Origin of the sequence: uncultured Psychromonas sp. (assembly GCF_947489755.1) — a bacterium.
In the GTDB taxonomy this organism is placed as follows: domain Bacteria; phylum Pseudomonadota; class Gammaproteobacteria; order Enterobacterales; family Psychromonadaceae; genus Psychromonas.
On record NZ_CANLFB010000007.1, the window covers coordinates 57,672 to 115,342 of the forward strand.

Annotated in this window: 45 protein-coding genes, 1 tRNA gene and 2 pseudogenes (1 of these 48 only partly in view); 29 read left to right on the forward strand and 19 right to left on the reverse strand. The window is 36.6% G+C overall.

Annotation, left to right across the window (positions count from 1 at the left end; all coding sequences use genetic code 11):
* Window positions 1-176 precede the first annotated feature (176 nt).
* From htpG to Q0794_RS05680, 4 genes are all read left to right on the forward strand, one after another.
* The gene (htpG, locus tag Q0794_RS05665) at window positions 177-2,081 is read left to right on the forward strand and encodes a molecular chaperone HtpG (protein WP_298940788.1); all 1,905 of its coding nucleotides are present in this window, start codon (window positions 177-179) and stop codon (window positions 2,079-2,081) included.
* A gap of 132 nt (window positions 2,082-2,213) precedes the next feature.
* Window positions 2,214-2,858 (forward strand): adenylate kinase, encoded by a 645-nt coding sequence (gene adk / locus Q0794_RS05670; protein ID WP_298940790.1) that lies wholly within the window; start codon window positions 2,214-2,216, stop codon window positions 2,856-2,858.
* Window positions 2,859-3,176: 318 nt separating this feature from the next.
* Window positions 3,177-3,758 (forward strand): NlpC/P60 family protein, encoded by a 582-nt coding sequence (locus Q0794_RS05675; RefSeq protein ID WP_298940791.1) that lies wholly within the window; start codon window positions 3,177-3,179, stop codon window positions 3,756-3,758.
* A gap of 116 nt (window positions 3,759-3,874) precedes the next feature.
* Entirely contained in the window at window positions 3,875-4,762 is an 888-nt protein-coding gene (locus Q0794_RS05680; protein WP_298940792.1) for a LysR family transcriptional regulator, read from the forward strand.
* A 31-nt stretch (window positions 4,763-4,793) separates the two neighbouring features.
* Here Q0794_RS05680 and Q0794_RS05685 read toward each other — a convergent pair whose 3' ends face one another.
* From Q0794_RS05685 to Q0794_RS05695, 3 genes are all read right to left on the reverse strand, one after another.
* Window positions 4,794-5,684, reverse strand: coding sequence for a DMT family transporter (locus Q0794_RS05685; RefSeq protein WP_298940793.1), 891 nt, complete (start codon window positions 5,682-5,684; stop codon window positions 4,794-4,796).
* Between the two features lie 397 nt (window positions 5,685-6,081).
* Window positions 6,082-6,711 (reverse strand): flavin reductase family protein, encoded by a 630-nt coding sequence (locus tag Q0794_RS05690; RefSeq protein WP_298940794.1) that lies wholly within the window; start codon window positions 6,709-6,711, stop codon window positions 6,082-6,084.
* A 418-nt stretch (window positions 6,712-7,129) separates the two neighbouring features.
* Window positions 7,130-8,257, reverse strand: a complete 1,128-nt coding sequence (locus Q0794_RS05695) for a cupin domain-containing protein (RefSeq protein WP_298940795.1) — start codon at window positions 8,255-8,257, stop codon at window positions 7,130-7,132.
* 249 nt (window positions 8,258-8,506) lie between these two features.
* Here Q0794_RS05695 and Q0794_RS05700 point away from each other — a divergent pair, with 249 nt between their 5' ends.
* Window positions 8,507-9,427: a DMT family transporter gene (locus Q0794_RS05700; protein WP_298940796.1), complete on the forward strand. Its 921-nt coding sequence runs from the start codon at window positions 8,507-8,509 to the stop codon at window positions 9,425-9,427.
* A 162-nt stretch (window positions 9,428-9,589) separates the two neighbouring features.
* Here the strand turns inward: Q0794_RS05700 and purB are convergent, their stop codons facing one another.
* From purB to mnmA, 3 genes are all read right to left on the reverse strand, one after another.
* Window positions 9,590-10,960, reverse strand: coding sequence for an adenylosuccinate lyase (purB, locus tag Q0794_RS05705; protein ID WP_298940797.1), 1,371 nt, complete (start codon window positions 10,958-10,960; stop codon window positions 9,590-9,592).
* Window positions 10,961-11,067: 107 nt separating this feature from the next.
* The gene (gene hflD, locus Q0794_RS05710; RefSeq protein ID WP_298940798.1) at window positions 11,068-11,697 is read right to left on the reverse strand and encodes a high frequency lysogenization protein HflD; all 630 of its coding nucleotides are present in this window, start codon (window positions 11,695-11,697) and stop codon (window positions 11,068-11,070) included.
* A 156-nt stretch (window positions 11,698-11,853) separates the two neighbouring features.
* A complete protein-coding gene (gene mnmA, locus Q0794_RS05715; protein ID WP_298940799.1) occupies window positions 11,854-12,957 on the reverse strand; it encodes a tRNA 2-thiouridine(34) synthase MnmA in 1,104 nt (367 codons plus the stop codon).
* Window positions 12,958-13,288: 331 nt separating this feature from the next.
* Between mnmA and Q0794_RS05720 the strand changes: the two genes are divergently transcribed.
* Window positions 13,289-15,202 carry a methyl-accepting chemotaxis protein gene (locus tag Q0794_RS05720; RefSeq protein ID WP_298940800.1) on the forward strand — a complete coding sequence of 638 codons (1,914 nt, stop codon included), beginning with the start codon at window positions 13,289-13,291 and terminating at the stop codon, window positions 15,200-15,202.
* 143 nt (window positions 15,203-15,345) lie between these two features.
* On the opposite strand, the gene Q0794_RS05725 is transcribed toward Q0794_RS05720, so the two are convergent.
* Both Q0794_RS05725 and Q0794_RS05730 read right to left on the reverse strand, forming a co-directional pair.
* Window positions 15,346-15,642, reverse strand: coding sequence for a hypothetical protein (locus tag Q0794_RS05725; RefSeq protein ID WP_298940801.1), 297 nt, complete (start codon window positions 15,640-15,642; stop codon window positions 15,346-15,348).
* Window positions 15,643-16,064: 422 nt separating this feature from the next.
* Window positions 16,065-16,976, reverse strand: coding sequence for a LysR family transcriptional regulator (locus Q0794_RS05730; protein ID WP_298940859.1), 912 nt, complete (start codon window positions 16,974-16,976; stop codon window positions 16,065-16,067).
* A 245-nt stretch (window positions 16,977-17,221) separates the two neighbouring features.
* Between Q0794_RS05730 and Q0794_RS05735 the strand changes: the two genes are divergently transcribed.
* Window positions 17,222-17,878 (forward strand): nitroreductase family protein, encoded by a 657-nt coding sequence (locus tag Q0794_RS05735; protein ID WP_298940860.1) that lies wholly within the window; start codon window positions 17,222-17,224, stop codon window positions 17,876-17,878.
* 277 nt (window positions 17,879-18,155) lie between these two features.
* On the opposite strand, the gene Q0794_RS05740 is transcribed toward Q0794_RS05735, so the two are convergent.
* The gene (locus Q0794_RS05740) at window positions 18,156-18,464 is read right to left on the reverse strand and encodes an antibiotic biosynthesis monooxygenase (RefSeq protein WP_298940802.1); all 309 of its coding nucleotides are present in this window, start codon (window positions 18,462-18,464) and stop codon (window positions 18,156-18,158) included.
* Window positions 18,465-18,953: 489 nt separating this feature from the next.
* Here Q0794_RS05740 and Q0794_RS05745 point away from each other — a divergent pair, with 489 nt between their 5' ends.
* The 3 genes from Q0794_RS05745 (at window position 18,954) to Q0794_RS05755 (ending at window position 24,059) form a co-directional block, all read left to right on the forward strand.
* The gene (locus tag Q0794_RS05745) at window positions 18,954-20,027 is read left to right on the forward strand and encodes an efflux RND transporter periplasmic adaptor subunit (RefSeq protein ID WP_298940803.1); all 1,074 of its coding nucleotides are present in this window, start codon (window positions 18,954-18,956) and stop codon (window positions 20,025-20,027) included.
* Window positions 20,027-23,143: a multidrug efflux RND transporter permease subunit gene (locus tag Q0794_RS05750; RefSeq protein ID WP_298940804.1), complete on the forward strand. Its 3,117-nt coding sequence runs from the start codon at window positions 20,027-20,029 to the stop codon at window positions 23,141-23,143. Before Q0794_RS05745 ends, Q0794_RS05750 begins: the two co-directional genes overlap by 1 nt.
* Before the next feature lie 442 nt (window positions 23,144-23,585).
* Window positions 23,586-24,059, forward strand: coding sequence for an FKBP-type peptidyl-prolyl cis-trans isomerase (locus tag Q0794_RS05755; RefSeq protein ID WP_298940805.1), 474 nt, complete (start codon window positions 23,586-23,588; stop codon window positions 24,057-24,059).
* A gap of 148 nt (window positions 24,060-24,207) precedes the next feature.
* Here Q0794_RS05755 and Q0794_RS05760 read toward each other — a convergent pair whose 3' ends face one another.
* A complete protein-coding gene (locus Q0794_RS05760; RefSeq protein WP_298940806.1) occupies window positions 24,208-24,864 on the reverse strand; it encodes a DUF1007 family protein in 657 nt (218 codons plus the stop codon).
* A 111-nt stretch (window positions 24,865-24,975) separates the two neighbouring features.
* Window positions 24,976-25,359, reverse strand: a complete 384-nt coding sequence (locus tag Q0794_RS05765) for a DUF2750 domain-containing protein (RefSeq protein WP_298940807.1) — start codon at window positions 25,357-25,359, stop codon at window positions 24,976-24,978.
* Between the two features lie 619 nt (window positions 25,360-25,978).
* On the opposite strand from Q0794_RS05765, the gene Q0794_RS05770 reads away from it, so the two are divergent.
* The 3 genes from Q0794_RS05770 to Q0794_RS05780 all read left to right on the forward strand — a co-directional run bounded on the left by Q0794_RS05770 (window position 25,979) and on the right by Q0794_RS05780 (window position 30,065).
* Window positions 25,979-27,625 carry a diguanylate cyclase gene (locus tag Q0794_RS05770; protein ID WP_298940808.1) on the forward strand — a complete coding sequence of 549 codons (1,647 nt, stop codon included), beginning with the start codon at window positions 25,979-25,981 and terminating at the stop codon, window positions 27,623-27,625.
* 249 nt (window positions 27,626-27,874) lie between these two features.
* Complete coding sequence (locus Q0794_RS05775; RefSeq protein ID WP_298940809.1) at window positions 27,875-28,363, forward strand: hypothetical protein; 489 nt, start codon at window positions 27,875-27,877, stop codon at window positions 28,361-28,363.
* Between the two features lie 361 nt (window positions 28,364-28,724).
* The gene (locus tag Q0794_RS05780; RefSeq protein WP_298940810.1) at window positions 28,725-30,065 is read left to right on the forward strand and encodes a DUF2254 domain-containing protein; all 1,341 of its coding nucleotides are present in this window, start codon (window positions 28,725-28,727) and stop codon (window positions 30,063-30,065) included.
* A 303-nt stretch (window positions 30,066-30,368) separates the two neighbouring features.
* Here the strand turns inward: Q0794_RS05780 and Q0794_RS05785 are convergent, their stop codons facing one another.
* Entirely contained in the window at window positions 30,369-31,325 is a 957-nt protein-coding gene (locus tag Q0794_RS05785; protein WP_298940811.1) for a mechanosensitive ion channel, read from the reverse strand.
* Between the two features lie 306 nt (window positions 31,326-31,631).
* Between Q0794_RS05785 and Q0794_RS05790 the strand changes: the two genes are divergently transcribed.
* From Q0794_RS05790 to cyoE, 8 genes are all read left to right on the forward strand, one after another.
* Window positions 31,632-32,669 (forward strand): mechanosensitive ion channel family protein, encoded by a 1,038-nt coding sequence (locus Q0794_RS05790; RefSeq protein ID WP_298940812.1) that lies wholly within the window; start codon window positions 31,632-31,634, stop codon window positions 32,667-32,669.
* A 251-nt stretch (window positions 32,670-32,920) separates the two neighbouring features.
* Window positions 32,921-34,171 (forward strand): sensor domain-containing diguanylate cyclase, encoded by a 1,251-nt coding sequence (locus Q0794_RS05795; RefSeq protein ID WP_298940813.1) that lies wholly within the window; start codon window positions 32,921-32,923, stop codon window positions 34,169-34,171.
* A 588-nt stretch (window positions 34,172-34,759) separates the two neighbouring features.
* On the forward strand, window positions 34,760-35,164 hold the full coding sequence (locus tag Q0794_RS05800) for a hypothetical protein (RefSeq protein WP_298940814.1): 405 nt from the start codon (window positions 34,760-34,762) through the stop codon (window positions 35,162-35,164).
* A gap of 407 nt (window positions 35,165-35,571) precedes the next feature.
* Window positions 35,572-36,570, forward strand: a complete 999-nt coding sequence (gene cyoA / locus Q0794_RS05805) for a ubiquinol oxidase subunit II (protein ID WP_298940815.1) — start codon at window positions 35,572-35,574, stop codon at window positions 36,568-36,570.
* Window positions 36,571-36,572: 2 nt separating this feature from the next.
* On the forward strand, window positions 36,573-38,576 hold the full coding sequence (gene cyoB / locus Q0794_RS05810; RefSeq protein ID WP_298940816.1) for a cytochrome o ubiquinol oxidase subunit I: 2,004 nt from the start codon (window positions 36,573-36,575) through the stop codon (window positions 38,574-38,576).
* Window positions 38,573-39,208: a cytochrome o ubiquinol oxidase subunit III gene (gene cyoC / locus Q0794_RS05815; RefSeq protein ID WP_298940817.1), complete on the forward strand. Its 636-nt coding sequence runs from the start codon at window positions 38,573-38,575 to the stop codon at window positions 39,206-39,208. The genes cyoB and cyoC overlap by 4 nt, the downstream gene beginning before the upstream one ends.
* Complete coding sequence (gene cyoD, locus Q0794_RS05820; protein WP_298940818.1) at window positions 39,208-39,537, forward strand: cytochrome o ubiquinol oxidase subunit IV; 330 nt, start codon at window positions 39,208-39,210, stop codon at window positions 39,535-39,537. Before cyoC ends, cyoD begins: the two co-directional genes overlap by 1 nt.
* A 113-nt stretch (window positions 39,538-39,650) precedes the next feature.
* Window positions 39,651-40,535, forward strand: a complete 885-nt coding sequence (cyoE, locus tag Q0794_RS05825; protein WP_298940819.1) for a heme o synthase — start codon at window positions 39,651-39,653, stop codon at window positions 40,533-40,535.
* Window positions 40,536-41,061: 526 nt separating this feature from the next.
* On the opposite strand, the gene Q0794_RS05830 is transcribed toward cyoE, so the two are convergent.
* From Q0794_RS05830 to rpsU, 6 genes are all read right to left on the reverse strand, one after another.
* Complete coding sequence (locus tag Q0794_RS05830) at window positions 41,062-42,432, reverse strand: MFS transporter (protein WP_298940820.1); 1,371 nt, start codon at window positions 42,430-42,432, stop codon at window positions 41,062-41,064.
* A 483-nt stretch (window positions 42,433-42,915) separates the two neighbouring features.
* Window positions 42,916-42,992 (reverse strand) — tRNA-Ile (locus Q0794_RS05835).
* A gap of 190 nt (window positions 42,993-43,182) precedes the next feature.
* The gene (gene rpoD, locus Q0794_RS05840) at window positions 43,183-45,027 is read right to left on the reverse strand and encodes an RNA polymerase sigma factor RpoD (protein ID WP_298940821.1); all 1,845 of its coding nucleotides are present in this window, start codon (window positions 45,025-45,027) and stop codon (window positions 43,183-43,185) included.
* Between the two features lie 96 nt (window positions 45,028-45,123).
* Window positions 45,124-46,872 (reverse strand): DNA primase, encoded by a 1,749-nt coding sequence (gene dnaG, locus Q0794_RS05845; protein ID WP_298940822.1) that lies wholly within the window; start codon window positions 46,870-46,872, stop codon window positions 45,124-45,126.
* Between the two features lie 270 nt (window positions 46,873-47,142).
* Window positions 47,143-47,586, reverse strand: a complete 444-nt coding sequence (locus tag Q0794_RS05850; RefSeq protein ID WP_298940823.1) for a GatB/YqeY domain-containing protein — start codon at window positions 47,584-47,586, stop codon at window positions 47,143-47,145.
* Between the two features lie 18 nt (window positions 47,587-47,604).
* The gene (rpsU, locus tag Q0794_RS05855; RefSeq protein ID WP_025563760.1) at window positions 47,605-47,820 is read right to left on the reverse strand and encodes a 30S ribosomal protein S21; all 216 of its coding nucleotides are present in this window, start codon (window positions 47,818-47,820) and stop codon (window positions 47,605-47,607) included.
* A 292-nt stretch (window positions 47,821-48,112) separates the two neighbouring features.
* On the opposite strand from rpsU, the gene tsaD reads away from it, so the two are divergent.
* A complete protein-coding gene (gene tsaD, locus Q0794_RS05860) occupies window positions 48,113-49,138 on the forward strand; it encodes a tRNA (adenosine(37)-N6)-threonylcarbamoyltransferase complex transferase subunit TsaD (RefSeq protein WP_298940824.1) in 1,026 nt (341 codons plus the stop codon).
* 215 nt (window positions 49,139-49,353) lie between these two features.
* On the opposite strand, the gene queG is transcribed toward tsaD, so the two are convergent.
* Window positions 49,354-50,544: a tRNA epoxyqueuosine(34) reductase QueG gene (gene queG, locus Q0794_RS05865; RefSeq protein ID WP_298940825.1), complete on the reverse strand. Its 1,191-nt coding sequence runs from the start codon at window positions 50,542-50,544 to the stop codon at window positions 49,354-49,356.
* A 337-nt stretch (window positions 50,545-50,881) separates the two neighbouring features.
* Here queG and tsaE point away from each other — a divergent pair, with 337 nt between their 5' ends.
* The 7 genes and pseudogenes from tsaE to hflX form a co-directional block, all read left to right on the forward strand.
* Window positions 50,882-51,340, forward strand: a complete 459-nt coding sequence (gene tsaE / locus Q0794_RS05870; protein WP_298940826.1) for a tRNA (adenosine(37)-N6)-threonylcarbamoyltransferase complex ATPase subunit type 1 TsaE — start codon at window positions 50,882-50,884, stop codon at window positions 51,338-51,340.
* A gap of 74 nt (window positions 51,341-51,414) precedes the next feature.
* Window positions 51,415-53,967, forward strand: a pseudogene (locus Q0794_RS05875) (LysM peptidoglycan-binding domain-containing protein); the annotation flags it as partial.
* 33 nt (window positions 53,968-54,000) lie between these two features.
* Window positions 54,001-54,141, forward strand: a pseudogene (locus Q0794_RS05880) (LysM peptidoglycan-binding domain-containing protein); the annotation flags it as partial.
* Window positions 54,142-54,159: 18 nt separating this feature from the next.
* On the forward strand, window positions 54,160-56,163 hold the full coding sequence (mutL, locus tag Q0794_RS05885) for a DNA mismatch repair endonuclease MutL (RefSeq protein WP_298940827.1): 2,004 nt from the start codon (window positions 54,160-54,162) through the stop codon (window positions 56,161-56,163).
* 1 nt (window position 56,164) lies between these two features.
* On the forward strand, window positions 56,165-57,100 hold the full coding sequence (miaA, locus tag Q0794_RS05890; protein WP_298940828.1) for a tRNA (adenosine(37)-N6)-dimethylallyltransferase MiaA: 936 nt from the start codon (window positions 56,165-56,167) through the stop codon (window positions 57,098-57,100).
* A 153-nt stretch (window positions 57,101-57,253) separates the two neighbouring features.
* Window positions 57,254-57,481, forward strand: coding sequence for an RNA chaperone Hfq (hfq, locus tag Q0794_RS05895; RefSeq protein ID WP_025565420.1), 228 nt, complete (start codon window positions 57,254-57,256; stop codon window positions 57,479-57,481).
* Between the two features lie 133 nt (window positions 57,482-57,614).
* Window positions 57,615-57,671 carry the 5' portion of a ribosome rescue GTPase HflX gene (hflX, locus tag Q0794_RS05900; protein WP_298940829.1) on the forward strand. The gene runs 1,275 nt beyond the window's last position, so only the first 57 of its 1,332 coding nucleotides appear in the window; it begins with the start codon at window positions 57,615-57,617; its stop codon lies beyond the right edge, outside the window.

Sequence of the window (57,671 nt, forward strand, 5' to 3'; positions counted from 1 at the left end):
GTGCTGATTAGTTCAGTTTCAATACTATTCATCAATCCCAAAACTGAACAAAAATCACAGTCGTCACATCAACACTAAAAAAAATCAAATTTCCTCTTGAAATCGCTCCAACTGTCTCCATCTATTAAGTATCTAAGTAAGACCAATAACCACTTGTTTAAGAGAGAAATAGAAATATGGAAAAGCAACAAAATCATACTTTCAGTGCTGATACAGGCAAACTGCTTAAATTAATGATCCACTCTTTATATTCAAATAAAGAAATTTTCCTACGTGAACTCGTTTCTAACGCGGCAGATGCTGCTGATAAACTACGTTTCAAAGCATTATCTGACGGTAGTTTATTTGAAAACGATGCCGACTTACGTGTACGTATTAGCTTTGATGAAGAAGCAAAAACAATCACTATTAGCGATAATGGTATTGGTATGACGCGTGACGAAGTGATCGAACATTTAGGGACGATTGCTAAGTCTGGTACAAGTGACTTCTTCGAACAGTTATCTGGCGACCAAGTTAAAGATTCACAATTAATCGGTCAATTCGGTGTTGGTTTCTACTCTGCATTCATTGTTGCTGATAAAGTAACGGTTAATACGCGTAAAGCAGGTGAAGATGCTTCTACTGGTACTTCTTGGGAATCTGCCGGTGAAGCTGATTACAGCGTTGCTGACATTGAAAAAGCGGACCGTGGTACAGAAATCATCTTGCACTTACGTGATGATGAAGCTGAGTTCTTAAATGACTACAAACTACGTAATGTTGTGTCTAAATACTCTGATCACATTAGTATCCCTGTACAAATGTTTAAAGATGCCGTACCTGAGTCTGATGGCCCTGATGGCGAAAAAGTACCTGCTGTTGAAGCAGCATGGGAAACCGTTAATAAAGCGACTGCTTTATGGAACTGCGCTAAAAGCGAAGTGAATGACGACCAATACAAAGAGTTCTACAAGCACATCGCGAATGACTTTGAAGATCCACTAACATGGTCTCATAATAAAGTTGAAGGTGAGCAAGAATACACAAGCTTACTTTACATCCCTAAACGTGCGCCATACGATTTATGGAACCGTGAAAAAGCACATGGTTTAAAACTATACGTTCAACGTGTCTTCATTATGGATGATGCTGAACAGTTTATGCCAACGTACTTACGTTTTGTTAAAGGTGTGTTGGATTCAAATGATTTACCACTTAACGTTTCGCGTGAAATTCTACAAGATACACGTGTAACGACTAAGTTACGTAGTGCTTGTACTAAACGTGCACTGTCTATGCTTACTAAGTTTGCTAAGAAAAATGAAACTGAATACAACGCGTTCTGGAAAGAGTTTGGCCAAGTATTAAAAGAAGGCCCAGCTGAAGATGCAAGCAACAAAGAACAAATTGCTAAGCTATTCCGTTTTGCTTCAACTGAAGCTGACGTGGCAGATCAAACTGTTTCTTTAGATGCTTACATTTCACGCATGAACGAAGAACAAGATAAAATTTACTACATTACTGCTGATAGCTTTAATGCGGCTAAAAACAGCCCGCACTTAGAAATCCTACGTAAGAAAGGTATCGAAGTGTTATTACTATCAGACCGTGTTGATGAATGGTTATTAAGCCATTTACCAGAGTACGATGGTAAAGCATTTATCAGCGTAACACAGGGTGATTTAGACCTAGGTAAACTAGATTCTGAAGAAGATAAAAAAGAGCAAGAGAAACAAGAAACTGAATTTGCTAGCTTCATTGAACGTGTTAAAACAGTACTAGGTGATAAAGTTAAAGATGTTCGTTTAACACAACGTCTAACGTCTACACCAACTTGTATTGTTGCTGATAACGATGATATGAGCACGCAAATGGCTAAGTTGATGGCTCAAATGGGACAACCTGTTCCAGATAGCAAGCCAATTTTTGAACTGAACCCTGAACATTCGATGATTACTAAATTAGCTGATATGGCTGACGAAGAGTTATTCGCAGAGTGGACTGAGCTGTTATTACAACAAGCTGTTCTTTCTGAAAAAGGTAGTTTAGATGACCCATCAGAATTTGTTGCTCGCATTAATAAGCTACTATTAGTTTAATTAATCGCTTAATATTTTAATAAATGTGTTGAAGGCCTGCTTATGCAGGCCTTTTTTGTTGATATTCTTGAGAATTTTCTCTCAACGGTGTAAATTTCGGTCTGGAATTTATTAATTATATAGGAAGCTATAATGCGCATTATTTTATTAGGTGCTCCAGGTGCTGGTAAAGGAACACAAGCCCAGTTCATGATGGACAAATATGGTATCCCACAAATCTCTACGGGTGACATGTTACGTGCCGCTGCAAAAGCAGGTACTGAACTTGGTTTGAAAGCAAAAGAATTAATGGATGCAGGCCAATTGGTATCTGATGAGTTAATTATTGGATTAGTGAAAGAACGTATTGCTCAAGAAGATTGTGCAAAAGGTTTTTTACTTGATGGTTTCCCACGTACAATCCCACAAGCTGATGCAATGAAAGAAGCGGGTGTTATTGTTGATTTCGTACTTGAATTTGATGTGCCAGACGAAGAAATCGTTAAACGTATGGCTGGTCGTCGTGTTCATTCAGGTTCAGGCCGTACTTACCACATCGTTTACAACCCACCAAAAGTGGAAGGTAAAGATGATGTAACAGGTGATGAACTTTCTATTCGTCCTGATGATGAAGAGTCTACAGTACGTAAACGTTTAGATATTTACCATTCACAAACTGCGCCGCTTATTGCTTATTATAAGAATGAAGCTGCACAAGGTAACGGTGCTCACCATAAGTTTGATGGTACTAAAGCAGTTGAAGTGATCAGTAAAGAACTTGCTGAGATCTTAGGTTAATTTTTTAACCTATTAAAAAATAATGGTAAGGGGCGAAAGCCCCTTTTTTAATTGTTATTAGTCTTATTTATTAAGATGACCGAATACCGTAAAAAAGTGTCTATAAATGGCATTTATTGATTACCTTTGTATACTGAATCTCATACTCAAACATTAGCAATGTGATTAATTAGTAGTGCAACTCATTATGACGCTGAAGAATGTAGCTAAAGAGAGTAAAAACTGTTTATAAACAGTGAGGGTAATCCTCATTGCTTTTTTGAAAAAATAACAATGATGCACAAATCGCATTATTTACAAACTTGGTAGAATAATTAGATGGCCAGTGTAATCAAAATTTACTTTAGACATATTAGCTTATTGACTGTGGTTTTATTATTAGCTGCGTGTAGTTCTGCGCCAAAACAAGCTGATATCAATATGGTGACTAATACAGGCAATAAAACACTGAGCGCAAGTGAGTCTAAGGATGCTAAAGGTCATCACTCAGATAGCGCAAAAAGCTCAGAACCAGAGATGGAACCTGAGGATTTGTTGTATGTGTTATTACGCAGTGAGTATGCTTATTGGGTGGGAAGTCCTTATAAATATGGGGGCAATACATTAAATGGGATTGATTGCTCTAGCTTAGTCCAACAAGTGTTTGAAAATAGTTTTAATATTGATTTGCCTCGTACCACTGAATATCAAGTTAAAAAAGGGATTTCGATTAAAAAGAGTGAGTTGGAAGTGGGTGATTTAGTGTTCTTTAAAACAGGGCGTAGAACTCGCCATGTTGGCATTTATATGGGAGATGATGAGTTTTTCCATGTATCAACAAGCCAAGGTACCAAGATATCTTCACTGTCTAATGTGTACTGGAAAAAACATTACTGGCAGTCTCGTCGAATCATCGATTAACTAAATAGCTAAATAGCTAAATAGCTAAATAATCACATAACCTCATAACCACATAACCAACTAGCTAGGCTAAGTTTAAACCTGAAAGGTAAGAGTAATGATGACGTTGGTTTATAATGAAATCTAATTATTCCCTTGATGACTTACGTAGTTTTTGCACTATTGTAAAGCTAGGTAGTTTTAAAAAAGCCTCCGATAACCTAGATATCCCCTTATCAACCTTGAGCCGTCGCATACGTCAATTAGAAGACGATTTACAATTACGCTTATTGAATCGAGATGCGCATCGAGTCACCTTAACGCATACCGGCAGTCAATATTACGATCGTTATCATACTTTGTTTGATGAGCTAAATGGCATCGAGCTAGACCTCAATGAAGAGAAAACGGAACCGAAAGGGAAAATCAGGATCACCGCGCCGATTTATTTAGGTAAGCATTTCCTAAGCGCTATTTTTTGTGACTTTTTATTAGCATACCCCGACATACAATTAGATTTACACTTTTCAAACCGCTTAATGGATATTGAAAAGGAAGGGGTAGATGTTGCCTTTAGAATGAGGAACCCAACGATTGATGACTGGGTTGTGCGACAGCTTAAATTCACACGTAATATATTGTGCAGTCACCCTAGCCAATCCTTTGAACAGATCACTCATCCAGAGCAATTAGAGGCTTTCCCTAAAATAACGAGCTTTCGTTTAGTTCCATGGCAGTTAGAAAATCAGCGTACTGGTGAGAAATGTAATTATCATCCAACGAATTTAGTTCGACTTGAAGTGGATGAAATTCAGATGATGACCTACGCCGTAAAAACAGGGTTAGGCATTAGCTATATCCCTGATTATATTGCTTTGCCAATGATTGAACGGGGTGAAGTGAAGCAAATTCTTTCTGATTGGCAAAGTGAAGGGCAGGCGTTTTCGATGCTGTACCGCGATAGAAAAAATATCCCATTACGCGTTAGGCTGTTTATTGAATATGTTTTAAAGCACCTTGCTTAAAGTGCTTTATTTAATCACTTTCATTTAATGGCTATTGGCTCAAGCGTAAAATAAGAATACCTACTAATGCCGCTGTTAACCCTAAGATTTCTTGACGACTGAAGGACTCTTTTAGAAAAATGCGTGAGTAGAGTAAAATAATTAAGATATTCATTGCTGATATGGCAGACACTAATCCCGTGGTGCCAATGGCAAAGGCAGATAATATCGCCATCATCCCTGCTACGTTAGTTAAACCCACAACCAATCCACAGCAAAACGTTTTTTTATCTGACCAGGTTTTTACTTCAGAATGATGTGAACTTAGAGCATTTATTTTATCTGTCATTTTTTTACGTGTTTTTAACCAACTTCCTGCAAATAACAAACTACCAAAGCCAAACATTAACGTTAAGGTACCAAACATATCCGCTTCTAAGCGAGTTGATTGCTTTCCTAATATATCATTGAAGGCAAAGCAGAGTGCCGCTAGTAAACCCCATTGTGCGCCTTGTAAGTTACTAAAAGAGATATCGTTTGAATAACGAATAGTATAAAGCCCTGCAAAAATAACAATAAAACCTATTAATTGCTGAGTGGTCAGTGTTTCTTGCCAAAACAGAAAAGCTAATAACACCACAAACAATGGTGGTAGGCCTGATAAAATACTGATTAAAGACGCTTTACCGACAGAAAAACCTTTGTGTAAGGCTGCATTTGCAACAAACGATCCTAACCCTAATGTTAGGCCTACTAAAATATCCTGCCAGCCATACCATTGTTGGTCGAGTAACATCATGGCGAATCCACTGATGATAAACCCCACAAAAAATACACCGAACAACATTAAGTTACGGTTAATATTTTTTTGAGAGGTCCATTGATACATTATGCCCCTCGCACCAAAAAAGACGGCGGCTAATAATGCATAGACGATCCACATGACTGACTCCTTGAATATGATTTTACTTGTTGGTTAACTTATTGGTTAACTGATTGTACTCAGAGGTGTTTTCTTTTTGCTCTTAAGTTTGCATCAAAATATAGCCAGTAGTATATGGATTTTTAAAATATTATAAATGAGTATAAGTAGTATCTTATATTTCATTAATGGAATTTAAGTTTTATTTTATGGAGGGTATTTGAAGCTGAATATCTTTATTGTTTAATCGCTAAAGGAGTAAATTCTATGTTAATAGTATTTGAATTGCTTTTTTGAATAAAAATATTTGATAGCTAAAAATATGGAGAGGTAAAGGTGGTAAAGGCTTTGATAAGTTAAAAAGTTCGATAAAAACGGCTTTAATAAAATGACGTAAGTAAAGCCGTTTCAGTATTCATTAGTCAGGTCTTTTAAAGCTAAAAGGAGCGGTAATTGACGCGTATTCACCACCGCCTAATCGCGCTAATGGCTTTAACTTATCCGCTGCAATATTGATACGATCTGGGTTTTCAGTGTTTAAGATATTATCGTTAATATATAACTGTTTCACTTCCACAAAAATTAAGCTCTGTGGTAAGTCGCCAATCTCTTTCACTTCATATAATTCACAACCATAGGCAACATCACATTGGCTTAAGCGTGGTAATGAAAAGCCATCAAACACTGTGGTTGTTAATCCTGCTTCAGTTAACTCTGATTCACCGTAGGCTAATGTCGCGGCGGTTTTAGTGACTAATTCAGCTTGATTATCTGATGCAATATGAATTACCATTTTTTTGGTTTTTAAGATATTAATCAATGTGTCTTTATCACCGCCATCTGGTTTTTTAGTCAGTGATATCATTAAAATAGCGGGATCGCTTGAGATGGCCGTGAAGTATGAGAAAGGGGCTAAGTTGTAATTACTTTCTTGGTCACTGTTGTTACCTGATTCGGTTAATATCCAAGCAATGGGACGTGGAACAATAGTTTGAGTCATCAAGTGATAACGTTCTGATGAGCTGTAATCTGAAAAGTTAAGTCGCATATTTTATTCCATCGTTTTAATAAGTCTTTATAGCAGCGGTTACGCGGATTATGTCGGTCATCATAGCAATACTGACTTCAATTAAATTAAATTAAGATCGGATAGTAATATCAATCACATTAATTAAGTGAGTCTTTATCGTGACATAATTTCTTGGTTTTCTAAACCATTGAAATTAAAAAGGCTGCTGTCAGGCAAAGAGGCCACGGAAAATATGCTTATAATAAAGAAAGAATACTAAATCGAGATAGACGTATTGATAAGAAGAGAGGGAATGAAAAAGGCCAGTGTCGAAAAAATTGAAGAAGTGAATCTGTTAATGAATAGATATCACCGAATTTGATTCGCTTCGGTGATATCTTAATGAATAACTATTTACAGTGGTACGTTGCAACGCTATTCAACGTTATGCAAGGTGTTATTCAGCATACCAGTAACCTAGGTTGACTAGTTGAGTAAATAAGTTAAGTGCCTCTGGTTCATCTTTGAATAATTCAAGTAATTCACTGGCTGCTTCATCTTGATCACACAGGTATTGTGCAAGTTCAGTAAAACCTGAAAAGTCATAAACTTCACCGTTAATAAAGACTTGTTTAGGAGACTGTTCAAAATACACCGCACGTAATCCCCCTAAGCGTGTGAATTGTGCACCATCTTCTAAGAACTCAATGACATCTTCATTTTCAAGCGGATGCTCTGGCATAGCAATATCTAAGTCATGTTTTGCTTCACTGATCATTCGACCAAACCATGGCATTAAATGTTCTGGTGTTTTGCAGTTTTCTAACATTACTTGATGTAATTTCGCGAGCTCTGCTGCTTCAATACAACCTGGTTTTTCACGTACTTGCATTGGAATATCAGTGTAACGTAATGCATTTTCATTGTTATCAATATTGTAATCAGTGAAACTGCTTAATAGATCATTTTGATCCGGTGCACGAAAACCAACACTGTAGTTAAGTGATGGTTCAATCGCGTAACCTTCATGCGGGCAACCACTTGGGATATAAAGAACATCGCCTGGCTCCATTTCAACATCAATTGCTGCTTCAAAAGGAGCGCAATGCTTTAGCGCGCCATGTGCCGCGAACTCTGGTAAGGCTTGGCGAGCACCAACACGCCAATGACGTTTACCTTCACCTTGAATAATAAATACATCGTAGTTATCAATATGCGGACCTACGCCACCTTTTGGTGTTGAGTAACTGATCATCAGATCATCAATACGCCAGTTTGGTAAAAAGCGGAATGGGCGAACTAATTGCTGAGCATCTGGATGCCAATGGTCAACCGCTTGCACTAATAAGGTTGCGCCATCTTCTTCTAAGCGTTCGAAGGTTTTAAACGGGCCACACTCTGCTTTCCATTCTCCTTTTTCTTGATAAACCAAACGGCTTTCTAAGTCTTCTTCCATTGCTAAGCCAGCGAGCTCATCAACTGCAATTGGATCTTGGAAGTCTACAAAACCTTGTTTGATAAAGGTGGGTTTCTTTTGCCAGTAAGTATCTAAAAACTGGTTAATTTCAAAATTGAGTTCAAACATGGGGAAAGCCTTTGAGTATAAAAATTATTTGGAGTGTAACAGGTCGTTTATAAGCGCGGTAGTGATACAGCATGCAGCTTTGTATTATCTTTAAAGTGAATAATATTAAAAGCGTTGCTTTGTTTTTATTTGATGAGTAGTCTGATCTGCCGAGCTAAATAAATTCGCTTACTTATTATTACTTTTTAAACAAATAGTTAAGTAAATAGCTCTGTGAATAGTTAAGCCAAATACAAACAAGGAGTAGTCATGGAAAGGTCGATCAAGTTTGATAAAGTCACCGGTTTATTAGCTGGCTTGACGATGGTGATGATTTGGTCTGGCTGGATCATTATTTCCAAATGGGGGCTTTCACGCGCGTTAACTGTTTGGGATGTTACAGGCATCCGATTTATAACGGCAGGCTCGATAGTATTAATTTATGCCTTACTCAGTAAAACCTCTATTAAAGCGTTGTTTACGCCACGCATCATTCTTTGTAGTTTATGTTGTGGTTTGTTTTATGTCTGTGCGAGTTTGATTGGTTTATTAATGTCTGATGCAGCTAATACGGGCGTTATTATTAACGGCTCGTTACCTATCATGTGTGCCGCCATTGTTTTTGTATGGAAAAACGTGCGTTTAAACAATGCCCAATATGTCGGTGTTTTCCTTATTTTAGTGGCTAACTTTTTATTGTTTACTAGTACTGGAGGAGCCACATTAAGTGCATTATTCTGGTTATTGATCGCGGCCTTTGCTATTGCTTTTTATTCGGTGTCGATGAAAGTATGGGGGTTAAATTTAAAGACAGTCATGATTGCTGTTCCGCTTATTAATGCTTTATTCTTCACACCAATTTGGGCTTTTTTACCAAGTCATATCAGCACTGCACCTGTTGATGAAATCCTGTTACAAGGTGTTTATCAAGGCATTATTGTTAGCATCATTGCGTTATTCTGCATGACTTATTCTATTAACAAGTTAGGCGCGGTCACTGCTTCAACGATTATGGCATTGGTACCGATAGTCTCAGTATTATTGGCAATGGTATTTTTAGATCAATTAATGACGTTACAGATGTTAATTTCGATTATTGTCTGCTCGGCTGGTATTGCCTGTTATAGCGGCTTACAGCCTTTTTTACTTTATCTTAAAAGAAAGGGCAGAAGTGAAGCATTGAGGAAATGAACAATAACAATATGGGATAAATAAAAGGCTATAAAAACATATCAAGATGAGACATCGTTAGCAATAAAAAAGAGAACAAACAAAAAAGGCAATCCGAAGATTGCCTTTTATAAGTGATTAGGTCCTAACTTTCATTAAGCACTATCGTCTCGCTTTACGCGATTATGCCATTTTGTCTACTAACTCAATCGCTTGACCAATGTAAGAAGCGGGTGTCATTGCTTTAAGTTCATTTTTAACTGCTTGAGGTAGCTCTAAAGTATCGATGAACTCAGACATACCTGGCCCGTCAACACGTTTACCACGAGTCAATTCTTTCAGTTTTTCGTATGGCTTTTCGATCGCGTAACGACGCATTACTGTTTGGATTGGCTCTGCTAATACTTCCCAGTTTGAATCCAAATCTTTCAGCATGTTTGCTTCGTTTGCTTCTAGCTTGCTAATACCTTTTAAGCTTGATTCGTAAGCGATAACAGAATAACCCATAGCAACGCCTAAGTTACGTAATACCGTTGAGTCTGTTAGGTCACGCTGCCAGCGAGAAACAGGTAGTTTCGCTGCTAGGTGATCAAAGATCGCGTTCGCTAAGCCTAAGTTACCTTCAGAGTTTTCAAAATCAATTGGGTTTACTTTATGCGGCATGGTTGAAGAACCAATTTCGCCAGCAATTGTTTTTTGCTTGAAGTGACCAAGGCAGATGTAGCCCCATACGTCACGGTCAAAGTCTAATAAGATAGTATTGAAACGTGCAATGGCATCAAATAATTCAGCAATGTAATCATGCGGTTCAATTTGTGTTGTAAACGGATTAAATGTAACGCCTAGACTTGTTACAAATTCTTCCGCAAAACCCTGCCAGTTAACTTCTGGGTAAGCGCTAAGGTGTGCATTGTAGTTACCTACAGCGCCGTTTGTTTTACCTAGCTGTTCAGTTGCTTCGATTTGTTTAACTTGACGTTGTAGACGGGCAACAACGTTAGCAAATTCTTTACCTAGTGTAGTCGGTGATGCAGGCTGGCCATGTGTGCGAGACATCATTGGGATTGCTTTGTATTCAATCGCTTTTGCTTTAATCGCATCAACAATACGATTGCAGTAAGGCAAGATAACGTCTGTTTTAGCCGTACCCAACATTAATGCATGAGATAGATTGTTAATGTCTTCAGAAGTACAGGCAAAGTGAATGAATTCAGATACTGCGTGTAGTTCAGCTACGTCAGCTACTTTCTCTTTCAAGAAGTATTCAACCGCTTTTACATCGTGGTTAGTCGTTGCTTCGATGTCTTTTACACGTTGTGCATCTGCTTCACTGAAGTTTGTAACAATAGCATCAAGGTGAGCATTTGCTTCGGCAGAGAAAGCAGGAACTTCTGCGATACCATCTGTTTGTGCTAGTTTTTGTAACCAACGCACTTCAACTTGTACGCGGAATTTGATTAAACCAAATTCACTAAAAATATCGCGTAAAATTGCAGTTTTGCTACCGTAACGGCCGTCAACTGGTGATACAGCTGTTAGTCCTGAAAGTTCCATTTGTTGCTCCTGAGATGTAGGTTGTTTAAATAGGTTCTTTTGCTTCCCTGTAGGAAACGGTCATTCAAATATTTGCTTCGTAAACTCTTGACTGTGTTTGTAGTCAGTTATGTACGTAGTAAATTTTGTTTTGTTTGTTCTACGATGGCTCTACGCGAAAGTAATAACTGGCGGCGTTTACCACCTACTTGGCGCCATAATACAGCCGCTCGAACACCGGCTAATAATAATGCGCGAATTTTATGCTGTGTGTGGTCTTGTTGCAAGTATGAAGGGTTACCGTTAACTTGTATTTTAGGGCCTAAATTACTGATAAGGTCTTTATAGATAGAGTCTAAGTTGCTTAATACACTACTATCATCAATTTCAAAGTGCGCTAATTGACGATTAACTTGGTTAATACGTTCGCCTAATAGGTTTAATGAACCTGGGTTCGCTGATAGCTTACGCTCTAATGCGATTAAACCCGCCACATATTTAGTGACTTGCATGTTACGGCTACCATCAACATTATCTAGTTGTGCAACAACCGTTTTATAACCTAATTTTAATGATTCATGGCCACCAAATATTTCCAATGGTGCCGCACTATCTGTACGAACAATAGAACGTAAAGAGGCATTAAAAGCAACCGCATCAGGACAAATACCTTTGTTAGCTATTTTATCAACCAGATAGGCGGCTTGGCACATTGCAGCAAAAGCAATGCTACGAGATTCTAACGTTTGGAATGACATAATGAATACACTTCTAATTTGAATTAATGTTGCTCAGTTTGCTTAAAAAGCTAATAGGTTGGTTAAAACCTATTAGTTTAAATCTATAGTTAAGCACCGTTGCTTTTTTATGCTGCTCTAATAACTGCTAAAGTAACTGCTAATTTTATATAAATATTATTTTTGTAAATGTTGGTCGATAATCGCGCCGCCTAAACAAACTTCATCAATATAAAATACAGCTGATTGCCCTGGTGTTACTGCTGCTTGAGGTTGCTCAAAGATAACCTCTAATGTGTCGTCATCAATTGGATTGACGGTACATGGAATATCAGTTTGGCGATAACGTGTTTTAACCGTACATTTAAAGCTTTCTTTTTTAGGCGTTCTATCAACCCAATCACATTTTTTAGCAATTAAACCGTATGAAAATAAAGCGGGATGATCAGCACCTTGAGCGACTAATAAACGGTTATTTTCCATGTCTTTACCCACGACATACCATGGGTTTTCATTTGAATTTTGTAAACCACCGATACCTAAACCTTTACGCTGCCCTAATGTGTGGTACATCAAGCCTTGATGTTGACCAATCACTTCATTTTCAGGCGTGACGATATCACCTGGTTGCGCTGGAAGATAGGTTTGTAAAAAGTCAGTAAATTTACGTTCACCAATAAAACAAATACCAGTACTGTCTTTTTTATTGTGTGTCACTAAGTCTTGCTCTTCGGCAATACGGCGTACTTCTGGTTTTTCTAATTCACCAACAGGGAACAAGGTTTTTGCTATTTGTTCTCCGCCTACTGCGTATAAAAAGTAACTTTGATCTTTATTGTTATCAATGCCACGTAATAATTGTGCTTGGCCATCAACATCACGGCGACGACAGTAGTGTCCCGTTGCAATAAAGTCAGCGCCTAAGTCTTCAGCAGCAAACTCAAGAAAGGCTTTAAATTTAATTTCTTTGTTACACATAATGTCTGGGTTAGGTGTGCGACCTGCTTTGTATTCTTCTAAAAAGTGCTCAAATACATTATCCCAATATTCGGCTGCAAAGTTGATGGTATGTAACTTAATACCTAATTTATCGCAGACTGCTTGTGCATCTTGAAGATCCTGAGCAGCTGAACAATACTCATCGGTATCATCCTCTTCCCAGTTTTTCATGAATAAGCCTTCTACTTGATAGCCTTGCTGCTGTAATAAATAAGCAGATACTGACGAATCAACACCACCGGAAATACCGACGATCACTTTAGTTTGGCTATTGTCTTTCATAAATTATTCTCCAACAAATTGAGCGCCAGATTTTAGCAGAATTTGATATCAATTAAACTAATAATATGGGGAAGTAGGGCGGAATATATTTGTTGAGTCTAATTTATTTTTTAGTTTGAATTTTATTGCATTTTAATTAATAAAGCAGATTGTTTGATCTAGTTAAAAATAACCATAAAGTATTATTATATGATTGTGAGGCTAAAGTCATAGTTTTGATATTTATGAAGAATAATCTTACTAACTTGTAACCTTAAATAGGTAGACTAGATGCAAAAGAAGCGCTGACGTTGCGTTTAAATTATTTCAAAAGGCATTAAAGGAATTATTTATGGGTAAGCTTGGATTTAAGAATATTTTAATTGTAGTGATTACAGGGTTACTTATTTTAGCATTAGGGATCACTTGTTATATTTCAATTAATAAATTAGAAGCAACAACTAAAACAACACTTATCAATAATATTATTAGTTCTTCTCAATATGAAGCGAATAATATTAAAAGCTATATTGGCTCTTATTCTTCTCCTGTCACTCACTTAGCTGAATTGTACAAAACAAACAATTATCAGACTGATCATGAAAAATATATGATGTTTACTAAAACGGTGTCTGGTATCAGTAAAATAACACTAGGTTTGGATGATGGACGTTCTTATACGTCAAGAGAGTCTGAGTCATTTCCTGGTGGTATTGGTATTCCCTCTAAATATGATCCACGTACTCGTTCTTGGTATCAATTAGGTAAAAAAAGTACTGATTTAACATTAAGTGACGTATTTGCTACTAAAGAAGGTGTACTGCTTTTATTGGCTGTTCACTCAATTGATGGCGGGGTCTTGGCATCCGATGTTCGTTTGACCTATCTACAAACACTAGTAGAAGGAGTTCACATTGCTGACGATGATATTGCGATTCTTGTGGATCATAAAGGCATGGTACTCGCCTCAACCAGTGAACTCGCAACACCCCAAGAGCAAGTACAAAATATTGAAGAGTTAAGAGACTTTTCTGCAAAAATGTTCACAAAAGAGCGCATTATCGAAGACATTAAACTTGGCGGTAAACCCAGTGTAATGGTGTCGACTAGCGTTGAGCTAGAAGGCAGTGAGCCTTGGTATTTAATGGTTGCAGTAAAAGATGAAGTGGCCTTTTCAGCCGTCTCTGATGCAACATGGGAATTATTCTTCTGGGTGTTAATTCTCGCTGTATTATTTATTTTTACATTAATTTTAGTACTGAATCGTATTTATCAACCTGTCATTGCATTAAAAAAATTAGTTGGTAATTTATCTGATGGAAGTGGTGATTTAACGCAGAGGTTAGCCGTTAATTCTAAAGATGATCTCGGCCAAATTGCAATGAATGTGAATGCTTTTATTGAAACACTACAGTTGATGATGCTTGATGTGAAGCGTGTAAGTGGTCGGTTATCTGAGGGCGTTGAAGTCTTAAAAAATCATTCTGATAAAAGTGCGAATATATTGACTCAACATCAACAAGAAACAGAGCAAGTGGTGACTGCTGTTGAGGAACTAAGCGTGACTGCTGAAATGGTGGCGAATAATGCGCAAGAAACGGCCCAATTTACGCAAGAAGCCAATAATTCAGGTGAAACGTCAAAGGGTATTATTGCTAATGCGCAAGTAAGTTTACAACGCCTGTCTAAAGAAGTTGAAAACGCAACGATTAACGTGGCGAATATGAGCCAAGAAACGCAAGATATTAGTTCAATTTTAAGTGTGATTGGTGCGATTGCCGATCAAACAAATTTATTAGCTTTAAATGCCGCAATTGAAGCCGCTCGTGCTGGTGAGCAAGGGCGTGGTTTTGCTGTGGTTGCCGATGAAGTTCGTGCGCTTGCTGCTCGTACACAAACCAGTACGGGTGAAGTTGAAAATGCATTAACAAAACTACAACACGAGTCGACGTCTGTTGTTAGTTCAATTGACAGTACTCGTGAAACCAGTCAACAAACAGTGACTGAGGCGGCGAGTGTCGCAGATAGCTTAGAGGTGATGAGTGGCTTTGTTGCAAAAATTAATGACTTGAGCAATCAAATCGCTTCATCTGCACATGAACAAAATAGTGTGATTCGGGAAGTGAGTCAAAATATGTCGCGTATCCATAACATTGTTCAAGAATTGACAACAACAGGGGCTAATGTGAATGAAGAAACGCATCATATCCATGAAGTTAATAATCAACTACACAGTATTGTTGACCGCTTTAAACTAGAAAAATAAAGGGAATGTATCAGCTTGGATAATGGAATTTTTGTTGCCATTATTCAAGCTGAGGTTGTTAATAAAAGATTCATTGTGCTTACTTCTATCCTTCATTTTACCCATTCATTTATATTGCTTTTCTTATCTGGCACTGAGGTTATTTATTCAACTAACTCTGGTCCCACTCGTAAGCTGGCTTCTTCTGCATCAAAAAACTCTTTTTCAGCAAGCAAGTGGCTTAATTGTTGTAATGTTATGTCTTGAGTATTGAGCAAGTTAAGCAAGCGTTGTTGGCAATGTTCAATGATCGACTCTTGAGCCAATGGTTGGTATTCACGACAAAAGTATAATGGTGGTAAACCAAATGCGAAGGCGGTTAATTGTGCGAGGTGCATGGCTGGTAATGGTTGAATGATTTTTTCTAGTTGTATTGAAATCTCGTTAACATCATCTGACATTTAATATTTGCTCATTTAAGGAAAACTACCACTGACTTTACCTTAAAAACGTAGGTAAGTCCTTGGTAGTCGGTAATAACGGGATCTGAGCTATTGGATATTCTGTTTTATTTAGTAAATTATATAAAAGTGAATCGTCGCAGATATGGCGAATGGTTTATGTTGAAATGACTGTTTTTTACGCGTTTATATTAAAGCTATATGGGAATGGTATAGGGCTAAGGTGGAGGTCGCCTAGGAAATCATGAATTGGCTTTTTTCGCTGGGACAAGATCTATTATTTAGCTCTATTGATGTTATCGATTAGTGTATTAGTGATTAAATATCGTAGGTTAAATGCGATGCCTATCATTATGTTTATCATCATAAGTGAACTTTAATTGGGTAAGTTTTAATTAAGAAGCGTTAACGAATAAGTTTAGCTAAGGCGGCGGATATCGTTTACTAAACTCACTGAATTTATGTTGTAAAAAATCAATCACCATACGTAACTGTTTTCTAGGGTAGTCGGTTTGTAGATAAACGAGTTGCAAGGGAACATCTTCAGTTAGGTAATCTGTTAATAGTACTTTTAAGCGTCCTTGCTCTACATCTTCTGCAATATCTATCCAACTTTTATAGGCAATACCATGTCCTGCGATTGCCCATTGTCTCAATACAGCGCCATCGTTGGTTGTTTTGATTGGCGATATAGGTATTTGTATATGCTGATTATCTTTGTTAAATGTCCATTGTTGAAGATTTTTGCTGCCTAGATTCCAACTTAATAATTTATGTTGTTGTAATTCAGCAGGGCTATTTGGTTGCCCGAACTCTTTTATATAACTCGGTGAAGCGACTACATAACGAGGTGATGAAGTTAAATATCGACGCTTAAGTACTGAGTCCGTTAAATGACCGTATCGAAGTGCAAGTTGGATTTTTTGATCCATTAAATCACTCATATGATCACTTAAATACAAAGTAAGGGTTAAAGAAGGGGCGGAGGCTAAAAACTCATCTATCCAAGCTCTCACAATATTTCTGCCTAAATCTGAAGGCATGCTTAACCCTAAGTCACCACTCAACTGATCGTTATTATTGTTTAATGTATTACTTGCTAGTTCTAGGATATTGATAGCTTCTCGGCTACTTTCAATAAATAGTTGGCCTTCTTCAGTCAATTGCATGTTACGTGTTGAACGAACAAATAGTTGGCAGTTTAATCTTTTTTCAAGACGCTTTAATGCTGCACTGGCTGCGGCTGGCGTTAAATTAAGTTCACGGCTAGCTGCTGAAATATTTTGTAAGTCAGCAATTCTAATGGCTAATTTGAGGTCGTTTAAGTGATACATATTCAAAAATAATTATCAAGTTATTCAAATTTAAGCGTAATTATCAAATAAAAGAATCAAGTGTACAATGTGTTTATTGATTATTAGCGGTATAAATTTGTGGAACAGTGATGAATTATCACTTTCCAAAATAGTGTCGACGGCTATAACGATACTGCTAACGACAACGATACTTTTAACAATGATTATACTTTTAATAATAACTTATATTATCCACCCAACAGATGAGATTCGACAATATGGCAATACATGAGCAAATTATTAATGATTTAGAAGCGCGTTACACCACGAAAAAATACGATGCAAGCAAAAAGGTGGGGCAGCAAGACCTGGATGTGTTGTATCAAGCATTGCGCCTTTCTCCTTCATCAATAAACTCGCAACCTTGGAAGTTTATTGTGATTGAAAGTGATGCTGCAAAACAAAGAATGGTTGGTTCTTTTGCTAATAAATTTCAATTTAATCAACATCATGTTTTAGCTTGTTCACATATTATTTTATTTGCACATAACCCCGCTTATACACGTGCTGATTATGAGCAAGTGGTCGACCAAGGCATTGCTGATAAACGCACTAAATTAGAAGAGAAAGAAAAAGCATTCGGTAGTTACTCTTTCGCTGATATTAATACCGATGAACAAGGCAATAATGAAAGCTGGACGAAGTCTCAAGTTTATATTGCATTAGGTAATGCTATGCATGCTTTAGCGCGCTTGAAAGTGGATTCAACACCAATGGAAGGGGTTGATAGTGAACTCATTAGTGAGATTTTTGCTGATGAATTAGGTGGTTATCAATGTCATGTTGCATTAGCTATTGGTTATCATCATCCATCAGAAGACTATAACTTTTCTTTGCCTAAAACGCGTTTAACCATGGATAAAGTCTTAAACGTTATTTAGGGAATAAAAGTCTTAAACGTTATTTAGGAAATAAAGCCTTAAAAGAACATTTAAGGCAAATGTAATAGATATTTTGACAATGAGTTAAAGGTATTAATGTATCTTTAATTCATATTGTGAGAGCGAATACACCAATATTAGTAAATCCGATGTTAACGAGCTTTGATTAACGACGCCAATGTTTACTGTGGACTGTTAAGTCTATTTACATTGACGGTTAACGTTTCAGTTTAAGTCTAAATAGGCAATATGCGTTGAGGCTTCCTATTGTGAGCGGTTAGAGTTTAGTCGATATTAAATGGTCTAACACCGGTACCAACACTAAAGGCTCTGCTGCACTAATAATAGCGGTCAACATTTTTGCTCTTGCTTGTTCATGTTTATCTTCTAAGCCTTGGGCTTTTAAATAATGTTCTTCGCTAATCCATTGACTGTAGGAAACCCACTGATTATCTTTAGTTTTATGTAAACGAGATCCAAGAGCGCCATATTTTTCAATATTACGTTGTACTAATTCAGTCCAGCCTTCCTTAAATACTTTTTCATGTGTTGGGTTTATCTGCCAACGAAATAATATAACGACCATAAAATACTCCTTATAATGACCTTTATCTAATATTAATCACAGTAAATAGCTTATCTATCTGACGGGTTAAAAAATTCCCTTTTTGTTATATCTTTCGTAAAAGAAACAAATGTTTATATTAATTTATATTTTAAAGTGAATTGATTTAGTCTGACAGCAATACCGCACAAAACGTAGAACGCGTATTTAATGTCACTGGCATTTACTATTGCCGATAAAGTTGATCCTATTTTTTTGTAGGATTCAATTATAAGCACCGATGGTTATTTGTTGTTGTGAGGTATTAGGATTATTTACAAAAAACTCGTTAGTTTTTACTTATTCTAATAGGTGGAATGTTATTAATCATTTGTTTTGTTTCAAATTTATTATAATTTCTCCATATTTTCTTCACAATCTTTTGCTCTTTTTACTTTATGATAGGAATAATAGCTGGATGCTGTTGATTGTTTTTTGCTCGTCTTACCCACTTATTTAGAAGATTATATAATGAATAAATTAAATACTGTTTTTATACTAACTAGTCTATTACTGAGTTCGTTTAGTTATTCTGTTTTTGCAGCTCCGGTTGTTCCTGTCAAAAGTGAGATAGTTGAAACACATGAAGTCTCTCAATCTTTGTCTTTAATTGGTAAATTACAAGCGAAACAATACGTCAGCATTGCATCAGAAGTAGCCGCTAAAGTGACAAAAATAGCAGTGGATGCCAATCAGACAGTTAAAAAAGGACAGTTATTAATTGCATTAGATAACGCGGGCGCCAATGCAATATTAGCAGAAGCTAAGGCCTACTTAGCGAACGAACAACGAACATTAAAAGACTATCAGCGCCTTATTAAAAAGCAGGCTATTACCCAAACTGAATTAGACGCGCAATTATCAGCCGTCGCGATTGGTAAAGCTCGTTTATTAGCTGCACAAGTTTTTGTCGATAATCACCGTATCGTCGCACCTTTTGGAGGCACCATTGGGTTACTTGATTTTAGTGAAGGTAAGAATGTGTCAATTGGTGAAACGTTATTATCATTAGATAACTTATCGCAAATGACTTTGGATCTTCCTGTCCCTGAGCGTTATTTATCTCAGATAGAAGTAGGAATGGATGTCTCAGCAACGACCCGCGCTTGGGGTGATAGCTCTTTTACCGGGAAAGTGATGGCGATTGATTCGCGTATTAATCCCGATACATTAAATCTACGAGTACGTTTGTTATTCGACAATCAAAGCCAGCAGTTAAAACCGGGTATGTTGATGTCTGCGCGTTTAGTCTTTAAAGCCGTTAATGAACCTATCATTGCCGTGCAATCAATTGAATATTCAGGTACGAAACGTTTTGTTTATGTTGTAACGAATGACAATAAAGTAGAACGTCGAGAAGTTGAGTTAGGAGCTCGCATTGAAGACCAAGCCATTATCGAATCTGGTTTAGACATTGGTGAGCGTATCGTTGTACAAGGTTTAGTTAATATGCGTGATGGGTTAACTGTTGACGACTTAAGTACGACTAAAAAACAGGATGATAAAACGGCACAATTAAATAAGCCTAAAAAGGATAGCAAATAATGTGGTTATCCGACGTATCTGTAAAACGCCCTGTCATGGCAATAGTATTAAGTCTATTGCTATGTGTATTCGGTATTGTTTCATTTGAAAAGCTCGCAGTGCGAGAAATGCCAGATGTTGAAAGTCCAGTTGTATCAATCACGACTCGCTACGACGGTGCAAGTGCTACCATTATGGAGAGCCAAGTGACTTCTGTTATTGAAGATCAAGTAACGGGTATCAGTGGTATTGATGAAGTGGATTCGGTTACACGTAATGGTATGTCACGCATTACCGTTACATTTGATATTGGCTGGGATTTAACGGAAGGTGTTAGTGATATACGTGATGCCGTCGCAAAAGCGGAACGTGCTTTACCTGATGAAGCTGATGAACCGATTGTCTCCAAAGATGATGGTTCTGGCGAACCTTCGATGTATATTAACCTCAAATCCTCCACCATGGATAGAACACAATTAACCGATTATGCGCAGCGTGCTTTGACCGACCGCTTTAGTTTAATTACGGGAGTTAGTTCGGTCAATGTGACCGGTGGTTTATACAAGGTCATGTACGTTAAATTACAACCCGATATGATGGCGGGACGCTCGGTTACCGTCAATGATATTATTTCAGCGCTAGAGGCTGAAAATATTGAAAGCCCAGGTGGTGAAGTACGAAATGATACCACTGTCATGTCAGTTCGAACCGCTCGTTTATATGCAGAACCGCAAGACTTTGATTATTTAGTGGTTCGTACGGCTAATGACGGTACACCAATCTATTTAAAAGATGTTGCTAAAGTTTATGTTGGTGCTGAGAATGAGAATTCTGCGTTTAAAAATAACGGCATTGTAAACTTGAGCTTAGGTATTATTACGCAAACCGATGCAAACCCACTTGAAGTTGCGAAGTCTGTGCGCAAAGAAGTAGATAATATCCAACAGTTCCTACCTGATAATACTGATTTAGTTTTAAATTATGATTCTACTGTTTTTATTGAACGTTCTATTGATGAAGTTTATAACACCTTAATGATAACCGGTGGTTTGGTTATCTTGGTTTTATATATTTTCATTGGTCAAGCAAGAGCGACTATTATCCCTGCTATTACCGTGCCTGTTTCGTTAGTTTCTTCTTTTATTGCTGCTTATTATTTTGGTTTTTCAATTAATCTGATTACGTTGATGGCGCTTATTTTATCGATAGGTTTGGTGGTCGATGATGCAATTGTTGTGGTTGAGAATATTTTCCACCACCTTGAAAAAGGTGAAAAGCCTTTAATGGCTGCTTACAAAGGAACAAGAGAAGTTGGTTTTGCGGTTATTGCTACAACCCTTGTATTAGTGATGGTCTTTCTACCTATCTCCTTTATGGACGGTATGGTGGGACTACTCTTTACTGAGTTCTCTGTGTTGCTTGCCATGTCCGTTATTTTCTCATCGTTTATCGCCTTAACCTTGACGCCAGTGCTTGCCAGTAAAATGTTGAAAGAGCATCAACAACAGAATCGTTTTAACCGTTGGGTTGATAAACAGTTTAATCGTTTAGAAAATGTTTATCGTCGAGGCCTTAAATGTGCAATGAAGCTACGTTTAGCGGCTCCATTAGTTATTTTAGCGTGTATCGCTGGTAGTTATTTCTTAATGCAGCAAGTGCCTTCTCAGCTTGCCCCTAAAGAAGATAGAGGCGTGATTTTTGCTTTTGTAAAAGGCGCTGAAGGAACCAGTTTTAATCGTATGTCTGCGAATATGGATCTTGTGCAAGAGCGTTTAATGCCTTTATTAGGACAGGGCGTTATTAAATCATTTAGTACTCAAGCGCCTGCTTTTGGTGGTAATGCTGGTGACCAAACAGGTTTTGTTATCATGGTGTTGGAAGATTGGAATCATAGAACCGTATCTGCTAGCCAAGCATTAGGACTCGTTAATAAAGCGTTGAAAAATTTACCTGATATACGTGTTCGACCTTTATTGCCAGGGTTCCGAGGTGGATCTAGCGACCAAGTTGAATTTGTATTAGGTGGATCAGATTACAAAGAGTTAGAAAAATATGCTGAATTATTAAGACAACAGGCTGAAGCCGATGGCATGGTTGTTGGTGGTGACCTTGATTACTCGGAAAAAACACCTGAGTTAGTGGTTACATTGGATAAAGAGCGAGCATCAGAACTTGGTATTAGTTTGAACGATATCTCCGAAACATTGGAAGTGATGTTAGGCGGTAGCAGTGAAACGACGTATGTTGAACGTGGTGAAGAATATGACGTTTATTTACGAGGGGATGAAAATAGCTTTAATAATGTAAGTGATTTAAGTCAGATTTACATGCGTACTAGAGATGGTGAACTCATTACTTTGGATACACTGGCAGATATTGAAGAGGTCGCATCAGCCAATAGACTCTCGCATTACAACAAACAAAAATCGATTACGTTAGGGGGGAGTGCTGCGGAAGGTAAATCATTAGGTGAGGTATTAGATTATTTAGATGCTAAAGCCATTGAATTATTCCCAAGTGATATTACTATTTCTTATACGGGTGAATCAAAAGAGTACAAAGAGAACAGAAGTAGTGTGTTCATTGTATTTGGTTTAGCGTTGCTGGTGGCTTACCTAGTATTAGCTGCGCAATTTGAAAGTTTCATCAACCCTCTAGTGGTTATGTTCACCGTACCTATGGGTGTGTTAGGTGGCTTTATTGGTATGGTATTGATGCAACAAGGGCTTAATATATACAGTCAAATTGGTATGATCATGCTGATCGGAATGGTAACCAAGAATGGTATTTTGATTGTTGAATTTGCTAATCAGTTACGAGATAAAGGGCATGCATTAGAAGTGGCGATTATCGATGCTTCTGCTCGTCGTTTACGCCCCATTTTAATGACTGCATTTACTACTTTAGCCGGATCTATCCCGTTAATTATGTCCAATGGTGCTGGTTCTGAAAGCCGTATTTCTGTCGGTACCGTCGTGTTCTTCGGAATGGCTTTCGCAACCGTGGTAACGTTATTTGTTATTCCTGCCATGTATCGATTGATTTCAGGTAGAACGCATTCGCCGGGGCATGTAGAAAAACTACTTAATGAAGAGTTACGTTTAAGTGAAGATAAAACGACATCTTCTAATAATTAAACATCGTCATTAACAATAAGTGATATTAGTATGTTAACAAGCGAGGTTATATCAATAACCTCGCTTTTTATTACCGCCTCTTTTTATTCTCTGTAGATTTAATTTTTTAGGCTGTAATACATCGTATATAGTTCTACTAAGATAGTAATTGCTCACTATAAGAATACCTTCCTGTCAACTCGCTGTTAATGCTTAATACAAAGCGATGCTATCTATTTAAAATGCCGATGACTTATTTCTAGATATCAACTACCTATTCAAAATGCCTTCAAACATCTATTAGTCCTTTTATTTTAATATCAACCGTCGAGTTTCATAACCGCTTCATGGTTTGCATAACTGAGATTATTATTAAACTATTTTTATACAACGCTTAAACTAAGCCTTAAAATTTAGTACAGTCGCACTTCATTTTATATTTGAATAACAATAGGTATTTATAATGGTCAAATTTATTTTAATTGCAGCAATTTTAATCGTTGCATTTTTCATTTTTCAATCTATGAATGCAGGAAAAAGCGCACCAGAAAATATTGCGAAAGGGGAAGTTTTCTTAGCTGAGAATACAACCAAAGAAGGCGTGGAAACCACTGAATCTGGATTGCAGTACCTCGTACTAGAAAAAGGTGAAGGGACTGAACACCCGACGGCAACAAGTAAGGTACAAGTGCATTATCACGGTACATTAATTGACGGGACAGTATTTGATAGCTCAGTTGATCGTGGCAAGCCAATTTCTTTTGGTTTAAATCAAGTGATTCCAGGTTGGACTGAAGGTGTTCAGCTAATGGTTGAAGGTGATAAGTTCCGTTTCTTTATTCCAAGTCATCTCGCTTATGGCAACCGTAACGCAGGTAAAATCACTGCTGGTTCATTGTTAATATTTGAAGTTGAGTTACTAAAAATCAATCAATAAAGTAGATAACTCCTAGAACTCGAGCGGGGAGGAAGAGTGCTGATTGTCATGATAGTAAGTACTCATGACCGCAAGCACTCATGCTAGTAAGTAGCCGTTTTTTATCGTCAAGGAATGCACTACTTACTATTAGTTTCGTCTTTTGGGCTTATTGGCAGTGTAACTGATACTTCTGAGAGAATAGTTGGCCGATTGCATTATCGGGGGCTACGTCACTTGCTAAGGATAAGGTATAAGCGCGAAGTTCATCTGACGCTTTAGGTGCGATCAGTTCACCTGAACACGCTTCCGTTAATGGCTCAGATAGTTGGATATTGGTTTTATCTAGCCAAGACATATCGACAAAATACGTTTCATCGTAAATATACAGTTTGAATTTTTTATCTTTAAAAGCAATTGGGATAGACAAAGGCAATTCAAAGCTAAGTACTAGTTTGTTGCCATCTTGAATTAATTGTGGGTGACGCGCTTCTTTATAGCGAACCGGTTCATTGTCGTTATATAAGTAAGTAAAGTAATGTTCGTTATACATATTGCCTACAACACTTTGCGCCAATCTTTGTAGGGTTTGCTCGATATTGTCAGGACTTATATCTTCACCTTGTAACATGTAGGTTGATGTCTCAGCATCAAATGTCCAGGTCATATGTAAAGCAGTAATGTGTGTTTGATCGGCTTCTATATAAGTATTGGTATCAACCCATGCATGGGGGTGTGCAGATATAATGGTAGGAAATAGTAAAGTAAAAAGTATTGTTACTTTTAAAGTCCATTTCTGAAGTAATGAGAGAAAACCTTTATACATATAAACTCTTATTTTATCTTTCATGTTTTTTAACGTTAAAATTACACCGTGAATGTATGTTTTATTGTGAATGTCTTATCGTATTTTATACATTCACAATAATCGATACGTTTACTTTCTAGCTTGTAGCTTTATTTCATGTTCAAACTCATCTGGAAAGAAGATTAAACCATTAAGGTTTTTATCTGGAAAGACGACGATTGATAATTCATCTTCTTCTAACCCTCGTGTCCAACGCTCAGACCATTTATCTAAACTTATTGCTTCCGCTTTACAGTGTGCCCATTCCTCTGTTGCCCATTCTTCTGCAAATTCTTTATTAGGCCATACAGGCACACAATCTTCATCTTCAGTGTTAAGCATAACGCAACCGTGCTCATCGATTAATAACCAAATTTGTTTTTGTTTATTAACTTCTTTACATAAATATTGGAAGCGTTGTTGTTGATCAAACTTTAAAATTTCGTTAATACGTGATGGTGCTAAATCACTCATATGTTGTCCTCTTCATTGTAAATTTAATAATTGATTAGCTTAAAGTAAATATTCTGTATTGCTAGGATATATTTACCTCGTGATCTTTTTTAATAATAAATTATTTACCTTATTTTAAGGTCTCATTAATCAAGTTTTTCCTATGAGAACCATCGATATAAGCAAATAAGAGATCATTAACTCTTATTTTTCTCATTAAATTTCATTTGATCTAAAGTATTAATTATTTAAGTTATTTAAGTTATTTAGTATTTGGTATGAAAAGTGTGTGTTAATGATTAGGAGCACTAAACTTTCATGCTTATATAGCATTTGAATTATTAATATCTAAAAATGAGTGGTTTTAGTTGATTGAAACTTGATAATTATTTTTTTATTAAACATTACAATGTATATTCAATACTTATGGCCAACTCCACTAAATAGCAGAGCTATTTTACTAATAAAAAAATTAACTGCAGTGTTGTGATTTTGGTAAAGGGAACTACCATTTATATCAATTTATGCCTTTAATTTAGTTGTTTTCCTGCGCAACATTTAGAACATATATCCAATGTGATTAGTATTGCTTTGCTGTTTTCAGTTAGGTGAATTTTAAGTCGAACTTTTTAAGGTCTTTATGTTTCAAAGTATTAAAGCAAAAGTGATTACTATTTTCTCTCTCGCAATGATTATTTTTACTTGTCTTCTTCTAATGATTGTTTTTATTAATGAGCGGGAACGCGTACTGGATTTAGAGTTAGAAAAATCGACTGAAATTTCAAAAATGCACGCTAATTTACTCAGTCAAGAGTTTGCTCAATATGTTGCTATGCTACAAATGGTTAGTGATAATCCTCAATTAAAAACCAATGATAAGCCTTTTATTACTCAGCAGCTAAAAAGGCTGATGGTGATAGGTAAAGGAAACTTCATTAATGCTATTTATGTTGATCAAAATTTCAATTTAACTGATGTGCTTGGCCATCAAAATAAAGTAACGAACCCTTTATTCGTACATGGAGAACAATGGCGAGGAAAGGAATATAACATTACAGTACTTATGCAGAGTAAGTTTCAAAAAATACCAGTAATAATGGTCGCAGTTCCTATTTTAAATAACGAACAAAAATGGATAGGTACTCTTGCTGTTGCTGTTCCTATATCTGCATTAACTAAAAAGCTTTCCCCCATTAAGCTGACAAAGAAGAGTTATGCTTGGCTAGCCGATTCAAATAATTTGATTGTCTCACATCCTTCTGAAAAAATTATGTTGACTACAACGCTCTCAACTGAAGACAATATGAAGTTCCCCGGCTTTTATAAAATAGTACAACAGATTAATTTACAAAATAATGGCTATGGCCGCTATATGGATACTGCGATTAACGAGTCTAAAATAGTGACGTTTTCTAAAGTTGATTATCTATCAGGGTGGACATTATTTGTGACCACCAAAGAATCTGAAATCTTTCGAGATATTTATCAAATTCTATATAATATTTTGATTATTTCATCTATTTTAATGGCTGTATTTTTAGTTTTTATTAGCCAATTATCAGATAATGTAACAAGACCGATTATTAAATTAACCAAAGAGATAAAAGAAGCTGTTAACGGTAAGTTTTATCACTTTGATGGCGTTGACTCAAAAGATGAAATTGGTGAATTGTCGAATGCCTTCAAAAGCAGTTTTAAAAAAATTCGTTCACATACTGAGCATTTAGAAAAAGTAGTAAGCGAACGTACAGAGGAAATATCAACTAAGAATAGTTTGTTAAGTGAGCAAAATGATAAACTGGAAGAGCTTGTTTCTAAAGATCCTTTAACCCATTTGTATAACCGTCGTGCTTTTATGTCTTTACTTGATAAGGAACTTGCCAGAGCCAAAAGACATGGTTCGACAATCACCTTAGCTATTTTAGATATTGACCATTTTAAGAAAGTAAACGATACCTTCGGTCATAATGTTGGGGATGAAGTCTTGTGTCGCTTTGCCAATGAGTTAATTGAAAATATGCGTACAGAAGACCTCATATGTCGTTGGGGAGGTGAAGAGTTTGTTATCTTGCTATGGGAGGCAACTGCTGATGGTACGTTTAGTCGGATGGATCAAATACGAGAGAAAATTTCACAAATTGACTTCGATACAGTAGGGAGAATTACTTTTAGTACGGGTATGGTTACCATGAAAGAAGGTGAAGAATTTAAAGATTGGTTACGCAGAGCTGACGAAGCTCTCTATAAAGCAAAAGAAACGGGCAGAAACAAAATTGTAAAAAACTAAAGCATTATCCTACTTTTAAAATCAAATATAGAATGATAACTACCCTGTATTTGATTACTTATTGACATTTAACCTATTTATTTTCAAAGTTGCAGAACTTTTTAAATCTATGTAGGTCTCACCTGCAGTATTTGAACTAACTAATCTAAATTTTAAGGTTAATTATTTTTTGTCTTACAAAAAATAATTAAAGATTAAATTTTTAGAAAAAGTAATTCTTAACAATTTAATTAACTAACGGAAATAACCATGATCAAATTAAAATATTTAACGACTTCTATCATCGCTTTAACAACTGTATTTGCTTTAGCTGCATGTGATGATAAACCTGAAACAACAACGGGTGAAAAAGTTGATGAAGTCGCTGCTGATGTAAACAATGTAGTTAAAGAAGCTGGCGAAAAAGTAGATGAAGTTGTTCTTGAAGCTGGTCAAGCTGCAGATTCTGCAGGTGAAAAAATGACTGAAATGGTTGATAGTGCAGATGTAGCTGCGGAAGAAAGCGGTCAAAAAATCACTGATATGGCAACAGATGCAAGCAACACAGTAAGTGAAGCAGCTGATAGCGCAACAGATAAAGCAAGCAATATGGCAACAGATGCAAGCAATGCAGTAAGTGAAGCGGCTAATAGCACAACAGATAAAGCAAGTGAGATGTCTACAGATGCTGCTAATGCGCTTGAAGATGCTTGTGAGAGTGCTAAAGAAGGTGTTGCTGCTCAAGACACTGATTGTTAATTAAGACATTGATTCTTATTTAACGTATATGTTAATTAAGATACTGATTCTTAATTAATACATGCAGTTACATAACATTGTAATGAAATTAAAACACTGTCATAAAATATTTTATGGCGGTGTTTTTTTAAATAAGTATGTTAATGCTGTTTCAGTAGAAAATATTTACAGGGTCTTCAATCTGTATTCTCAACTTCATATTAGTCTCTCTAAATAACGCTTTCTTAGTTCCTCTTTTCGTATTCCACACATACTTTTCTCTTCAGTTAACAATTTACTTTATAAAATATTTACTCGTAAATGAGTTATTATCAAAGCTAGTCATTTAAAAAATATTACGAATAAATAAGAAGGTGAAAAATTGCAATTTAATTTTATGAAATATGCATTATTGATAGAAAAAGCGCGTTCTAGTTTTTGGTTTCTACCCGGTGCTATGGTGTTAGCTTCTATTTTATTGGCCATTTTGACAGTCTGTATTGATGCTTTTTTTATGACTAGCTTAGATCCCTCTATTCCTATTATCCATAAAATGGATATTGAGGCGATTCGTTCTTTGTTAGCTATGATTGCTGGGGCTATGATTACGGTAACGAGTATTGCTTTCTCGATTACGATTGTTGCATTAACCTTAGCGTCTTCACAATTTGGACCGCGTTTACTGCGTAACTTTATGATGGATATAGGCACTCAATTTGTTCTCGGTGCTTTTATCTCAAATTTTTTATTTTGTATTCTGGTTTTTTGTGCGATTTCTTTTCAAGCTCCTTATGCTTTTAAACCTGGAGTCACCGTTATTATTGCTGTCACCATGACGTGTTTTAATGTGGGGGTATTGATTTATTTCATTCACCATGTGGCTAAATCTATTCAAGCAGATATTGTTATTGATGATGTTTATTGCGAACTACAAAATGGCATTGAGAAGTTATTTCCCACCACTCAACACGCTAATAAAGTGGAAAGACCACTCAATTCGAGCGATGAAGGTTTCAGGACGCGAAGTAATCAAAAAAACGTATTATCAACATGCAGTGGTTATGTTCAAACGGTTGATATAGAAAGTTTATTAATGCTTGCTAAAGATAACGATGTGTTAATTGAGTGCCATTTTAAGCCCGGTGACTTTGTCGTTAAAGACTCGGTTATAGCGATTATTCACTCAGACACTTTAATTGACGATAATGTCATTAAAAAAATAGCCGCACTGATTGTCCTTGGCGCTTGTAGAACTCCTGTTCAAGATCCTGAATTTGCCATTCATCAATTAGTCGAAATTGCATTACGTGCACTATCTCCTGGTATTAATGATCCGTATTCCGCTATTACTTGTATCGATAAACTTAATGCCACATTGTGTGTGTTAACCACAAGGACATTTCCAGAAAAGCTGCATTTTGATCAAGTAGGTATGTTAAGAGTCATTTGCAAAGTACCTACTTTCAAATATATCGCTAAAGCTGCATTTGACCAAATAAGACAACAAGCCAATAACAATGTATTCGTCACGCTGAGACTGCTTATTTCTTTGCAAGAATTGATAACATTTTCTGATAGCGATGAACAAAAAGAATTCGTTATTAATCAAACGAACATGATTAAAGAACAGCAATCTAAACAGGTTTTAGCGGAAGATGATTTAAAAGAAATTAATGATAAAGTAAGTGCAATTTTAACGGCTGCTAATAATAATTTACTATAAGGTCGTATTTAATTCATGGTGTTATAGCATCACATTATGAGGCTAAGCTTTAGCGATAACTGACTGAAAGGCCTAACATTACTTATGCTAGGCCTATAATAGTTTAATCAGTGACAATGAATTAAATACTTATACCAATCACACCCATTAACTGACCTATTTTATTTGTTAAAATAACTTAATTCTTCGAAAGTCTTTAACTTACGCCTTAAATTCAATCATTGTTCCTGCTCAAAATTGAGAACACTTCTTTAACGTAATTGGTATTACTTGGATTCAGATATTAAGTCATTAATCTTTAAATTAATTACTTGACGGTTGCTTATCCGATTGAGCATTCTCAGCGGTGTTATCATTATTATGCTCTTTAGCCGTGCTTAACATGCTATTTAATTTTTCACCTCCTTTAGCGCCAAAGTCCAATGTTCGGATAGGGAAGGGGATTAGAATATCTGCATTTTCAAGGGCTTTTTTCACACCGATAATAGCTTCATGTTTTGCTTGCATAAAACCTGTTTTGCCTGGGTAATCTATCCAAAACCACAATAAAAAATTAACACTGCTATCGCCGAAATCTGTTGCGTATACTGCGGTTTCTTGTTTTTTAATGACGAACTTGTATTGATTTATATGTTCAACAATGAGCTTCGTTGCTTTGTCCGGATCATCGGCATAAGAAATACCAAAAGGAACCTCTATGCGTCTTATTCCTTTCGTAGAGTAATTAGTTAAAATATTTCTGAATAAAATTTTATTTGGAATTATTTCTAGTTGCCCTGAGAAAGTTTCAACCAGTGTATTCCTTAAATTAATGGTTTTAACTTCCCCAAATACTTTATCCGTTTCAACAATATCTCCAATTTGAAATGGCTTGCGAATGCCCATTGCAATACCTGCTATGAGGTTCTCTGTCATGTCTTGAAAAGCAAAACCGATGGCTAAACCTACAATACCTGCGCCTGCTAACAGAGAGGTGACCGTGCCGCTTAACCCTAAGAAATCTAACGCAATAAAAAGACCAGTAACCAATACACCGACTTTGAAGATCGACGACAATAAATTAGCTATTTGAGGTGAAACTTTGGTTCTGCGTAAAAAATTATTCATTATCTTGCCGGCGTAACGGGCAAGAATTGAAAAGAAGATGGCAATTAATATCGCTACCACAATATTAGGGAGGATTTTAATGGTTGCTTCAAGCCATGACTCTAGCTTTCCATAGATTAAATCCCAAAACTTTTCAATTTTTAATAATTCCATATTATTTCCTAAAGATAGTGTCTTTTATTTATGACTCTCATATTGACATGGTGAGTCTGCTTTATTTATAAAAGATTTTACTCATGTTGGTAAATGAAAATATGAGTGATACAACAATTATCCTAGCAGAAAGCTATTGCATGATGCCAATTTCATTATTTATTCGTTTTCTACAATATAAAGTATGTGTTCATTTTTTAGTGTTAGTTTTATTTGAATTTATTGAGGTTATTTACATATAAGGAGTAATTGAGTAATTTAAAAGGTACCTTACTTTGCAGTTACAGTAAAAATAATGAGTTGATAATGATGAAATTACAAATGGTGATAGATGATTTAACCCAGTTCACTGAAGTGGTATTAGATAAATTGCCTTCAATCTTTATCGGTATAATTATATTCGTCACTTGTTTTTGGTTATCAAAACCGATCGCTAATTTGATCACTAAACCATTAACAAAAACGACCAGTAACCGACTCATACAACGAGTGATTCATCGAACAATGAGTTTGTTAATTATTTTATTAGGGTTATACATATTATTAAGCTTGGTAGGGTTAACGCAATTTGCCGTTGCTTTATTAAGTGGCACAGGAGTAATAGGGTTAATTGTTGGCTTTGCATTTAAAGACATTGCAGAAAATTTTCTATCAAGTTTACTATTGAGTATTCAACGTCCGTTTAAGTTAGGCGATATTATTGAAGTTGCTGGGTACCTAGGCGTCGTTAAAAAAATGACTTCTCGTGCAACGACATTGGTCGATTTTAATGGCGATCATATTCAGCTTCCAAATGCGACCATATATAAAAATGCGATACGTAATCTTACAGCAAATCCAAATATAAGAGCCTCCTTTGATATCGGTATCGGTTATGACACTGATTTTGATTGTGCCCAGTCTTTAGTTGAAAACATTATGAATCAACATCCCGCTATACTGGAAGAACCTGCACCTCAGGTTTTAGTTAATTCGCTAGGTTCATCCACTTGTAATTTACGAGTTTATTTTTGGGTTAACAGTGAAATTAATAGCCAATTAAAAGTCTCATCAGTTTTAATGAAAAAAGTGGTTGAGATTTTTTTAGAGGAAAATATTACGATGCCAGATGATGCGAGAGAACGAATTATTTTGTCAACAAACGTAGAAGAGCAATCCTCTAAACAACAGAATACCTCTCCACCTAACATGGCTTCCAATACTTCCGATAAAATGACGAATAATGCGACGAATAAATTTGATGACTATAGCGATGATGATATCAGTAGTGATCATAATGATATAAGAGAACAAGCGGCTAAAGCCCGAGATCCTGAAGAAGGGGAAAATATTTTAAGTCATTAAACTGGTTAATGAAGCGTATGAGCTCATCATTAATAAATAATGCTTATCATTCAACCACGAATCTTAATGGAGTATTGGTACTAATATTAAATCAATAAATATAAACAAAAAGACAGATAAATGTGATATTTTCTGTTTCTTATGGAATAGTCTTTTACATTATCGCTATGACAAGCGAATCAGTGCTAAAAGATGTAAATTGATATTTTAAAAAAATATTGAGTTTATGCTAATCATGGAGTGGATAAAGCATGTCGGGTTTTTCTGAACAATTACTTATTGAGCCTCATTATGGTGTGGTAGTCCATCGTAATTTTGAGCCACTTTATAGTGATGATAATTATGCCCGTTTTTATGGTTATAAAAGTGCTCAAGATATTTTATCACTCACTAGTATTTTGGAGCTAATTTCACCTGCGGATCACCCCAAAGCATTACAGATCTACCAAGATCTTATGTCAGGTAAACAAAAGCCTGGTGTGCGTACCTATAAAAATATCGATAAAGATAATAATGAATTAACAGTATTGGCCATTGATAATATTGTCGACTGGGAAGGTGTGCCTGCCATGCAGGTTATTATTATTGACTTCAGTTACCAGTTTGAAACGCAGCGTAATTTAATGCTAAGTGAAGAGCGCTATAGAGTCTTAGTAGACGGTTCAATTCAAGGTATTCTCGTACATAATAATTTTAAACCCTTATTCTGTAATAATGCCTATGCGCAAATGTTTGGTTTTGAAAGTGAACAAGCATTACTTGAGACTGATTCTATTCTTGCATTAATTCCCTCGGAATTTCATGACCAGGCATATCTAGATAATCGGTCTCTACTTGCTGGAGATGAGAGTGTTATTAAAACAGAAAGTAAAGGGATACGTATTGATGGCTCAATAGTGTGGGTGAGTTTATTATCAAGAACGGTTATTTGGGATGGCGCACCTGCTACGCAAATAACGGTGATGGATATCACTGAACAGCAATTATTGCGTGAGCGTCTCGAACATAGAGCGAATTACGACGTATTGACCAACTTATTAACTCGCCGTGCATTTAATGAATTATTGGAAAAAGAATTTACTTATGCACAACAGCATTCAAATGCTTTGTGCTGTGTATTAATTGATATCGATAACTTTAAAAATATTAATGATAAAAATGGCCACCGTAGTGGGGATATTGTACTTCAATCATTTGCTAGTGCTGCTAAAAAGAACCTGAGAGAAAGTGATTTTATCGGTCGTTGGGGAGGTGATGAATTTGTACTTATCTTGCCGAAAACTGATATTGGCCATGCAAAAATGATCGCAGATCGTCTTTGTAACGATTTAGCAAATCTATCCATTGATATTGATAATGGAAATTTGAGTTTCTCCGTGAGTATTGGTGTATCGTCATTCTCAGAGCAGGTGCATAATGTTGAAACATTACTCTCTGAAGCCGATAAAGCATTATATCAAGCCAAACATCAAGGAAAGGGGCGTGTTGCTGTTGCATCTTAACTTTTTATGAAAATTATTTTCATAAATCATTCTCTTACTTTTCAATTAACAACGCTACTAAAGCTTAGTTTGTAAATACTTACAAACTAAGCTTTTTAATACACGAATATGACATCTACAAAAATATAACCTGAACCTCTAGCTTAAAATACTAATTATCTAATCCGTTAAACAAATTTAATCCATCTATTTAATAGAGGTCTATTTTTATTTATCAGCTCTTCATGTGATCTATTGTGATGTTCTATGAGTAGGTATAGCTAGGCTTAGATTTATATTTGAAGATAGTCGTTTGTATTCAATAAAGCTTGGAGCTATTTTCTTGGCAAGCCTAAGTCATTTTAATCAAAATGCTTAATAAAGTGATTGTTGTCGATGAAACCTTTAATTTTCATTAAAGCTAAATAACTTACTCGTTGATGACTTTTCTGCTTGTTGCTTACAATGACTTTGTTATACTTGCCAAAATTTGATGCTTACTCAGACTTTTTTGATTTGAATCACATTAGATGCTCTGAAAATAAAGTAGGCGTTTAAGTTTAAATCGCTTATTTTAATATATTTACATAACTACTAAGGCGAATGCTTTTGAGTTTATTACATTATACGCAAATAAAAATGCCATCTATGCTAAATAGATTACATTCGAGTGCGCGATATATTTTTGTAGAACGAAAGTTATTGTCTATATTGAGCATTTTGTTGGTAAATTCGATCATGTTGTTTAGTGGTGTCGTTGAAAATGCGACTGAGCTAAGCTCATCTTTAACTGAAGGTACTTTATCTGAGTCTTCGTTAGTTAATATTTTTAGTTTCTTATCTGATCCTGAATTATCTGGTCAATTACTTATTGGCTTATGCTGGTTAATATTTCTGTTTTTTTCAGCCCGCCGTACCGCTATTGTTTTACAAAAAGCGGCCTTTACTACTAGTGAAACACTCCAGTCCTTTATTGGACTTAATACGCATGGGTGCCGTGCACCGCCTCAGTAAATAGTTGAATGCTAACTGTTACTTATATTCTTTAATTTGTGTTGAGCTTTATTTTTAATATTACTCATCATTAAGTTATATAAAAACAGTCTTGCGGTTCAACCAACTCTCTTAATTTTCTCATTATTTTAATCGTTAGTATTTTCTATTGATAAAAATACACTGAGGAATTATCTACTCTGTTGTTTTTAAACTACTTATATTTTTTCAAACAACATCTTTCAACATTTAGGTTATACCAATTTAGTTTAATTAAATTGTTTAACATGACGTATTAAAAATGAGCAAGGACAAGGTGTTTTTAATCCCAATAGTGAGCTATTAGGATTGAAAACAGTGTTATCGCCCATTGGAATAAGTGATGTTTACAAAATAATGATGCTGATAGGTATTAGTAGGATAGTCCATTGTTAATTCGCAACCTTTGTAATATAGCGTTAGCTAGCATAGTGCTGGTATTGTCCGGCTGTTCAGGCGGAGTACTTGACCCAAAAGGTCAAATAGGCGTTGATGAGAAAAATTTAATCATCATCGCTACAGTACTGATGCTGCTTGTCGTGATCCCCGTTATTGTGATGACTTTATATTTCGCTTGGAAATATAGAGATACACAAACTCATGAAATTTATGCTCCGAAATGGGCTCACTCAAATAAAATTGAAGCTTTTGTTTGGGCTATTCCAATTTTGATCGTCATTGTTTTAGGCGTGATTACTTGGGAGTCAACTCATCGCTTAGACCCTTATAAACCGATTGAAGGCAAAGGGGAACATCTTACTGTTGAGGTCGTTTCATTAAACTGGAAATGGTTATTTATTTATCCTGAGCAAGGGATCGCGACAGTAAATGAATTAGTGTTCCCAGCGAATGTGCCGGTTGAATACAAAATTACTTCAGAAAGCACCATGAACTCATTTTTCATTCCACAATTGGGTAGCCAAATTTACTCAATGGCGGGCATGCAAACCAAGCTTCATTTAATTGCTAATGAGCCAGGCACTTTTAAAGGCTTCTCTGCCAATTACAGTGGTTCGGGTTTCTCAGGTATGAAATTTAATGCAATAGCAACACCTACCCAAGGTGATTTTGATAAGTGGGTAAGTGATGTGAAAGCAAAGGGTAATAAACTGACTAAAGCTAATTATGATGAACTAGCTAAAGCAAGTGAGAATAACCCTGTCACTTATTACGGTGATGTTGATGACGGTTTATTCCACACCATTATTATGAAATATATGGCGGGCATGTCGGGTACAAAAGACATGGACGGCATGAAGGACATGAAGCATATGGAAGGTACGGAAAACATGGACGGTATGAAGGACATGAAAGCTATGGACCATATGTCTCATGAAAAAATGGCTGAACATTCAGCAACACCATCTATTAGCCAAGGCGAGGAATAAGTATGTCGTTTTTAGGTAAATTGTCTTTAGATGCAATTCCGTACCATGAACCGATTCTCGTGTTCACAATGGCTGCAATTGCTATTGGCGGAATCGTTCTTTTTACGCTTATTACAAAATATAATAAATGGGGCGTACTTTGGCGTGATTGGATCACGTCGGTGGATCATAAACGTTTAGGTATCATGTACATCTTCGTTGCGTTAGTTATGCTGTTCCGTGGTTTCAGTGATGCAATCATGATGCGAACTCAATTAGCTCTTGCAACAAGTGGCGCTCCTGGGATTTTACCTCCAGAGCATTACGACCAAATATTTACAGCGCATGGTGTTATTATGATCATCTTTATGGCGATGCCATTTATGATTGGTTTAATGAACATCATCTTACCGCTGCAAATTGGTGCACGTGATGTGGCTTTCCCATTCTTAAATAACTTAAGTTTTTGGTTAACAGCCAGCGGTGCTATTTTAATTAATATTTCACTTGTTTTTGGTGAGTTTGCTAAAACAGGTTGGGTAGCTTATCCGCCTCTGTCAGAGCTGACGTTTAGCCCTGGAGTCGGGGTTGATTATTATATTTGGGCCTTACAGATATCTGGGCTTGGTACGTTATTAACTGCTGTTAACTTTTTAGTGACAGTCTTTAAAATGCGTGCACCGGGTATGACCTTGATGAAAATGCCTATTTTCACTTGGACTTGTACATGGGCGAATATATTAATTGCAGCATCATTCCCAATATTAACTGCCTTGTTAGCAATGTTAACGCTTGACCGTTATTTAGGTTTCCACTTCTTTACCAATGATGGTGGCGGTAACGCCATGATGTACATCAACCTATTCTGGGCTTGGGGTCATCCTGAGGTATACATTTTAGTTTTACCTGCTTTTGGTATTTTCTCTGAAATTATTTCTACGTTCACTTCTAAGCGTTTATTCGGTTATACATCGATGATATATGCAAGTGGAGCGATTTCTATTTTAGGCTTTATTGTTTGGTTACATCACTTCTTTACCATGGGGTCTAGCGCTAACGTTAATGCCTTCTTTGGTGTGATGACTATGATTATTGCTGTACCAACAGGGGTGAAGCTTTTCAACTGGCTATTTACTATTTACCGTGGTCGTTTACAAATGACTGTCCCAGTAATGTGGACACTCGGGTTTATGGTTACCTTTACGGTAGGCGGTATGACAGGTGTGTTATTAGCGATTCCAGGTGCCGATTATGTATTACATAACAGCCTGTTCTTAATTGCGCATTTCCATAACACTATCATTGGTGGTGCTGTCTTTGGTTACCTTGCAGGCTTTACATTTTGGTTCCCTAAAGCAATGGGCTTTAAACTCAACGTTCGTTGGGGTAAAGCAGCTTTCTGGTTCTGGATTGTTGGTTTCTTTGTTGCCTTTATGCCGCTTTACGTACTGGGTTTCCTAGGTATGACGCGTCGTTTAAATCACACTAATAACCCTGATTGGAATATCTGGTTATACATTGCTGCTGGCGGTGCTGTGCTGATTATGTTCGGTATTATTTGTCAAGTTGTTCAATTGTTTGTGAGCTTTAGAGATCGTGAAGCGCTTGATGATGAAACGGGCGACCCATGGAATGGTCATACACTTGAGTGGGCGACATCGTCACCACCACAGGCTTATAACTTTGCTGTTATCCCAGAAGTGCATGATATTGATGCGTGGACAGATATGAAAGAAAAGGGACAAGTTTATCAGTCTAAAGCAAGCTATGAAGCTATCCATATGCCGAAAAATACGTCTGCTGGTGTATTAATGGGGTTAACACTCACTATCTTCTGTTTCGCTATGATTTGGCATGTTTGGTGGTTAGCGATTGTTGGTTTAGTCGGTGCTATTGGCGTATTTATTAAACGTTGTTACAGCAATGATGTTGACTATTACGTGCAACCAGAAGAAGTGTTAGCAACAGAGAATGCCTTCAACTTAAGCGGTTCGGCTAAAATTAACAGTAAGGGGATAAAAGCATGAGTACGTTATCTATCAACGTAGAGGCTGAAAATACAAAACTAGCTTCACATGATGATCATGCACATGATCACCATGATACTTCTGGCGATACTGTATTTGGTTTTTGGTTATATTTAATGACCGATTGTCTTTTATTTGCTTCGTTCTTTGCTACTTACGCTGTGTTATTTATGAATACAGTTGGCGGAGTATCTGGTAAAGATATTTTTGAGCTGGATTTTGTTGCCGTTGAAACCGCAGCGTTATTGATCAGTAGTATTACTTTTGGTTTTGCGATGATTTGCGCGCAAGGACAAAAGAAAGCGCTTACTTTAATATGGTTAGCGATTACTTTTTGTCTAGGTGCAGCCTTTATTGGTATGGAAATCTATGAATTCACTCATCTTATTGAGCATGGTAATGGGCCGCAAGGAAGTGCTTTTTTAAGTTCATTCTTTGCTTTAGTTGGTCTACATGGTTTACATGTCACAGCGGGTTTAATTTGGATGACGATATTGATGATCGAAGTTGCACGTCGTGGTTTAGGTAAACCAACCGTGACACGTCTAATGTGTTTAAGTCTATTTTGGCACTTCTTAGACATTGTTTGGATTTGTGTATTTTCCGTTGTTTATTTAATGGGAGCAATGTAATGAATCATAACGAAACACATAATGATGCATCTCACGGTACCGTTAAAGGTTACCTAATTGGTTTTGTGTTAGCGGTTATTTTGACGGTTATTCCGTTCTATGTCGTAATGAGTGGTGACTTTTCAAAAGTGACGACTTTATGGACGATTATAACGTTAGCGGTCATCCAAATTTGGGTACATTTAAAATACTTTTTACACCTTAATTTCATCACTGAAGAAGGCAGAGCAAATACGTTCTCTTTCTTATTCAGTGCTCTGATTATTATTATGGTAGTTGGGTTATCTGTTTGGATTATTTACGAATCTAACGCGATGATGATGTATTAATATAGAGTGATCTATTTCAAGTTACTTATTGCAAGTAACTTGATTTTGATTAATTTATTTTTAAGTAGTTATTTTTTAAGTAATTGATAGTTTTGTGAAAAAAGAGGTTAAAGATGTTTCGTCGTTACTGGAGTGTGACTAAGCCTGGTATTATTATGGGCAATTTCATTAGTGTTGCGGGGGGATTTTTGCTCGCATCAAAAGGTGATGTAGACCTTTGGTTAATGGTCGCTACGTTAATTGGCTTATCGCTGGTTATTGCTTCGGGTTGTGCTATTAATAATGTGATTGATAGAGATATAGATATCAAAATGGCACGAACTCGTACGCGAGTCACTGTGACTGGCGAGATGTCTGGTATGACGGCTTTATGTCACGGTATTGTTTTAGGGATCATGGGCTTCGGTTTATTAATTGCCTATACAACACAAGTTGCCGTACTTTTTGCTGCCTTTGGTTACTTTATTTATGTTGGTGTATATAGCCTGTATATGAAACGTAATTCAGTGTATGGCACGTTTATCGGTAGCTTATCGGGTGCAGTACCGCCTGTTGTTGGTTATTGTGCGGTGACTGGTCAGTTTGATATGGGGGCATTAATACTATTGGTTATGTTTAGCTTATGGCAAATGCCACATTCATATGCGATTGCTATTTTCCGTTTTAAAGATTACCAAGCAGCGAATATCCCTGTATTGCCAGTTGCTCAAGGTATCGATAAAGCAAAACGCCATATCGTATTGTATATCGCAATATATACGTTAGTTGTGATGTTATTGCCAATCAATGGTTATACAGGAGCTGCCTTTATGGCTGTCGCTTGTACCACTAGTTTTTGGTGGTTATTAATGGCATTGAGAGGCTATCGTCGTAATATTGATGTTAGTGGTTGGGCTCGCCAAGTGTTCGCTTTCTCTATTGTTAATATTACCGCATTGAGCATTGCAATGGCGGTAGACTATCAGAGTATGGCACCACATATCATCGGATTTAACTAACCCATCTTTAGCGCTTTTACTACGACGCGCGATACGTAAATGATGTCAATAGAAAGGCCTAGGGTTAACACTCTAGGCCTTTTTTTCTAATGGCTAGCTTTTAATTACTGAATCAAAATAGAGAGATAGTGCAGAGGTAAGCGTTTAAGCTTATAAATAAAAAATTATAAAGAAAAGTTATAGAGATAAAGTAATGAAGATATTAAATGCGTCAATAATAGACAAGCACAGTATATTTAATATCTACTCATTGATGACCTGAATTAGCTTAGGAGAGTTATTTACAGGCGCAAAATATGAAGTTATTCGCAATCAATTTTCCATTATCCAGAAGTGGTTATTAATCAGAATTAGTTTCACTCAGATAAGTTTGTTATTCAATACAGTGAAATGGCCCTCATTAAACAAGCAAAAGGCTATTGATACAAAGAATTATTTATAGGGTCAGTAATAGCGAAGTAGAGTAGAGGAAGTTTATAGGCTGTTATTGTTTATTAACAGCCTATTACATGATTATTTACAGGGGCTATTTAGGTTGGTTAAGTAACGCTTTAATATCAGCAATATTAACTATTTTTTCATCTATTTTTAAGTAGGCTATCGCTTCAGTAAATACAATTGTTGCTTCAATGACACCTGGCATATTAATTAATTGTTCAGCAACTTCACCTGCTTGCTTTTCATTTTCAACATTAATGGCAAAGCTGAAGTTTTTTGATTTCTTAAGCGGTTTCATACCCATTGTGACTAGCAGCCATATTGCACTAATAACAGCCATGACTAAGAAGATAGCTTGCTCACCAAAACTACTGGCAATTAGACCACCTAAAACACCACCCGTAAACGCACCTAAAAACTGACTACTAGAGTAGATGCCCATAACACTACCTTTCACACCTGCAGGTGCAATTCGCGATAGGATTGACGGCATAGTCGCTTCCAAATAGTTGAAGGCCGTGAAGAACATGATCACTAATACCACTAAACTTGCAAAGCTCATTGGTAAATACCATAAAAGGAACAGAGCTAATGTCAGCAATAAGACGGAAGCCGACAACATCTGTTTCTCTTTTTGCTTTTTGATTGCATAGATCATGAATGGCACCATGAAAAAGAATGAGCCAATTAACGTAGGTAGATATAACTGCCAATGATCTTCAAGCATTAAACCACTCGCTACAAACTGCTTAGGCAAAGTAATAAAGCAGGCTGTCATCGCCATATGGAGGGTGAATACACCAAAGTTGAGGCGTGATAATTGAGGATGACGAATCAATCGTTTAAGTTGTGCTGGCAGAGCGACACTATCCCCTTTCGGCGCTTTATTGACAGAATGAGGTACCATAAATTGAATCAATAACATTGCGAATATAGTGAGCACTGCGATAAACCAAAATAAGCCACTCAAACCAAATGCTTTAGCTACTATTGGGCCTACAACCATTGCTATAGTGAATGATAAACCAATAAACATACCAATTGTTGCCATTACTTTCGGGCGTTGTTCTTCACGACTTAAGTCGGCTGCTAATGCTAATATGGCACTGGCAATTGCCCCCATACCTTGTAAAGCTCGACCAAACACAACACCATAAATAGTGTCTGACATGGCTGCAACAATACTGCCTAATAAAAAGACTAATAAACCGATTAAAATGATTGGTTTTCTGCCATATTTATCTGACAGAATACCCATTGGAATTTGTAGCATCGCTTGTGTTAAACCATAAGCTCCAATCGCTAAACCAATCCACATCGGGCTGTATCCTGCTAATTGTTCTCCATAAATAGCAAAAACAGGAAGGATCATAAATAGGCCAAGCATGCGGAGACCAAAGACAGCTGCAAGCGAAAATGCCGCTCTCTTTTCAATACTATTTAAACCAGTAGCACTCATAAAATATATTAACTCTATCGTAGTGGAACCCTAGGCATAGAACTATGTCAGGAGGGAAAAGCATTTTATCACGCAACCACTGTCAATCAACCTCAAAGTCTTTAAGGTTAAATTGTTTTAAAATTATATCGCGTTTTATGTCTCAGACTTTTATAGCCAAAGTTATATTTAAAATATTTGTGTTAGCAATTATTCTTTGAATCCAAGTTCAATAGTAGATGTTTATGATAGAAAGAATGTAGAGCACTTTTTAAGGATGCTAATAAAATCCTAAAAGAGGGAATTATATACGATATGGGAGCGAGAATTTTTATGTTTGAGCGATCAAATAAGCAAAAAAGTAATGAATGAGAAAGAAGGTGATTGAATTTATTTTAATTAAAATACTTATTAATAGTTCGATAACTGAAATGATTTTTATATCTTAAATTTAAGATATAAAAAAACCGTAACAAAAATTAATCTATTACGGTTTCTAAAATGTGGTGGCCCTTCCCCGACTCGAACGGGGGACCTGACGATTATGAGTCGTATGCTCTAACCAACTGAGCTAAAGGGCCTTAATTTGTGGGCTGATTATATAAGCTACTCATTTATCTGTCTAGTTTATTCAGTTTGATTGCTTATTTAATCAGCGCTCTATGCGTTATTATTATTTAAATAAATGAATGTACATAAAAAATCCTACCGAAGTAGGATTTTAATGGTTATCGCAGTGACGATAACTTGTTTGTTACTTTATTTATTAATCTATTCGTCTAAGAAGCTACGAAGTTGTTCGCTGCGACTTGGGTGACGAAGTTTACGTAATGCTTTTGCTTCAATTTGACGAATACGTTCACGTGTTACATCAAACTGCTTGCCTACTTCTTCAAGTGTGTGGTCAGTATTCATATCGATACCAAAACGCATACGTAGTACTTTAGCTTCACGAGCCGTTAAGCCTTCTAATACATCATTCGTTGCATTTTTTAGGCTTTCGCTTGTTGCGCTATCTACTGGCAATGCAATAGTTGTATCTTCAATGAAGTCACCTAAGTGTGAATCTTCATCATCACCAATCGGTGTTTCCATTGAAATTGGCTCTTTAGCTATTTTCAATACCTTACGAATTTTATCTTCAGGCATCATCATGCGTTCAGCTAATTCTTCAGGCTGTGGCTCACGCCCCATTTCTTGTAACATTTGACGAGAGATACGGTTAAGTTTATTAATCGTTTCAATCATGTGTACTGGGATACGAATCGTACGTGCTTGGTCAGCAATAGAACGAGTGATTGCTTGACGGATCCACCATGTAGCATAAGTTGAGAATTTGTAACCACGACGGTATTCAAATTTATCAACGGCTTTCATTAGGCCGATATTACCTTCTTGGATTAAATCTAAGAACTGTAAACCACGGTTAGTGTATTTTTTAGCAATCGAGATAACTAGACGTAAGTTAGCTTCGACCATTTCTTTCTTAGCACGACGCGCTTTAGTTTCACCAATGCTCATTGCACGAGATATTTCTTTTAAGTTAGTAATACTGAGTGTGCTTTCCACTTCGATTGCTAACATTTTACGAATACAACGCTCTAAGTCTTCTTCAGACTCTTTAATACCGGCAACGAAAGCTTCCTTACCAGCTAATAGTGTTTCTAACCATGCGCTGTTGGTTTCATTGCCTTTAAACATTTTAATAAAATCTGCTTTAGGCATTTTGCATTGCTCAACACAGATTTTTAGAATTAAACGTTCTTGAACACGTGCTGCATTCATATTACCGCGTATCAGTTTTACCATGCGGTCAAACTGTTTAGGGATCAATTTAAATTGTTGGAAGTATTCAGCTTGGTCAGCTATCGCAGTTAATGTATCTGCATGTTTACGACCATTTTTAGTAATTGATTTTTCAACAATATTATTTAAACGACGTAGTTCAGCAAACTTCTCTGCTGCTTCTTCAGGACAAGGGCCTTTAGGACCTTCCTCCTCTTCTTCGTCATCATCTCCATCAGTATCGTCTTCTTCTAATTCTTTTTCTGATAATTCAGAACCGATATTAGTTGCGCTAACTGCTTGAGTCATATCATCATTTGGATCAATGAAGCCACTGATTAAATCAGTTAATTTCATTTCTTCAGCTTCGTAGCTATCGTAGTTATCTAATAAGTTACGGATAGTTGCTGGATATTCAGAAACTGAATTTTGTACTTCTTTGATGCCTTCTTCGATACGTTTAGCGATAACAATTTCGCCTTCACGTGTCAGTAGTTCTACTGTACCCATTTCACGCATGTACATACGTACTGGGTCAGTTGTACGACCAATTTCAGATTCTACAGTCGCTAGCACTTGTGCCGCGGCTTCTACTGCATCTTCATCAGGTTCGTCGTTATCTGTACCAGATAATATAAGATCGTCTGCATCAGGAGCAGTTTCAACAACTCGGATACCCATGTCATTGATCATTTGAATGATATCTTCAATTTGCTCTGAATCCACGATATCTTGCGGAAGGTGGTCATTCACTTCTGCGAAGGTTAAGAAACCGTTCTCTTTACCTTTAATGATCAATTCTTTAAGTAGAGATTGAGGTGTTTGCGCCATAGGTACCATCCAAAAAGTAGTCGTAAAATGTGGTGTAAATGGGAAAAAATATAAGCGCTCGATTATACGCCTAAATTAAATTTTATGCTAATCCCATTAATGTTGTTTTTGTTCTTTAAGAAGTTGAGCCAATTGCACTGTTTCTTCTGTTGTTAAAATATCACCCTGTCTTGATTTTTGTTTTAAAAATTCAATACGTTGGGTTAGATGTAACGATAAAAAATTATCTAATATATCAAAAAACACTTGCTCATATTTATCTTCTTGAACTTGATTTTTCCAAGTCGCTAGGGTGATTAACTGTTTTTCTTGCGGCTCACCGCGCCAATGTTCTAATAACTGTCCTGTAGATAGATGGGGTGTCACTCTGCATATTTCAAGTAGTGAATTTAAAAGAGTTAAACCTGGTATCTGCATTTCTTGAAATTCTGGGATTTTTGCTAGTTGATAAGCCATCTGAGGCTTTTGTAATAATAATGATATCGCTAAACGCATTGGTGTTATTTTTTGTGATGTTTGCTTTCGTTCAACTGTTGCAGCAGCAGGTAATAATTTTTTTAATCCTTCTTTTTCAATACCTAACAAGCTAATTAGGCGTGTTTCCATCATTTGTCTAAACACTGAATCAGGTAATTTAGTGAGTAATGGAATTGCTAGCTGTGCTAATTTTGATTTACTATCGGCACTGCGCATATCAACTTGCGATAATAAGTGCTGATATAAAAAATCAGATAAAGGCATGGCTTGATCAATCAGTTTTTCAAAAAATTCTTTGCCTTCTTTCTGTACTAAACTATCTGGATCTTCACCGTCAGGTAAAAACATAAAGCGTAGTGTTCGACCATCTTGAATCGAGGGCAGGGCATTTTCAAGTGCACGCCACGCCGCTGTACGTCCTGCACTATCACCATCGAAACAACAAACAACTTCACTGGTTTGTCTGAATAATAATTGAATATGATCGGGTGTAGTCGCTGTACCTAAAGATGCAACGGCGTAGTTAATATCAAACTGACCTAATGCAACGACATCCATATAACCTTCAACGACTAAGATACGTTGAACGTCTTTCTCGTATTGTTTGACTTGATATAAGCCATAAAGTTCTTTGCCTTTATGAAATATAGGTGTTTCAGGTGAGTTTAAATATTTTGGTGTTGTATCATCAAAAACACGCCCACCGAAACCAATCACTCGACCACGTCGATCATGAATAGGGAACATTAAGCGATCACGAAAGCGATCGTAACTACCGCCACTCTCTTTACTGATCAACATACCTGCATCGACTAATTGCTGTTCAGTTTGTTTGTTGATCGCAAATTTTTTGCGTACTTCATCCCAACCATCAGGCGCATAACCAATTTGAAAATATTTGGCTGTTTTACCTGATAATCCTCGATTCTTTAAATAATTGATTACTTTTTCGCTATTACTATGAGTGCGCAGTTGTTGCTGATAAAAGCGAGTGATGTCACCCATTAACTGATAAAGATCTTTTCTGTCAACATAAGTGGTTGGTGATTGTGTTTGTCCTGAATCTTCTCGAGGTATGTCAATGGATAACGATTCTGCTAGCACTTCAACGGCATCAACAAATTCAATGCCATCATATTCCATTAAAAAAGATAAAACGTTACCGCTTACTCCACAGTTAAAACAATGATAAAACTGTTGATCTGGACTTACTGAGAACGTTGAGTCGTTATTACCATTATGGAAAGGACAACGTGCACGGTAGCTTTTGCCTTTTTTCTTCAATTTAAGACGGCTATCAATTACATCAACGATATCAGTACGTGAGATTAGATCGTCAATGAAATTTTTAGGAATACGGCCGGCCATTTTGGAGTCCTGTAAAGAGAAAAGTCAGTAGTATACTCGTTACTATTATAACGATACAAGATATCTAAACTGAATATATTATAGAGAGAAATTGACTGTGATTGGTTCAATCAATATTGGTCTTTATTTGAAACCGGTAATGCTAGGAACTAAGAACCAATAAACCTTAAAGGCGTCAGTTGTTTACTTTAAAAGTTTATATATTAAAACAAAAAAGCCCCAGACTTAAACTAAGCTGGGGCTTTTTTAATCAGAGACGAGAGTAAATGTCTACTTTAAGTTTGCTCTTACAAGCGAACTAACTTGAGCCATATCTGCTCTTCCCTGAATGTCTTTTTGGAGTAGCCCCATCACTTTACCCATATCTTGCATGCCTTGTGCACCAGAAGATGCTATTGCTTGCTTAATAAGTGTTTCAACTTCTTCCGAAGTGAGTGCTTGAGGTAAAAACTCTTCTAAGATAGCAAGTTCTGTTTTTTCAATATCAGCAAGATCATGTCGTTCAGCTTTTTCAAACTGACTAATTGAATCCTTACGTTGTTTTACTGATTTAACTAATACTGCTGTAACAGCGTCGTTATCCAGTTCAACTTGATCGTCAAGTTCAATTTGCTTCACAGCGGCTATTAACGAGCGGATAGTCAATAAGCGGACTTTATCCTTTGCGCGCATTGCAAGCTTTTGCTCTTCTTGTAATCTTGTTTTTAAAGACATCGAGAACCTTTAACTATTCTAGTATAGACGAACGCGACGAGCGTTATCACGAGAAAGTTTTTTCAAGTGACGTTTAACAGCTGCTGCTTTAGCACGTTTGCGAACTGTAGTAGGTTTTTCGAAGAATTCACGTTTACGTGTTTCTGCTAAGATACCTGCTTTTTCACAAGAACGTTTAAAACGACGTAGTGCTACGTCAAATGGTTCGTTTTCACGAAGTTTAATTACTGGCATATGCCTATTACCTTTATGGTTACGGTCGTAAATTGACCAGTGCATTTAAATTGGTGCGAGATTTTAATCCTATTTGGGGGATAATGTAAAGAAATTCCGCATTAATTTTAATTTAAAAAGTATAAAGATCCTAATGATCTTCAGATCTGCATTTTATAATGAAGATCGTTAAAAAAAGCAATCTTTACTGTGCTTTTCCGCTAGAATGCGTTTAATTTTTTATTTAGTTCTTTATTTTATTTAGTTAATTTCGCTTTATTAATTAAATATTACAGTTATGAGGTTGTTTATTATGCGAATTTTGGGCATTGAAACATCATGCGATGAAACGGGTATTGCCGTTTATGATGATCAACAAGGTTTATTGTCTCACCAATTATATAGTCAAGTTAAGTTACATGCTGATTATGGTGGTGTGGTGCCTGAATTAGCATCACGAGATCATGTTCGTAAAACAATTCCACTTATTAAAGAAGCGCTTGAGCTTGCTAATTGTACTAAAGATGACATTGATGCGATTGCTTATACTGCTGGGCCTGGTTTAGTGGGAGCTTTGTTAGTGGGGTCTTGTATTGGGCGTAGTTTAGCGTTTGCATGGGATAAACCTGCCATCGCAGTGCACCACATGGAAGGTCACTTACTCGCACCTATGTTAGAAGACAATAAACCAGACTTTCCGTTTGTTGCATTATTAGTATCAGGTGGACATACCTTATTAGTTCAAGTTGATGATATCGGTGAATATACTTTATTAGGTGAAAGTATTGATGATGCTGCTGGCGAAGCGTTTGATAAAACGGCTAAGTTATTAGGATTGGATTACCCTGGTGGCCCGCGTTTAGCCAAAATGGCTGAACAAGGCGTTGCTGGTCGCTTTAAGTTTCCACGTCCGATGACGGATAGACCGGGTTTAGACTTTAGTTTTAGTGGTTTAAAAACATCTGCTGCCGTTACCATTGCGCGTGAAGGTAAAGATGATCAAACACAAGCTGATATTGCTTATGCTTTTCAAGAAGCAGTGATTGATACGATTGCAATAAAATGTAAGCGTGCTTTAAAACAAACTGGCTTAAAACGTTTAGTGGTTGCTGGCGGTGTAAGTGCTAATACGGCTTTACGTGAACAACTTGCTGTTACGATGAAAAAGTTAGGTGGTGAAGTGTTTTATCCTCGCAGTGAATTTTGTACCGATAATGGTGCAATGATTGCTTATGCGGGTATGCAACGTCTTAAAGCAGGGCATACTCAAGGGTTAGAAATAAAAGCTAAACCACGTTGGCCTTTACAAGATTTAGAAAGTGTTAACGCTTCGTTGTAAATAGTCGTATCTTAGCTAGTTAACTGATTTACTAGCTAAGATACTGTTTGGGACCGTAACAACTGAAAGCTTCAAACACTAAGCTTAGCCATCAATCTAACTAACCATCAATCAAATTAACCATTAATCAAACTCAAACTATATATTCTTAAATCATTTTAAAGTGGGTCTCTAAACTCAATCTATAAACTGCACTTCAAAATTAATTCTCTAAATTAAGCATCTCTTGGTAAGCCTTTTTTAACGGCATTAATTAAACGATTATTTAATCTATCTATATTCATGGGTAATTTTTGTTGTTGCTCGGAGAGTGCCCATTCAATGTGCTCATTAACCAATTCATCATCACTTGTTGACAGTTTATTTTGTAAAGTTGTTATTGTATCGATACTGCTTGGTGCATTGCCTAAGGCTATTGCAATATTTCTTAACCAACGTTGATGTCCAATTCTTCGAATAGGCGATCCTTCAGTATTCTTTAAAAAAGTCTCTTCGGACCAGCCGAATAAGCTCACTAAGGATTGGTTTTGCAAAAAATCTTTTGCTTGGTAATCTGATTCTTCAGTGGTTTCTGCAAAACGATTCCAAGGGCAAATTAATTGGCAATCATCGCAACCATAAATACGATTACCAATGGCTTTACGAAACTCATTAGGAATCGCCCCCTGTAATTCGATCGTAAGGTATGAAATACAACGTCTGCCATCCACAACATAAGGCGCGACAATAGCTTGAGTTGGACAGATCTTGATGCACGCAACACATTGCCCACATTGGTTAGCTTGTGGTTTATCGACAGGTAATGCTAAATCAACTAATAATTCACCAATAAAAAACCAAGAACCAGAGTCTTTATCAAGTAATAATGAATGTTTCCCAACCCAGCCTAATCCTGCTTTTTCAGCTAATGGTCGCTCTAATACGGGGGCGCTATCAACAAAAGGACGAAAACCTAATGCTTTTACTTCACCTTGAATTTTATCGCCTAATTGTTTTAGCTTTTTACGCAGTACTTTATGGTAGTCGCGGCCCAGCGCGTAACGACTAATATAAGCGAGATCTTTATCTTCTAGGTTTGAAGCAAATTGTGCATCATCGGGTAAATAATCCATACGGGCAGAAATAACACGCACGGTTCCCGGCAATAGTTCTTCAGGACGAGCACGTTTCATTCCGTGCTTTGCCATGTAATCCATTTCGCCGTGGTAATCGTTATCTAACCATTTTTGTAAATTAGCTTCTTGATCCTTAAGGTCAATATCAGTAATGCCCACTTTTTGAAAACCTAACGCTTTTCCCCAATTTTTTATATTATCAGCAAGCTCTGAAAGCTCTGTTTCAGATAAAGTGACTTGAGATGTTGAGTCGGTTGGCGGTGTATTTTCAATGTGTTGATTATTTTTCATTGTTTGCTTTAAGTTATTCACTTTAAATTAAAAAAGGGGGCACGATATCGAAGCACTATTTATAAGCGTCAGTTTATCATACTCGTTATATTATTTGAGCCACTAAAAGTACTGTTTTTTAACGGGGGACTTAGTTTATGATAGCGCTGTTTTAAAGCGAACTTAGCGAAGGGTAGTGAGGTCTATATGCTTTCTGATACTATTGAAAATAATAGTTTAATGCTGTTTATTTATTGATATGGTTATTTTGCAAGATATGATGGCTACTTAACACTGTATTATCAAATGGCACTATTTACCTAAATCGGTTACTTATATTGGAAGTTAATAAAACGCAATGTCGAATATATTAAAAGAAAAATTAGAAGATGCAGAACAAACTGTTTTGTTTGGTCAACGTTTAAGTAAAGCCTGCGAGCTTGCGACTTGTATTTATTTACACGGCGATTTAGGCGCTGGGAAAACCACTTTAACGCGAGGATTCATTCAAGGTCTAGGGCACGTTGGTAATGTAAAAAGCCCTACTTATACTTTAGTTGAACCTTATGAACTAGCTGACTGGCAAGTATATCATTTTGATTTATATCGCTTATCAGATCCTGAAGAGTTAGAATTTATGGGGATCCGCGATTACTTTGGTGAAACAAGTCATTCTTTAGTTGAATGGCCTGAACGTGGTGTTGGGTTCTTGCCTAACCCTGATATCGATTTAACGCTTGCTTATGTTGGCGAACAACGAGAAATAACCTTACAAGCAAATACCGAAAATGGTTTAAGAGTATTAAATAACTTATGATGATAAAGCAAACCTTCACGATATTATTAAAGCAATTATTTCATTCTAGAGTGCTTTTTTTGTGCAGTTTATTGATGATTCAAAGCATCAGTTTAAGTGTTTCTGCTTCACAAACTGAATTGAAAGGCGTCCGTACATGGCCTTCTCCGGATAATACGCGTGTGGTGTTTGACCTTAGCAACAAACCTCAGTACGAAACCCATTACCTTACTAACCCTGATCGTTTAGTGATTGACCTGACTGGCACAACGAACAAAGCGAATTTAAAAACGATTAAGAACAAAGGTAAATTAATAAAAAATATTAGAGAAAGTAAAACAGCTAAAGCGAATACTTTTCGTTTAGTGATTGATTTAAATGAAGTCAGTAAAGCCAAAATATTCAGCTTACCGCCAGCAAAACCTTATGGGCATCGTTTGGTTATCGATTTCCCAACAATTACAACAAGAGTGCCTAATCAAATTTCAGCAACGCCAAATGGGCGTAATATTATTGTCGCGATTGATGCTGGCCACGGTGGGGATGATCCCGGTGCGTTAGGTAAATACAGCTATGAAAAAAAAGTAACATTAGAAATAGCTAAACGCTTAAAAAATAAAGTTGATGGTCAAAGGGGTATGCAGGCTTTTTTAATTAGAACGGGTGATTATTTTGTTAACTTAAATAAACGTTCTGAAATTGCGCGTAAAGGTAAAGCCGACTTTTTAGTGTCTATTCATGCCGATGGTTTCACTTCAAGCCGTCCTAAAGGGGCATCTGTTTGGGTTTTATCTAACCGAAGAGCGACCACTGAGCTTGGGCGTTGGATGGAAAGAAATGAAGCACAATCAGAGTTGTTGGGTGGCGCAGGTGATTTAATTCAAGACTCTGACAGTGTGCCATTCTTAAACAAAATGTTATTAGATATGTCGATGGGTAATACTATGGGCGTTGGTTTTAACATTGGCAGTTTAGTGACTAACGAGCTTTCTAAAATCACTACTATGCATAAAAAAGAGCCAGTACATGCCAGTTTAGCAGTATTGAAATCTCCTGATATTCCATCAATTCTCGTTGAAGCTGGTTTCATTACTAATCGTACTGAAGAGCGTTTATTAAATCAGGCTGAATTCCAAAGTAAAATTGCTAATGCTGTGTTCAAAGGGATCTACACTCACTTTAGTGAGAAACCACCACAAGGTAGTTTATTTGCACAGAAGAAACGTGCCATTAAACATACTGTTCGTAGTGGGGAGTCTCTTTCAGTTTTATCAAGACGTTATAGTGTTAGTAGCGCTAAGTTGAAAGACTTTAATCATCTAAAGTCTAGTTCTTTACGTATTGGCCAGGTATTAAGCATTCCTGAAAATTATCATATGGTGCCCGATAAGCCAGAAGTCAGTTCGCAGCCAAGTATTGCGCAAAACCAAAAAGCAACAACACATGTAGTACAACGTGGTGAATCATTATCTATCATCGCTAATAAGTATAATCAATCGGTCGCTGGGTTAGTTGCCCATAATAAATTACAAAAAACATCTTTACTCGTCGGTCAAAAAATTAAGATCCCTGGTAGTCATGAGCCGTCTTTAGTAGTGCAACAACCTGTTCAAAAAGAACGAATACATATTGTAAAACCAGGTGAAGCTTTGTCTTTGATTGCTTATGAATATAATCAAAGTACTGAGGAATTAGTCGCTTATAACAATTTGAAAAAAACGTCTTTGTACGTTGGTCAAAAAATTAAAATTCCAGGCGATGCAGCTTCATCACCCTCTAAAATAGTTGAAAGGGTTGTTCGAACACCATCAGTGCATACGGTGAAATCAGGTGAGGCTTTGTCACTGATAGCCCGTGAGTATGGACTTAATACATCGGATTTGATTGCTTATAATAACTTAAAAAAGACGACTGTATATGTTGGTCAAAAGATTAAAATACCAGGCGAAATAACTCAATCTTTAGCCGTTCAAAAAACTGTCATTCATACAGTGAAAGCAGGTGAAGCTTTATCTTTGATCGCACGAGAATACAATAAAAGCACTGCTGAATTAGTTGTTTATAATAATTTGAAAAAGACGTCTTTGTACGTTGGTCAAAAGATTAAAATTCCTAGCGGAACGGTTCAAATTTCAGTTTCTCAGCAACCCATTAAAAAAGTGGTTCAAAAGCCAATCGTTCATACGGTGAAAGCAGGTGAAGCTTTATCTTTGATCGCCCAAGAGTACGACAAAAGTACTGCGGATTTAGTCACTTATAATAACTTGAAAAAGACGTCTTTATACGTTGGTCAAAAAATAAAAATACCTAATTCAAACTATGTTAAAGCAGCCGAAAAAATAATGAAGGCGCCAGAGCCTACCCAACATAAAGTGCAAAGTGGAGAATCTTTGTCTGTTATTGCAAAACGTTATGGTCGTTCTTCTAAACAGCTTCAAGCATATAACAATTTGAGCTCTTCTCGATTATTGGTAGGGCAAAGATTAAAAATTCCAAGTTCAAATTATGTTGTGCCTACTCGTCCTACTTTACATACAGTGAGTAGCGGACAGTCGTTATCAGTGATTGCTAATAAATACGATATAACAACAGGACAGCTTAAACAGTTTAATAACTTACGTTCTAACTCATTAAAAGTGGGTCAAAAATTAAAAATACCATCGACTCATTTTGTGATTAAAAAACATAAAGTACGCAGTGGTGAATCTTTGTCAGTGATTGCTAAACGTTACGGTACGACGACCAGTGCAATTATATCGACGAATAAGTTACGCTCAAAATCGTTGTCTATTGGTCAAGTGTTAACGATTCCTGTTAGTTAGTTTTACGAGTTTATTATCATGCCTATTCAAATATTACCTGCACGATTAGCTAACCAAATAGCTGCGGGTGAAGTAGTTGAAAGACCCGCTTCAGTGGTTAAAGAATTAGTTGAAAACAGTTTAGATGCGGGGGCAACTCGTATCGATATTGAGATTGAGCAAGGCGGTGCTAAGTGCATACGCATTAAAGATAATGGGTATGGTGTAGGCAAAGAACAATTAACACTTGCTTTAAGCCGCCATGCGACAAGTAAAATAAGTCATCTTGATGATCTCGAAGCGATTGTAAGTTTAGGCTTTAGAGGCGAAGCATTAGCCAGTGTTAGTTCTGTTTCTCGTTTAACGTTTACTTCAAAACCTGCCGATCAAGATCAAGCATGGCAAGCGGTTGCTGAAGGGCGTGATATGCAAGTGAGTGTTCAACCTGCTGCTCACCCACAGGGTACGACGGTTGAAGTATTGGATTTGTTTTTTAATACACCTGCTCGTCGCCGCTTTTTAAAAACAGAGAAAACTGAGTTTCAACATATCGATGAGTTGATTAAACGTATTGCGTTGAGTCGTTTCGATATTGCCATCAGCTTAAAGCATAATAATAAAATCATCAGACAATATCGTGCTGCGCCAGAGCAACAAGAAAAGCGCATTGCTGCGATTTGTAGCGAACAATTTATGCAACATGCTGTCTTTTTTGAAACGGCCGATCAAGCCTTAAAAATTTCTGGTTGGGTGTCTGATCGTTTATCGCCTAGACCATTAGCGGATGTTCAATATTGTTATATTAATGGGCGAATGATTCGCGATAAATTAGTCAATCATGCGATTAGACAGGTTTATGCACATTTTTTACCGCAAGGTATGTTTCCTGGTTATATTATCTATATTGAATGTGACGCTAAAGAGGTGGATGTTAATGTTCATCCCGCTAAACATGAAGTTAGGTTCCATCAAGCGCGGTGGGTGCATGACTTTATTAGCAGTACATTAAATGCAACGCTAAGTGATAGTTCTTTACTAGGGCATGAGCTAGACGAAGATAATATGCAAAGATCGGGTAATCAACGCGTTTCAGAACATGCTTATCAACCCCCCTCTAATATCAATTATGATGAGCAAGAGCAAGGTTCAAGCGCTCACCATCATCCGAGTAACGCTAACAATGTTAGTAACGACAGTTATGAAGGAAGTAGCAATCGTAGTAGTCGTCACGATAGTTATGATCGCTCGCAAGGAAGTAGCGGTAATAGCTATGGTCAAGGAAATTACTCTGGAGCCGTTCCTCGCCCTCAATTAGATCATCAACAAGTTGGTGCTTATTGTGATTTTGTTGCAGAAGCTTATCAGCAAAATATTGATGCTTCAGTGCCTGATAGCAAAAGTAACCAACACAAAACGGCTAATGTGATCAGTATGATTGATGCGGAGCATCTGTTAATACAACCTGTTTTTCCAGCTTGGTGTGCGCTCTCTAATAATGGTTTGTTATTAATGTCATTAACACTAGCCAATAAAGCCCTGGTTTCTGAACGATTATATAGTGCATGGCAAGATGGAGAAGTTATTTCGCAACCGTTATTGCTACCTGTTCGTTTTAAATTAGAATCTGATATGTTAGATATAGCGCAGAAAACAACGACGTTATTAAACAGGTTAGGCTTCATTTATAAGTTTCAATCTCAATTCGTGATAGTTAGCCAAGTCCCTGCTGCCTTTAGGCATGCGCCAATTGCGGCTATTTTACCTAAGTTATTTGAGTATCTTGATGATAATAAATCAGGGGGTAATAACTTAGATGACGTGAGCTTAGATGCAAACAATAGTAATAGTGAGGGTGATGAATTATACATTAAGTTATTGTGTGATCAATTAAGCCATTTATTAGCCGACAATGCGTCTGCAAAAATATTATCATTATCTGAAATAGAAGCCATTTTAGATTCATTAGTTAAATTATCAGTAGAGCATTTACAAAGCTGCTTTAAGCAACCTAATTTATCGTTGTTATTACAAGGTATTCAGTAGTATGTCTAACACCAGTTCATCTCCATTTCCAAAAGCTCTTTTTTTAATGGGGCCCACGGCATCAGGGAAAACAGATTTAGCGATTAAATTAGCACAACAATGTCGTTGTGAAATTATCAGTGTCGATTCAGCATTAATTTATAAAGGAATGGACATCGGTACTGCAAAACCAAGTGTAGAAGAACAAGCATTAGCACCACATTTGTTAGTGGATATTATCGATCCTAAAGAAAGTTATTCTGCTGGCAATTTTCGGGATGATGCCTTGCGTTTAATGCATGACATTGTTGCTAGAGGTAATACTCCATTATTGGTAGGTGGCACCATGTTGTATTATAAAGCGCTAGTGGAAGGCTTATCGCCATTGCCTAGTGCGGATGCAGAGATAAGAGCTGGAATAGAAAAACAAGTTAATGAAACAAGCTGGCAAGCATTGCACGACGAATTACGTATTATCGATCCAGTTTCGGCAGATAGAATTCATGTTAATGATCCGCAGCGTCTAGCAAGAGCGATTGAGGTTTATCGCATTAGTGGTAAAAGTATGACTGAGTTGACTGCCATTAAGAGTGATCCGATTCCATTCGATGTACATCAGTTTGCTATTGCTCCTGCTGAGAAATCAGTATTGCATGAACGTATTGAAAAACGTTTTGATTTGATGTTAGCGGGTGGATTTGAACAAGAAGTAAAAGACTTATTTGAACGCGGTGATTTACATTTAGATTTACCGTCGATGCGTTGTGTAGGCTATCGTCAAATGTGGGAATATATTGAAGGTAAATTAGATTATGATGAGATGCGTTTTAGAGGTGTAGTGGCAACTCGACAGTTAGCTAAAAGACAAATGACTTGGCTTCGAGGCTGGAAACAAGATATTACTTGGCTAGAAAGTGCTAACCCAGATAACTTCGAAAAAGTTAAATCGATTTTATAATAAACATAAAAGCTGATTAAATCGTTAGTTATTTGAAATACAAAGGGATAGAAGGAGGTACGGATCAAAATTTTAGCCTTTGGCTCGGTTTTTTTCTAACCCTTAGATATACTGACATTTAGACACAATAAAAAGAATAATAAGGACAAGCTAATGGCAAAAGGACAATCTCTTCAAGACCCATTCTTGAATACACTGCGTAAAGAGCGTATTCCAGTCGCTATTTACTTAGTTAATGGCATTAAATTACAAGGTCAAATTGAGTCTTTTGATCAATTCGTTATTCTCTTAAAGAATACTGTGAGCCAAATGGTTTATAAACATGCCATTTCAACAGTTGTGCCTTCTCGTGCTGTGCCTACTATTGCTCACGAAGAATAATTAAATTATTAATATCGGTACATCGATAATATTGGCTTGCCTGCAGGCAGGCCATTTTTTTATCTAATCATTTTATAGCTGTGGTAGGATTAAGGTCTATTTATAATTCTTACTTAATCTATTGGAGAGTTAATTGTTTGAACGTTACGAAGCCGGTGAACAGGCTGTTTTAGTCCATGTTTCTTTTTCA

Coding starts and splice junctions, on each gene's coding strand:
- htpG (WP_298940788.1), top strand. CDS start 177: ATGGAAAAGCAACAAAATCATACTTTCAGTGCTGATACAGGCAAACTG.
- adk (WP_298940790.1), top strand. CDS start 2,214: ATGCGCATTATTTTATTAGGTGCTCCAGGTGCTGGTAAAGGAACACAA.
- Q0794_RS05675 (WP_298940791.1), top strand. CDS start 3,177: ATGGCCAGTGTAATCAAAATTTACTTTAGACATATTAGCTTATTGACT.
- Q0794_RS05680 (WP_298940792.1), top strand. CDS start 3,875: ATGAAATCTAATTATTCCCTTGATGACTTACGTAGTTTTTGCACTATT.
- Q0794_RS05685 (WP_298940793.1), bottom strand. CDS start 5,684: ATGTGGATCGTCTATGCATTATTAGCCGCCGTCTTTTTTGGTGCGAGG.
- Q0794_RS05690 (WP_298940794.1), bottom strand. CDS start 6,711: ATGCGACTTAACTTTTCAGATTACAGCTCATCAGAACGTTATCACTTG.
- Q0794_RS05695 (WP_298940795.1), bottom strand. CDS start 8,257: ATGTTTGAACTCAATTTTGAAATTAACCAGTTTTTAGATACTTACTGG.
- Q0794_RS05700 (WP_298940796.1), top strand. CDS start 8,507: ATGGAAAGGTCGATCAAGTTTGATAAAGTCACCGGTTTATTAGCTGGC.
- purB (WP_298940797.1), bottom strand. CDS start 10,960: ATGGAACTTTCAGGACTAACAGCTGTATCACCAGTTGACGGCCGTTAC.
- hflD (WP_298940798.1), bottom strand. CDS start 11,697: ATGTCATTCCAAACGTTAGAATCTCGTAGCATTGCTTTTGCTGCAATG.
- mnmA (WP_298940799.1), bottom strand. CDS start 12,957: ATGAAAGACAATAGCCAAACTAAAGTGATCGTCGGTATTTCCGGTGGT.
- Q0794_RS05720 (WP_298940800.1), top strand. CDS start 13,289: ATGGGTAAGCTTGGATTTAAGAATATTTTAATTGTAGTGATTACAGGG.
- Q0794_RS05725 (WP_298940801.1), bottom strand. CDS start 15,642: ATGTCAGATGATGTTAACGAGATTTCAATACAACTAGAAAAAATCATT.
- Q0794_RS05730 (WP_298940859.1), bottom strand. CDS start 16,976: ATGTATCACTTAAACGACCTCAAATTAGCCATTAGAATTGCTGACTTA.
- Q0794_RS05740 (WP_298940802.1), bottom strand. CDS start 18,464: ATGGTCGTTATATTATTTCGTTGGCAGATAAACCCAACACATGAAAAA.
- Q0794_RS05745 (WP_298940803.1), top strand. CDS start 18,954: ATGAATAAATTAAATACTGTTTTTATACTAACTAGTCTATTACTGAGT.
- Q0794_RS05750 (WP_298940804.1), top strand. CDS start 20,027: ATGTGGTTATCCGACGTATCTGTAAAACGCCCTGTCATGGCAATAGTA.
- Q0794_RS05755 (WP_298940805.1), top strand. CDS start 23,586: ATGGTCAAATTTATTTTAATTGCAGCAATTTTAATCGTTGCATTTTTC.
- Q0794_RS05760 (WP_298940806.1), bottom strand. CDS start 24,864: ATGTATAAAGGTTTTCTCTCATTACTTCAGAAATGGACTTTAAAAGTA.
- Q0794_RS05765 (WP_298940807.1), bottom strand. CDS start 25,359: ATGAGTGATTTAGCACCATCACGTATTAACGAAATTTTAAAGTTTGAT.
- Q0794_RS05770 (WP_298940808.1), top strand. CDS start 25,979: ATGTTTCAAAGTATTAAAGCAAAAGTGATTACTATTTTCTCTCTCGCA.
- Q0794_RS05775 (WP_298940809.1), top strand. CDS start 27,875: ATGATCAAATTAAAATATTTAACGACTTCTATCATCGCTTTAACAACT.
- Q0794_RS05785 (WP_298940811.1), bottom strand. CDS start 31,325: ATGGAATTATTAAAAATTGAAAAGTTTTGGGATTTAATCTATGGAAAG.
- Q0794_RS05790 (WP_298940812.1), top strand. CDS start 31,632: ATGATGAAATTACAAATGGTGATAGATGATTTAACCCAGTTCACTGAA.
- Q0794_RS05795 (WP_298940813.1), top strand. CDS start 32,921: ATGTCGGGTTTTTCTGAACAATTACTTATTGAGCCTCATTATGGTGTG.
- cyoB (WP_298940816.1), top strand. CDS start 36,573: ATGTCGTTTTTAGGTAAATTGTCTTTAGATGCAATTCCGTACCATGAA.
- cyoC (WP_298940817.1), top strand. CDS start 38,573: ATGAGTACGTTATCTATCAACGTAGAGGCTGAAAATACAAAACTAGCT.
- cyoD (WP_298940818.1), top strand. CDS start 39,208: ATGAATCATAACGAAACACATAATGATGCATCTCACGGTACCGTTAAA.
- cyoE (WP_298940819.1), top strand. CDS start 39,651: ATGTTTCGTCGTTACTGGAGTGTGACTAAGCCTGGTATTATTATGGGC.
- Q0794_RS05830 (WP_298940820.1), bottom strand. CDS start 42,432: ATGAGTGCTACTGGTTTAAATAGTATTGAAAAGAGAGCGGCATTTTCG.
- rpoD (WP_298940821.1), bottom strand. CDS start 45,027: ATGGCGCAAACACCTCAATCTCTACTTAAAGAATTGATCATTAAAGGT.
- dnaG (WP_298940822.1), bottom strand. CDS start 46,872: ATGGCCGGCCGTATTCCTAAAAATTTCATTGACGATCTAATCTCACGT.
- Q0794_RS05850 (WP_298940823.1), bottom strand. CDS start 47,586: ATGTCTTTAAAAACAAGATTACAAGAAGAGCAAAAGCTTGCAATGCGC.
- rpsU (WP_025563760.1), bottom strand. CDS start 47,820: ATGCCAGTAATTAAACTTCGTGAAAACGAACCATTTGACGTAGCACTA.
- tsaD (WP_298940824.1), top strand. CDS start 48,113: ATGCGAATTTTGGGCATTGAAACATCATGCGATGAAACGGGTATTGCC.
- queG (WP_298940825.1), bottom strand. CDS start 50,544: ATGAAAAATAATCAACACATTGAAAATACACCGCCAACCGACTCAACA.
- tsaE (WP_298940826.1), top strand. CDS start 50,882: ATGTCGAATATATTAAAAGAAAAATTAGAAGATGCAGAACAAACTGTT.
- mutL (WP_298940827.1), top strand. CDS start 54,160: ATGCCTATTCAAATATTACCTGCACGATTAGCTAACCAAATAGCTGCG.
- miaA (WP_298940828.1), top strand. CDS start 56,165: ATGTCTAACACCAGTTCATCTCCATTTCCAAAAGCTCTTTTTTTAATG.
- hfq (WP_025565420.1), top strand. CDS start 57,254: ATGGCAAAAGGACAATCTCTTCAAGACCCATTCTTGAATACACTGCGT.